This is a genomic window from Mitsuaria sp. PDC51, from assembly GCF_900113225.1.
Taxonomy (GTDB): Bacteria; Pseudomonadota; Gammaproteobacteria; order Burkholderiales; family Burkholderiaceae_C; genus Roseateles.
This window is the reverse complement of record NZ_FOZE01000001.1, coordinates 1,198,063-1,254,860: the sequence shown is the minus strand read 5'-3', so window position 1 is coordinate 1,254,860 and position 56,798 is coordinate 1,198,063. Positions and strand designations below refer to the sequence as shown.

The following is a 56,798-nucleotide window of genomic DNA, read 5'->3' as shown; positions in this document are numbered from 1 at the left end:
GCCGAGGTAGTCGCCGAACTGCCAGTAGTTGGTGTTGTGCGTGCAGCGGTGACCGTCCCGCGCGTAGGCCGAGACCTCGTAGCGCTGCATGCCCTGGGCGCCGGTGCGCGCGGTGATGAGGTCCAGCATGTCGCTGGCCACGTCCGGATCGGGCAGGTGCTCGGGCGGCGCATTCGCGAAACGCGTGTTCGGCTCGATCGTCAGGTGGTAGACGGACAGGTGCGGCGGATCGAAGGCCAACGCGGTGCCCAGGTCCTCGTCGAGCTCGGCCAGCGTCTGCTCCGGCAGCGCGTACATCAGGTCGATGTTGAAGGTCCCGAAGGACCGCGCGGCCTCGGCGATCGCGGCGCGCGCCTGCGTGCCGCTGTGGATGCGGCCCAGCGCCTGCAGCTTGCGGTCGTCGAAGCTCTGCACGCCGATGGACAGCCGCGTCACGCCCGCCTGCGCGAACCCGGCGAAGCGGTCCGTCTCGAAGGTGCCGGGATTGGCCTCCATCGTGATCTCGCAGCCCGGCTCCAGCGGCAGCCGGGCGCGCAGGTCGGAGATCAGCTCGGCGATCTGCTCCGGCGCGAAGAGGCTGGGCGTGCCGCCGCCGATGAAGACCGACACCACCGGCCGGCCCCAGACCAGCGGCAGCGCGGCTTCCAGGTCGGCCCGCAGCGCGGCCAGGTAGGCGCGCGCGGTGTCGACATCAAGCTCGCGCCCGTCGCGGTACTCGTGCGAGTTGAAGTCGCAGTACGGGCACTTGCGGATGCACCACGGCAGGTGCACGTACAGCGACAGCGGCGGCAGCGCCGACAGCGTCAGCGTGCCGGGCCGCATCATGCGGATGATGTCGGCCACGGGATCAGCCCAGGTGCCAGCTCTCGCGCATCTGGCGCAGCAGGTCCTGCGACGCGAGCGCGCGATGGCTCAGCCGGTTCTTGGCCTCGGCGCCCAGCGCCGCGACGCTCTGGCCGAGCTCGGGAATGAACAGCAGCGGGTCGTAGCCGAAGCCGCCCTCGCCTTCCTCGGCGCGCAGGATCTCGCCCTGCCAGCGGCCCAGCGCGATCAGCGGCTCGGGGTCGTCGGCCGAGCGCACCGCCACCAGCGCGCAGACGAAGCGCGCGCGCCGATCCTCGACGCCATCGAGCTTCTCGAGCAGCACGCGGTTGTTCTCGGCATCACTCTTCTCGCGACCGAACAGCGTCGCGTAACGCGCCGACAGCACGCCGGGCATGCCGCCCAGCGCCTCGACCGCCAGGCCCGAGTCGTCGGCCAGCGCCGGCAGGCCGCTGGCCTTGGCGGCGTGGCGCGCCTTGGTCAGCGCGTTCTCGACGAAGGTGTGGAAGGGCTCTTCCGCCTCCGGGATGCCGAGGCTGCCCTGCGTGACGAGCTCGATGCCCAGCGGCTCGAACAGCGCCTGCAGTTCCTTCAGCTTCTTCGCATTGTTGGAGGCCAGGACCAACTTCATCGCTTGCTCCAATCGGGAACGGGGTTTACTTCAGGCCGAGCGCCTCGCGCTGCGCGACGAGCAGCTCGCGGATGCCCTTCTCGGCCAGGTTCAGCAGCACGTCGACCTCGGCGCGGGTGAAGGCCACGCCCTCGGCGGTGCCCTGCAGCTCGACGAAGTGTCCCGCGCCGGTCATGACCACATTCATGTCGGTGTCGCAGGCGGAGTCCTCGACGTACTCGAGGTCCAGCAGCGCCCGGCCCTCGTGGATGCCCACGGAGATGGCGGCCACCGCGTCCTTGAGCGGCGAGGCGGCGATCTTGCCCTGTCCCAGCAGCCAGGTCACCGCGTCATGCGCGGCCACGTAGGCGCCGGTGATGGCCGCGGTGCGGGTGCCGCCGTCGGCCTGGATCACGTCGCAGTCGATCTGGATCGTGCGCTCACCCAGCTTGGACAGGTCGAACACCGCGCGCAGCGCGCGGCCGATCAGGCGCTGGATCTCCTGCGTGCGACCGGACTGCTTGCCACGGGCGGCTTCGCGGTCGCTGCGGGTGTGCGTGGCGCGCGGCAGCATGCCGTACTCGGCGGTGACCCAGCCCTCGCCGCTGCCCCGCTTGTGCGGCGGCACCTTCTCCTCGACCGAGGCGGTGCACAGCACCTTGGTGTCGCCGAACTCGATCAGCACGGCGCCCTCGGCGTGGCGGGTGTAGTGGCGGGTGATGCGGACCGGACGCAGGGCGTCGGCCGCGCGCCCATTCGGGCGGCTGGCAGTGCTGCTCATGGGGAATTCCTTCAGTGGGGCTTCTTGCCGGCCTTGCGGATCGCGTCCTGGATCTCGCGCACGGCGGAATCGATCTCGGCTTCGTCGAGCTGCACGTCCTGGGTCGCGCCCTGGATCGTGGAGGCGAAGCCCTGGTCGTCGAGGTCCTGGGTGGAGATGGAGTCCGGGGCATCGCCCTCGCCTTCCCATTCCACCGCCAGGGCGGTGACGTTGTCGCTGCGCGCGCCGGCCTGGCGCAGCGCCTGCTCGACCAGCTCCGGCACCGCGTCGCCGACCGAGCGGCTGTCCGACAGGTGGCGCAGGATGTCCACGTCGCTCACCGAGCTCCACAGCCCGTCCGAGCACAGCAGCATGCGGTCGCCGTTCTGCAGCAGCACCGGGCCGTTGACGTCGATCATCGGCTTGCCGGGGCTGCCCAGGCAGGTGAACAGCACGTGGCGGTTGAAGCGCTCGGCGCCGGCCGCGTGGCGGCCCAGCGCCTCCTGCAGCTCGCTGTAGGAATGGTCCCGGGTGCGGGCGATCAGCTCGGCATCGCGCAGCAGGTACATGCGCGAGTCGCCGCAGTGGGCCCACCAGATCTGGCCCTGCTGCATCAGCCCGACGACGATGGTCGTGCGCGGCGTGTCGTTCATGCCGCGCTGCTGGGCGTAGGCCAGCAACTGCTGGTGGGCAAGCAGCACGGCGGTCTCGAGGAACTGCGAGGGCTGCTTGATCACCGGCTGCGCGTCGCGCTGGAACAGCGCGGCCACGTTCTGCAACGCGAGGTGGGCGGCGACCTCGCCGTCCGGGTGACCGCCCATGCCGTCGGCCAGTGCGAAGAGGCCGGCCTCGCGGGTATAGCAATACCCCATCCGGTCCTCGTTCTTCTCCCGGCCGCCACGGCGGCTCACCTGGTAGACGGAGAACTTCACGCCTTCGCCCCGGTCTTCAGGTTCTCCAGCTGCAGCTTGAGGCGCTCGCTGAAGCTGAGCTTGGTGTAGCGGCGCTCGGTCTCGCGCGACAGTTCCTTCTGCAGCGCGAAGACGCTCTGCGGACGGGTCAGCGGGTCCAGCGACATGCACCACTCGGTCACTTCGAGCAGGTTGTCGGAATACACGTTGCGCAGGCGCGAGAGCGACAGGCCCAGGCGGTCCTTCTCCAGGCGCTGCGGCGCGTCGTTGGGCGGGTAGCCCTGCATGCACGCATAGATGCAGGCGCCGATCGCGTAGATGTCGGTCCACGGGCCCAGCGAGCCGTCGCGGCGGTACATCTCCGGCGCGGCGAAGCCCGGCGTGTACATCGGGCGGATGAAGTTGCCTTCCTTGGACAGCACCTCGCGCGCCGCGCCGAAATCGAGCAGCACCGCCTTGTTGTCGTTGGTGATGAAAATATTGGCCGGCTTGATGTCCAGGTGCAGCATCTTGTGCTGGTGCACGATGCGCAGGCCTTTGAGGATTTCGTCGAAGAGCGACCGGATGGTCGATTCGCGGAACACCTTGTCGCGCTTCAAATCGCGCGCGGTCACGATGAAATCCTGCAAGGTATCGCCCTGCAGGTAATTCATGACCATATAGACGGTCTCGTTCTCGCGCAGGAAATTCAGCACCGAGACGACGCTCGGATGCGAGATTTGCGCGAGGGAACGGCCTTCCTCGAAAAAGCTCCGCAGCCCCAGGCGGTACAGGGGCTGCTTTTCAGGCTTCACTCGAGGCGTGAGTTCGCCGGGGGATCGTTCTGCAAGGGACGAGGGGAGGTATTCCTTCAGCGCCACCAAATGATGGTCGGGGTCTTCGGCCAAATACACGACGCCGAATCCACCCGCAGCCAGCTTTTTGATGATCTGATAGCCCCCCACCACCGTGCCTGCGGGCAAGGGCGCCGGTTTCGGCTTTGACATAATCGCGGTTTCGATTGTTCTACCGATAGCTGATGCCAGTTTACAGCATGACCGGTTATGCCAGCGCCACGGCACAACCCGCGAACTCCGGCGAAACCCCTAGCCCTGCCGCCACGCCGGCGGTCACGGTGGAGGCGCGCTCGGTGAACGGCCGCTTCCTGGACCTCAGCTTCCGCATGCCCGACGAGCTGCGCTCGCTCGAGCCCGCGCTGCGCGAACTGGTCTCGGGCAGCGTCAAGCGCGGCAAGATCGAGCTGCGCATCAACACGCAGCGCGATGCCGACAGTTCCTGGCCGAACCCGCAGCCGGAGCAGTTGAACCGGCTCGCGCGACTCGAATCGCAGGTGCAGACCTGGCTGCCGAAGGCACAGGGGCTGAGCGTCCAGGAGGCATTGAACTGGTGCAAGACCGGCACGACCGGCGCCTCCGCGAACGACGAGACGGTGCTCGACGCGGCGCGCCAGTGCATCAAGGGATTCCTGGAAGCGCGCGAGCGCGAAGGCGCCAAGCTCGTGACGATGCTGAAGCAGCGCGTCGCCACTTTGCGGGACCTCGCCACACAGGCCGAGCCGCTGATCCCCGCGGCGGTGCAGCGTCAGCGCGAGCGCTTCCTCGAGCGCTGGCAGGAGGCGCTGAGCGCCACCGGCGCGGCGCAGACGATTTCCGAGCAGACGCTGCAGGAGCGCGCGATCAACGAGGCGGCCGCGTATGCGCTGCGCATCGACGTCGCCGAGGAGCTGACGCGGCTGCGCGCTCACCTGGACGAAGTCGAGCGCCTGCTGAAGAAGGGTGGCGAAATCGGCAAGCGGCTGGACTTCCTGATGCAGGAACTGCATCGCGAGGCCAACACGCTGGGATCGAAAGCGGTGGCCATCGAGCTGACCAACATCTCGGTGGAAATGAAGGTGGCGATCGAGCAGCTGCGGGAGCAGGTGCAGAACATCGAGTGACCTCTGGCGGCCAGAAGCAACTGATCGCGCAGCCCATGCAGTTCTTCGCCCCACCCCGAGAACACTTCTTCCGCCCGCTCACGCACGACAACCGCGAGCTCTGTGCGGCCGTGCTGCGCGCGCTGCATGAGCGGGTGCACGGGGCCAACGCCGACTATGCAGAAACGCTGACCCGCGACATCGTGCTCGAGGTCATCCTGCGTGCCCTCGCCGATCCCAAGCTGCGCGCACTGGCCTCCGACACCGGACAACCGGTGCGGCCTGAGGAAGAACGTGCCTACGCAGGCGAACTGCTGCGCAAACTCAAGGAGCATGGCTGGCTGCGCTCGCGTTCGGGTTCTCGCCTGTATCTGCGCATGCCATCGGCCGGAGGGGACCTGTCAGCCGTCGAGTCCTGGCTCTTCGGTGCGGCGCAGGTGCCTGTCAGCTTCTTCGGTGACCTCGACTTCGCGGGCATGCAGATCCTTGCCAGCCTGCGCGAGGTCTTCCCCGGCGCGGGCGCCTGGCACCCTGGTTATCGCGCCCTGACGCGCTTGCTGCCCCAAGGCGGGCATCTGCCGGATCAGGCATCCAAGGGTCTGCAGGTCGACCCCGGCGAGACGGGTTGCGGCTACGCCGACCAGGAATTGCTGCCGGCGATGCGCCTGCATGGCCGCTTCGTCGACCAAGAGGCGTTCGGCTTGACATAGGCCGTTCAGCCGAAGCGCCAGCATCGCTGGTGGACGACTGCCTCGACAAAGCGGCGGATACTGAATCGACGGGCTCGACGTGGCTCGAAAGCGGGATCGATGACAGCCAGACCATCGAAGAGCGACGGTTGAACCTTGGCCCTGATGCCGCACGACTTCAAGCGCTTGCGCAAGGTCTGGACGGCGACTCGCAAGTCTGAGGCGAGTGCCTCGACGTCCCAGTCGAACCTCATTAGCAGCAGCACGTAGGCCGACGCCTCCGAGTAACTGTGCCGGACGATCTTCGAATAGTCGACCTCGTCCTCGGCTTGCTGCAGTCGAACCAATGGGTCGGAATCCAGTGGCGAGGTGAGCAAGCGCGCCAAGGCACCTGCCGCAACGTCGGCGTCTTCCTGGTCCCAGTCCTTGTCGATGCGAACGGCGCAGCGCATCTGCTTCTCGGCAAACTTCACGAGCTTGCAGTAGAGCCACTTCAGCACGGAGTCCTGATCGCCAGGATCGCTGAAGTCAACCGGGTAACCGCGGCGCTGCTCAATGTCGGCCGCAACGAGCCAAGCCTCCTGCTTGACGTCCTCGACATTCATGTCGCCGCGCGTCGCACCGGCGATGCGCCGGAGGGCTGCAGCCTGATCTCTCAGGAACTCGCTGATGGCGTGCACGCGAGCAGCACCTCAGTAAACGAACGCGGGTTCAATCCCAGGACCATGTCCAATCCCCTCGGAACTCTGCGCCCGCGATAGTTCGGCATTTCAGCACTTGTGTCCAGCCGCTGAGCTGCAACGACGCGTCAACGAGTGACAGCGAGGCGGGTAGCAGTGGCCGGCGCACATTCTTGGGGGCTCGCGATGGGCGCGCTCGAAGGTCGTTTGCTGGAATTGCTCTCGCCTCGGAACGCGACCGGCCGCCGCTCATGATGGAACAGCGGCCGACGTGCGCACGGCCCGGGAGCAGCGTGAGCCGACGGTGGTCAGGAGGGCGTGCCCGCGCTGCAGCAATACGCCAGCAGGAAAGTGTTGTTGCTGTCAGCGCCCGTCTTGGAGGCTGCGATCTCCGCGTTCAGCTTATGCATCGCCACCCCATCCGGGCCCACATCCGACAGGTCGGGGTCCGACAGGTCGGCGGTGTTGAAGTCGTGCACGTCCAGCCGCACCGTCTTGCCGTCCGCCGTCTTCGGATTGGCCAGGGCCCGATCCTCGACGGCGAACTTCTCCTCGCGCTTCGCGACGGCGCCGACCTGGCCTTTGCAGCGGCCGTGGGTGCCGGACATGATGTGGATCGTGTGTCCCTCGCCGCGCAGCCCCGCGGCGATGGTTTCCACCGCCTTGGCCACGTGATCGACCGTGCATCGGCCGTGAAAGCCCCAGATCTGCACGCCGGTCGGGGTGGCTGCGGTGATGTTCACCAGTGTGGGCATGGTGTTTCTCCTTGAATGAGGTGGAAGAGAACGCATCCGGCTCCGGATGCGCCCTCATTCGATGCCGCCGCGCCCACGCGCGAAATCGGCGCCCCTCCCACACACGCCCTCCAAGTTGCCGAGGCCTTCTCGGCCAATCCGACCACGCGCTCGCGGCACCCCGCCGCTGCCCCTGTCGCGCGCACCTGCCAACGATGACGGCCATGCCGCCGGGTCTTCCGGCGCTGCCGGCCGCCCCGGTCCGGACCTTCGTCGATCCCAACCCTGAGGTGCCACGACATGGCCGATTTCAGCCAGTACCTGCCGACCCTGCTCCGCTTCGAAGGCGGCTTCGTCAACGACCCCCAGGACCCGGGCGGTCCGACCAACATGGGCATCACGCTCAAGACCTTCCAGGGCCTGGGGCCGTCGGTGGGCTTCACCGACACCAGCCTGGAGGCGCTCAAGCGGCTGAGCCAGGCGGACGCGGGCCGCCTCTACAAGCTCAAGTATTGGGACGCCGTCGAGGCCGACGCCATCGCGCTGCAGCCGCTGGCCGAGATGCTGGTGGACTTCCACGTCAACGCCGGCGGCCACGCGATCCGCGAGCTGCAGGCGCTGCTGGTCGAGCGCGGCGCCGCGATCAGGCCCGATGGCGCCTGGGGCCCGCAGACCGCGCAGGCGCTGCAGCGCATCGACCCCACCGACGCCTACCGCGCCCTGCGCGCGCGCCGCATCGCCTACTACGAGCGCCTGGCCGCCCGGCAGCCCGACCTGCGCAAGTTCCTCAAGGGCTGGCTCAACCGCGTCAACGCCTTCCCCGTGCTCTGACGCCGAGTCCCGCGGCGCCGCGCCCGCGCGCGCCGCCCGCCACCACCGATCTCCAACCATTCCGCAGGGAAGGACCCTCCCATGAGCTCACGTGTCGACTTGAAGGAACTCATCGAGGCGCTCGCCGGTGCCGTCATCGATGCCCAGGACCGCATCGAGCAGCACCAGATCGCCAAGCTCGGCCAGTACTTCGACGAGGACAACCGCCCGCGCACCGTCGTCATGCGGCTGCCGTCGATGCAGCCCGACGCCGAGCCCGGCACCGAGGACCTCTACCGCGCGCCGCTGCTCGGCCTGGTGCCGGCCAACGCGCTCAAGATCAAGGACGTCGAGATGCGCTTCGACGTCGACCTCGGCGCGCTCTCCGACGACGCGCTGCCCGGCGCCCGCCCCACGGCCACCGGCAGCGACTGGCAGGGCCCGGCCGGCGCCGCGCGCAAGAGCGTGCAGGTCCACACCCGCGGCCCGCTCGTGGGCCGGCGCAGCACCGCGCACGTGGTGCTGCGCGTCGAGGGCTGCGAGCCCACCGAAGGCCACGCGCGCCTGGTCGGCCAGCTCAACCAGGTGCAGGGCGTCTTCGACACGCAGCAAACGCTATGAGGCCAGGCCGGCCCGCCGCCGGCCCGCCATGGATCGGCGGACGGCACCGCCGATGCCGGCGCCGCAACGGTTGTGGCGCCGTCGTGACCCTGCCGATTCAAGGAGCACTGAATGCCTTCCGATCTCGTCAACATCGCCGACCAGTACAAGGGTCTGCCCATGGGCGAACTCATCGGTTCGCCGCTGACGGCCGCCTGCGACGCGCAGATCCGGCTCGCCAAGGCGACCGCCGACTTCATCCAGACCGTCGGTTTCGACGCCGACGCCAGCGGCAATCCGGGCGCGACCCGCCAGGTCAACTTCAACTTCAAGCGGCCCACGGCCAACACCAACAGCGCCGACGGCACCTTCTACGAGGAGCAGGTGGAACTCAGCGTGCCGCTGCTGGCCATCGTCAAGGTGCCCAACCTGAGCATCACCAAGGTGGACATCGTCTTCGACATGGAAGTGAAGTCGTCCTTCGCGTCCAAGGAGCAGAGCAGCGCGCAGGCCTCCGCCTCCGGCACGGCCAGCGTGGGCTTCGGCCCCTTCAAGGCGTCGGTGACGGTGAGCGGCTCGGTGTCCTCGCACAAGGAGAACACGCGCAGCTCGGACAACTCGGCCAAGTACCACGTCGAGGTCCACGCCGTTGACGACGGCATGCCCGAGGGCCTGGCGCGGGTGATGGACATCCTGCAGTCCGCCGTGGCGCCGCGCAAGGTCGGCGCGCCGACCCCCGTCTGACCCGGGCCCGAGCGCCCGCCACGCAGGTCCGTCCGCGCCCGGGCGCGGGCGGGCCTGCCCCTCGGAGCCGTCATGTTCGATCAAAGCAACGTCAAGTACATCAAGCGCCTCGTCGTGGGGAGCGACAACCCCGCGCGGCTGTGCACGCGCGAGGAGACCGAGGCCCAGATGGAGGAGCTCAACGACTGCCTGTCCGGCGCCTCGCATCCGCGCGGCACGCTGCTGGCGGTGGAGCGCAGCTTCACGCTGGTGCGCATCGGCGACCACCAGGTTGTGCTCGAGTGGATGGCCTATCACGTCGGCTTCGCGCGCAAGCCGGCGCCCAAGCCGCCGCGCCAGGCACCCGCCGCCGCCCCGGCGCCGCACGACGCGCCCGAGCCCGCGGCCGCCGGCGCGTCCCGGGCCGGTTCCGCCGCGGAGCCCGGTGAGGTCACCGACGTTCCCTCGACCGACGTGGCCGACCCGGCCTGATTTCAACCTTGTCTTCAACACTGCCGCGACACGCGGCCCAGGAGATCCCATGATCGCTTTCCGGAAGAATCGCCGTCCCGCCCCGGGACGTTTCGCGCCAGCCGCCTATGCGGTCTCGGTGTCCGTCTCGCTGGCCGGCGCGCTGGTGCTGCTGTTCGCGCCGCTGCTGCCCGCAGGTGCCTGGGCGCAGCCGGCGTCCGCCGCCGCGGAGGATCCGCCGGCGGCAACCCTCACCGGCCGGATGACGCTCAAGACCCAGCCGGGCGAACTGCCGCGGCTGGTGCCGGTGACCCTCACGCCGCAGGCCAAGGGCGGCTACGACGTCCACTATGAGGAGCAGCTTCGCTGTCACGTCGTGCTGGCGTACAACGGCTACGTCCCGGAGGCGGGACATCTGTACACGGCCTCGGTCGCCGGGACGGCTTCGGGCGGCATGGCCGCCTACTGCTCCAGCGTCGGCGGCAAGGGCAAGCGCGTGCTGCTGCGGCCGCTCGGCGGTGGCCAGCCGGGCTACTCGTACGAGGACCAGGCCCCGTCCGGCAGCCCGGTCCTCGTCGCGCCGGCGGCCCCGGCCACGCGGTCGCCGTGAGCGCCCGGCGCTGACGGCCATGGCCGGCCCGCCCGCCATCGCAACGCCCTCCCCGGCATCCGGCGCGGCCGTTCCCGCCGGGGCGGCGCCGCAGGACCGCCTGGAGGTGCTGGCGCAGCTGCGCGCCGAGATCACCGCGATGCTGCGCCACGCGCTGGCGACGGGGCGGGAAGTCCCGCCCGCGCTGATGCGCACGGCGCTCGAGGCGCTGAGCCCCGGCGACGACACGCCAGCGCCGGGCGCCGCCGCGCGGCCCCCCTCGGCGGGCGATCCGGAGACGCTGTCGCGGGTGCACGCGCGGCTGGCCGCGCTGGTCGCGCCCGCGCGGCCGGGCACCTTGCGGCTGATGCACGCCGCGCGCGACACGGGCGCGCTGCCGCTGCTCGGTCCGATGCGCAACGTGCGCTGGCTGACGCTGGCGGCCTTCGGCTGCCTGGTCGCGTTCATGGTGGTCGCGCAGTCGCCGCTGATCGACGGGCCTGCGCTGTCGTCCGACCTGCTGGCGCTCAACGGGTTCCAGCAGGTGGCCGTGACCACCCTGCTGCTGACCGCCGCGGGCCTGGGCGCGACCTTCCAGGCGCTGTTCACCGCCCAGACCTACGTCTCGCGGGCCACCTACGACCCGCTGTACGACGCTTCGTACTGGATCCGCATCGGGCTGGGGCTGGTGTCGGGCCTGATGCTGGCGGTGCTCATCCCGATCGACAGCGTGAACAACGCGGGCTCGCTGCAGCGCCCGCTGCTGGCGCTGCTGGGCGGCTTCTCCGCGCGCCTCACCCACCGGGTGCTGCAACGCCTGGTGGACACCGTGGACTCGATGTTCGACAGCGACCGCCACCAACTGGTCGAGCAGACGCGGGCCCACTCGCAGGCCGAGGCGCGGCAGTCGGCGATGCAGACGCGGCTGGCGCTGGCGCGGCAACTGATGGGCGTGCAGGGCGAGCTGCTGGCAGCCGCGCCGGACGACGCGGCGCGGCAACGGCTGTCGGCGATGCTGGACGAGCTGCTGGCGGGAGCGCCAGCGTCGGGCACGGCAGCCCCGCCGGACGAACCCGGCGCGCCCGGAACTCCCGGAACGCCGGGCGGACCGGGCGGACCGGGCACGCCGGGCGTGCCGGACCGACCCGGTGCCTGAGGGTTCACGGACGGGCGAGTCCCTCCCGGATGGCGTAGCGGGTGATGTCGGCCACGCCGCGCAGTCCGAGCTTGTGGACCGCATGCTCGCGGTGCGAGGCCACCGTCTTCTGGCTGACGCCGAGCTGCGCGGCGATGTGCTTGGTGGACAGCCCTTCGGCGAGCAGTTGCACGATCTCGCGCTCCTTGGGCGTGAGCCGGACGAAGGCGCTGGGCGCGGCCGCCGGATGCGCGCAGGCGATGACGGCGGCCTCGGTCAATGACGGGCTCAGATAGAACTGCCGCCGTCCGAGCGCGCCGATCGCGCGCACCAGTTCATCCACGCCGCTGTCCTTGGCGAGGATGCCGCTGGCGCCGGCGTCGAGCGCCGCGCGCATGCGATGCGGCGGTTCCTCGTCGGCCAGGCACAGCACGCGGGTGGAGGGCGATGCCGCCACGATGCGCTGCGTCGTGTCGACGCAATTGAGCCCGGGCAGCTCCATGTCCATCAGCACCACTTCCGGGCGCAGCCGCACGGCCAGCCGGACCGCCTCCTGGCCGTCGCCCGCCTGGGCCACCAGTTCCTGCCCGCCCTGTTCCTGGATCAGGGAGGCCAGGGCCTCCCGCAGCAGTTGATGACGCGCGATCACCATCAATCGAGTTCGCATGCTTGTTTTCTCCCTGTGAATCGAGCCCTGCGACATGGGCTACGTGGGCGATTGCAAACAGGATTGGGAGGCTCCGCAATCGAGGCGATACCGCGAATGAGGTCAGCGATTCACCGAGACGCGCCTCGGTGCGCGACCGCGGCCCGATGGCTGCGCGAGGCAAGGCGCAGAGCGGGTGGGAGATCGGGCGCGCGCAACTGTAATGTCTTGCAGGATGGGCGTTGCGACCTCGCGACTTGGCCCGCGCGCCGCGTGCCGCCAGGGTGAGCGCTTCGTCGGTTGTCCAGGCCGGACGCGCACGAGCGTCAATGCAGCTGCAGACGCGCGCGGATCTGGGCTCGGGAGCTCTCAAGCACCTTCATGGCGAAGCTCGGGTTCGGGACGGCCCTCGCCAAGGTGAGGGCCCCGACCATCTCCATCTGGACGGAGCGGGCGAGCTCCCGGGGCTGTTCGTAGCCGACTTCCTGGAGCAACGCGGCCAGGGCCTCCAACGCCTTCTTCACGCCTTGCTCGAAGGCTTCTCGAACGGGGGACGACATGCGCGGCAGGTCGCTGCCGAGCGCCGCCATGGGACACCCCGCGTCTCGCTGCTCCAGGTGTTCCCGGCTCAGGTAGCGGTCGATGAGGGCCGCCAACCCTGCGTCGGCGGACAGTCCCTCCAGGCATTCCTCCAGGGTGCTGGCGCTCTCCTCGAACATCAAGGTGATCGCCTCCTGGATCAACTCGTCCTTGGATCCGAAGTGCGCATAGAAGCCGCCATGGGTGAGCCCGGCCTGGGACATCAGCGCCGCGATCCCGATGTTGTCGGGGCCGTGCAGCCGCACCGCCTTCGCGGCCGCGGCCACGACCTTCTCGCGGGTGCGTTGTTTGTGTTCCGAGTCGTAGCGCATAGCCCCCTCAACCATTCGAGTGCGGTCCGCTGGTCCCGCAGACCAGCCCGCAGTTCTCGGAAATCATACGGTTCGGATTGGACTGAGCTCCCCAACCCGTGGTCCGCCGTTTTATATTACGCTCAACATTCAATGCGCTGATCGGGCGCATCTACCCATCAATCGACGGGCTGGGAAGCCCTGCAAGAGGAGACCGAGAAGATGATGTTCCGCAAGAATCACCGGCAGTCGATGCTCGTGTTCGTCACCGGGATGGCCTGTGCCACCTTGGGCCATGCCGCGGCCTTCAAGCTGAAGGAACAAAGCGCGGCGGGTCAAGGTCGGGCTTTCGCCGGCTCGATCAGCGAAGGCGGCGATGCCTCCGTGATCGCGAACAACCCCGCCGCCATGGCCCTGCTCGACGGGCGCCTCTTCCAGGCGGATGCGGCCGTCGTGAACTACTCGGCCAAGTTCAGTGGCGCAGGCCGCGACGCGCTCGGACGCCCGCTTTCCGGCGGCAATGGCGGCGATGCGGGGCAGACCGCGGCGATTCCGTCGCTGTACTTCCACTCGCCGTTGACGGACCGGATCCATCTGGGTTTCTCGGTGACCGCTCCCTTTGGTTTCAAGACCGAGTACGACGATGGCTGGGTCGGCCGCTACCAGGGCGTCAAGACCTCGCTGAAGGTCATCGACGCTGGCGTGTCCGGCTCCTACAAGGTCAACGAGGCGCTGTCCCTCGGGGTCTCGGTATTCGCCGAACGCCTGGATGTCGAGCTCCGCAACGCGGTGGACTTCGGCGCCCAGTTGGCAGCCTCCCGTGTCCCCGGGTTCCTGCCCACCAGCGCGGACGGCTATCTGGACGTCAAGGGAGACAACACCGAAGTGGGCTATACCCTGGGCGCGCTGCTGCGTCCCGCTGAAGGCACCACGATCGGCCTGGCCTATCGCTCGGAGGTCAAGCACAAGGCCAAGCGCGCCGACGTCACCTTCACGATCCCGGCGGCCGCGAACGCGGTGCTCTCCGTGGCGGCACCGAACACCTTCGTCAACACCACCGTCAATACCGAGCTGACGATGCCCGCCTCGTGGACGCTCAGCCTCAGCCAGCGGCTGAACGATCAATGGACGGTGATGGCCGACTACTCCCGTACCGAGTGGAGCAAGTTCGACAAGGTCGTGCTGGACTTCGCGTCGAACCTGCCGAATCAGACGCTGGACTTCGGCTACCGCGACTCGTCGTTCTACTCGGTGGGGGCCGAGTACAAGCTGAACGACGGCTGGACCCTCCGAGGCGGCTTCGCCTACGACCAGACGCCGGTCACCGATGCCGTGCGGGATGTGCGCGTTCCCGATGTGAGCCGCAGGTGGTTGTCGCTCGGCGCGACCTGGCGCGCAAGCAAGCAGCTCGCCTACAGCATCGGCTTCACCCACCTCTTCATCAAGGACACCAGCGTCAATCTCACCTCGCCTTCTGCCAGCACGCTGCAAGGGACCTACAAGGTCGGCAGCGACATCCTGGCGGTGTCCGCGCAGTACAGCTTCTGAAGGGAGCGGCCCTCGCTCTCGAGGTCCTTCCGCTCGCGTTTCAAGCAGTCGTCAGGCGAAAGCGTCGGCGCGCCCGGATGGATGCGATGCGGACAGGCGGTTCCAGGGGTTGTCGTGCGAGTCCCCTCGCACGCAACTCATTCACCCCAGATGGCAACGTCTGGGGTGTTTTTTCGGGCCGATGAAGCCCTCCAGCGCGGGTCCCGAGCCATTCGCAGGGGCCCTGTCAACTGCCGTCGTTGCGGCTCTGGCGATCGATGGTCGAGCGTCGATCACGCAAGGAGGTGGCGGAGCTGAGGAAGCGCACCGCTGGCGTCTTCCCGGCCGCAAGGGCGGCCGCCTTGGGCACCGCGCCCGCCTTGCCGGGCTTGCCCGCCTTAACCGCCTTCGCAGCCGCCGCGACGGCCGGGACGCCGGGCAGGACCAGGCGCGCGAAGGTGGATTGGACGCAGGGCTGATCGTCGTCAAAGGCGCCGTGGCTGCGCGCGGTGCAGGTCCTCAGACTGGCCGGTGGCTCGCTGTTGGGTGAAAGCACCAGCTCGGCTTGTCCGCCGCCGAAGAGCTTGCTCAGCGCCTGGTCCTTGTTGATGAACTTCTGCATCCCCAGGATGGGCCACCCGTCCCGGAAACCAGGAATCCGCGCCTCGTCCTCGAAGGCATTGGAGACGAGATACAGCAGGGAGCGGTTGTAGATCTTCGCGCAGTCGTCATCGTTCTCCGCCCGGTCCGTGAGGATGAAGGCGGCGAACTTGTCGATCGCCTTCGACTGGATGAGGGGCAGGTAGTCGCTCTTGAAGAATGGCACGGTGCAGGCGGGCGCCCAGAGCGTGCAGGTATTGACCTTGAGCTTGTGGGTCTGGGTGAGGAGTTGAAGCAGCGGGCCGTGGAACACCGAGCCGGCGCTGTGCCCGATGACATTGATCTCGAGATCGGGAAAGGTCTTCACCAGATTCGCCAGGTGCTGGGCGACCAGCCAGGCGGCTCCCCCCTTGTCGCTGGCCATGACCGCGTTCTCCTTCATTTCCTTCCACTGCGCCCGGCCGGTCAGGACACGCGCCAGCGGTTCCAGCATGTCGTCGACACGGTCGAGCAGAAAGTCCTTGGCCCCGTCCAGAAAGCCCTCGGGCCGCCGCCGGCGTACCGAATCGCTGAGGATGTTCCTCAGGGTGGTCCAGAAGTCGGAATGCCAGATGAAGGCCAGCGGGTAGACACCGCTGGCCAGTAGTCCCGGCCGGTATTCGGAGATGCGCTGGACCGCCGCCTGCTCGCTGACCAGGCCCCCGTGGGCGTAGAGGACCAGTCGCTTGACCGGCCAGTTCTTCATGACGCGCGGCATGTCCTCGACAAAGATCCGCTCGAGCTCGAGCTCCGTCGTGCCGTAATCACCGCCTGGCTTGAGCCGGCCGTCATTGCCGACGCTGACCAGGTGCGGTCGCAGGTCGGAGAACGCGTAGGCGGCCGACATGCCGGACACGGTCGAATGGACCTGGCTGATGGCGCCCGCCGTGCGCAGCACCACGGGCGCCCCCAGACGCGCGACCCAGACGTCGGTCCCGTTCTCCAGCCAGTCGTCATAGCTGATCCGCCCGAAGCCCCCCGCGCCCCAGCCCGCGGACCAGCTGTTCTGGATCCAGAAGCCCTTGTCGTCATAGGCGACGATGGCGAAGGCGTGGCCTCCGGTGATCGCCGCGCTCTGCTGGATGACGCCATCCTTGCCGACGCTGTCCCAGCCGGCATGCACCGTGGCCGTCGCATAGAGGATGCCAACCTCGGTGATCGCGGCATGCATCGCGATGAGGTCCTTGTGGTTCACCCGGCAGTAGGCCCCCAGCGGACGTTTCAGCGCCTCGGAGGTCCGGAAGTCGGTGAGCCCCTTCGGATCCTTGGGGCCCAGCAGGTAGGGCCAATCACGCTCCGAGCAGACCCCGTGCTTGTGCCAGCCCTTCATGGCGCCGCGCGCACTGGAACCGTCGTAGTTCACGCCCGGCCATTCGTCGTAGCGTCGGGCGTTCTCATACAGCATGCGGGCGCTGACCTGCACCGGATCCGGCACGACCCGGCGCACGCGCAGCAGGTAGTTCGCCACGGTCGCCAGGCCGAAGCCCGTGCAGGCGCCTTCCCTGCCCTGGTCGAGGATCGGCACCTTGACCTTCTTGTAGTCGGCCAGGGGCCGGGTGGTCGGCACCTCGATCAGGGTGGGGACGAACATGACGTCACGGAAGTCCATGGCGTCGGGCCTCGCATTCTTGATCCTGTCCGCCGGCTTCACCGCCCCGGCCGCCTTCGCCGCGCGCCCGGCCTTGGAACCCTCTTTCGTCGCCATGGCTTCCCCCTGGAATGACCTGGCGATGTTCCATGCCGCCAGGGATCGGGTCATCCGTCGGCTTGATGAAGGCGCGTGGTGAAGGCGCGGGGCTTGGTCGCGGGCCTATCCCTTCATCGGCTTGCTGAGGAAGCGCGACCCCGCCGCGACGAAGCGCCAGGGACGATCGACCGCCTTGCTGATGCCGATGCGGGTCCCGCAAAGCACCTCGGCCTGGCGCGACGGCGGCAGCAGTTGAAACGGCGGCGCGTCGAGCGAGGCCCCTCCCAGCGAGCGATCGATGCCCAGGGCCTGCCCTACCCGCCCCGGCCCCGAGGCGAGCAGGCGCGGCACCGCGGTGCCGCGCCGTTCGGCCATGCGGTCGATGCCATGCGTCGGTTCGAGCGCGCGGATCAGCACACCGGCGCCGTGGCCCTCGGGACGGCACACGAAGTTCAGGCACCAGTGCAGGCCGTAGCTCCGGTACACGTACGCATGCCCCGGCGGGCCGAACATCGCCGCGTTGCGCGGGGTCAGGCCGACGAAGCAATGCGAGGCCTCGTCGTCCTGGTCATAGGCCTCGGTCTCGACGATGACGCCGCCGACACCGTCCACCAGCACCGTCCACCCGATGAGCTGCCGCGCCACCAGGACCGGGCTCTCCATGAAATCGATCTGCTGCATCGCGCCAGTATTGCGGATCGACGCCCCGTGCCTGCGTCGGCGTGAACGAGTGCGCGGTCCCCGCGGCCCGCGGCCGGGCGGCCTGTCGAAGCCTTCACGCCGTCCTCTATAAAATCGCGCGATGGAATACCCGGGCAATCTCTTCGTTGTCGCCGCCCCCAGCGGTGCCGGCAAATCCAGCCTCGTCAAGGCGCTGCTGGAACTGGACGCCAAGCTGAGCGTCTCCGTCTCGCACACCTCGCGCGCGCCGCGCGGCCAGGAACAGCACGGCCGCGAATACCTGTTCGTCACCCCGGAGGAATTCCGGGCCATGGTCGACCGCGGCGAGTTCTTCGAATGGGCGCAGGTCCACGACAACCTCTACGGCACCTCCCGCGCGGCGATCGAGGCGCGCATCTCGCATGGCGACGACGTCGTGCTGGAGATCGATTACCAGGGCGCGCTGCAGATCAAGCAGCTGTTCCCGCATGCGGTGCTGATCTTCATCCTGCCGCCGAGCTGGGAGGAACTGAAGCAGCGCCTGGTCCGGCGCGGCGACACCGAGGAAGCGGTGATCGCCAAGCGGATGCAGACCGCCCGGGAGGAAGTCGCGCAGGCGAAACACTTCGATTTCGTGGTCATCAATGCCGTCTTCGAGACGGCGCTTTTCGACCTGAAGGCCATCGTCCAGGCGCAGCGGCTAAAATACGCGACCCAGCGCCGCAACCGGTCGACCGTGTTCCGCGCGCTCGACCTCATCGAGTAACCCCGTCCCCTCAGGAACCCGCATGGCCCGCATCACCGTCGAAGACTGCCTGACCAAGATCCCGAACCGCTTCCAGCTGGTGCTCGCCGCGACCTATCGCGCCCGCATGCTGAGCCAAGGCCACGCGCCGAAGCTGGAGTCGAAGAACAAGCCCGGCGTGACCGCGCTGCGCGAAGTCGCCAACGGCGACGTCGGCGTGGAAATGCTGCGCCGCGTGCCGGTCTGATTCCCGGCCGACCGCTGGATCGAAACGCCCCGCTCGCGGGGCGTTTTTCATGGGGCGCTCACCCCCGCCCCGCCCGCTCCCGCCAGAACGCCGCGTCGATCTCCACCGCGTTGCCGCTCTTCTCGTGGATGACCCAGAAGCGCGCGCCGTCCGCGGCGATGCGGTCGACCTCGCCGACCAGCCGTCCCGCGGCGATCCGCAATCCGCGCGTGTTGAAGGGAAAGTCCGCCGCCCGGGCGAGCGTCGACAGCGGCACGGCCTCGCGCGCATCGCCGGCCAGCCGCAGGCGCTGGACGATGGGCGCGAGCACCTCGTTCGTCAGGTCCGCCGGCGACAGGTAGATCACCACCTTCGCCTGCGCGCGGCTCAGCGCGACGTTGAGCAAGCGCCGCGCCTCGTCCGTGCGCAGGAAGGGCTGGGTCCCGTCGGCCGGATCGAAAAACACCACCGGCGCCTCGCTGCCCTGCGCGCGGTGCACGGTGCTGACCCGCACCCCGTCGTCGACGCCCGCCGCCGCCAGGCGCTGCCGGATCAGCGCGCGCTGCGCGCGGAAGGGCGTGAGCACGATGAGCTCGTGCGCTGCCCAGACGCCGCTGGCCAGCGCCTCGGCGATGGTGGCCGCGATCGCGTCGGCCGACTCCCTTCGGATCGGCCCGCGGTCCTTCGCGGACCAGCCGCCTTCCCGCGTCACGCGCCGCACCGCCACATGGACCTCCGCCGGGATGTCCCCCAGCGCGCGCGAGCGCGCGGCCTGCCAGTCCACCGACGCCAACGCCTCCTCGGCCACGCGCAGCGCGCCGTCGTAGAACAGGTCGCTGACCAGGGCGCCGATCGGGGGCGCCATGCGCGACTGCTCGTCGAGCATCGCCACCGCGGCCCCGCCCTGCCCGCCGCCGGGCAGGGCCGCGAACGGCGACCGCCCCAGCCAGAGCCGCGCCAGCCGGTCGTCGCCGCGCAGCACCGGCGACAGCTGCCGCGGATCGCCGGCGAAGAGGCGCGCCCGCCCCAGCGGCATCAGCGCGAGCGCGTGGGCCAGGCTGACCTGACTGGCCTCGTCGAAGACCACCAGGTCGAAGGGCGGCATCGCCGTCAACGTTTCCGGCGGCGCATCGGCTGATGCGAGCTCGCGCAGCGTCTTCAGCGTGAAGACCGCGCGCGTCGTCGTCATCGTGGCGAGCCGGCATTGCCGCAGCACCTGCTGCGACGGCGTGCCGGGCGCCGGGATCAAGTGCTCGCGACCGGCATAGGCCTGGGCATCGAAGCGCGCGCCGAGCCGGCGGATCGTCCCGCGCAAGGCCTCGCGGCGGCCCTTCTGGAGCGCCTTGTCCACCGCCAGCGTCGCCAGGTCGACCGCCTGGTTGGTGGTCGACAGCAGCAGCACCCGCGCCGCGGGGCTGCGCTCCAGGTACTCGGCGACCAGCACGCCCAGCGTCGTCGTCTTGCCGGTACCGGGCGGTCCCCACAGGAAGGCATCCTCGAAGGCAACCAAGCCGAGCGCCTGTCGCTGCGCCGGCCGCAGCCAGCGGAACGGCGAGCCGTCCAGGCGTGGTGCGGCCGGATGGGCCGCGAGCGCGGAGAGGCCCGGCCAGCAGTCCGCGGCGCGGCGCGCCCAGGCGTCATCGCGCCAGGCGTCGGCCACGGCCTGCAGGAAGCGCGGCGGATAGATCCGGATCAGGTGCCCCTCCCCCGGCGGCGGCGCGCTCGCGTCCTGCAGCACGAGCTGGTCGTCCTCGACCACCACCGCCCGCACGCTCGCGCCGCCCTTGGCCGGCGCGCCCCACCAGGCGGCCGCGCCCTCCAACCGCTCGTCGAGCAGCGTCTGCGCCGACGCCTGCCCGGGCCGCTGGCCCTCGGCGTAGACGTAGCCCGCCTCGAGCGTCACGCGCCAGCAGGCGCCGTCCGGCTCGCTGCGGAGCACGCGGAAGTCGTAGAACTCGGGCGTCGCGGCCAGTTCGGCCTCGATCGCCGCGCGGATGTCGGCGATGGGCATGGACGGCGACGGGCACCGGCGGACGCCGGCAGGAATGCGGAGGAGGCGGGACTATAGCGGCCGCCATCGTGACGAGCGGGACGGACGGCTCCTCCGGCACGGTGACGGCCGGCGCACGGGTCGACCCGCCGCGCAGCGCGGCCCCCCCGCTCGGCGACCCGAAGACCCGATCGCCACCGCGGGCCGTGCTCGCCGGCGCGCGTTGGCACGACGGGGCGGCACGGGACGCGCCACGCAGGACCGTCGCCGCGGCCGACCGGCCCGCGGACGCAGCGACGGATCGGCCGGCGCGCGCATGGCGACGCGCCTCAGCCGAGCAGCGCGCCGATGAAGGCGATGTCGGCCACGCCGGTCGCCGGCAGGCCACGCGTGCGTTGCACCTCCTGGACGCAGCGCATCGAGGCGCCACCGAAGACGCCATCCGCCTTGATGTCCGCGCCCAGCCCGGACAGCGCGAGCTGCACCCGCCGCACGTCGAGCCCGCGCTGCAGTGGCGCCTGGACCGACAGCGCGCGGCTGCCGGGCGCCGGCCCGTCGTAGCAGCCGGGCGGCGTGCCGTTGAGCGTCGTCATCGAGATCTCGGCGCCGCGCACCACCAGCGGCAGAGGCAGGCCCCATTGGCCGAGGTCGATCAGCCGCCGGAACGCATCCATCCGGTAGACCGTGCCGCGCAGGATCGCGATGCTGTGCGTGGCCAGCCATTGGCGACGCACCCGCACGTAGGCGTCGATCCAGGCCTGCTCGCCCGCCTGCGCGGTCGCGCCGACCTGCGCATCGGTGGCCGCGCGGATCCGCGCCCAGGAGCCGTGCACGAAGCTGTCGTAGACCACCGCCGAGCCCAGCGCCGACACGATGCCCAGCTTCCCGGCCGCGCGCGCGGCGGGCTGCCAGAAGTGCTCGTCGAAGAAGAGGTCCTGCGTCTCGCGCATCACCGGGTCGTCGGCGCAGGCGCGCAGGAGGTTGTGCAGGCGCTGGTCGGTGTCGAGCGCCGCACCGGCCGCCGCCAGGGCCGGCAGCCAGTCGCCGATCTCGGCCCCGAACTGCGCGCCCGGGTTGCCGGCGTACTGTCGCAGCAGCTCGACCAGCTTGCCCGACCCCAGGGTCGTCTGCGAGCGGCCATAGGTCAGCCGCCCCGGATCGCCCTCCAGCACGGTCACCTGGCCGTAGTCGCCCAGCACATGACCGGTCTCGAAGAGATTGACGATCGCCTGGGCGGTGCGGATCTGCGAGGGCGTGAGGAAGGACATGGCGCACTCCCGCCGGGGGGACCCGGACGGCGGCAGTCTGGCACCCGCCCCTCCCCCGCGCATCCGTCATCCAGGGGATGACCGCCCGCTCAGGCCAGCGCGTAGGGACCGCCGCGCTCGAGCGCCCGCTGGTAGGCGGGCCGGGCATGGATGCGCTGGAGGAATTCGGTGATGCGCGGCTGCCGTGCCACAGCGCCGCCACGCTGCGCCGCGGCCTCCAGCGGGAAGCTCATCTGCACGTCGGCAGCGCTGAAGTCCGCGCCGGCGAACCAGGGGCTGCGACCGAGTTCCGCTTCCAGGTAGTTCATGTGGTTGTCAATCTGCGGCTGGACGAAGCTCGCCTTGGCCTTCGCCGCGATGCCCCGGGCGATCGGCTTCACGAAGAACGGCACGGGCGCGCGTTCGATGCGGTCGAAGACCAGCTTGAGGAGCAGCGGCGGCATCGCCGAGCCCTCGGCGTAATGCATCCAGTAGCGGTAGCGCAGCGCCTCGGGCGTACCGGCGGCCGGCTTGAAGCGGCCTTCGCCGTAGCGGTCGACGAGGTATTCCAGGATCGCGCCGGACTCGGCGATCACCAGGCCCCCGTCGCTGATCACCGGCGACTTGCCCAGCGGATGCACGGCGCGCAGCTCGGGCGGCGCGAGCATCGTCCTGGGATCGCGCTGGTAGGGCTTGATCTCGTAGGGAAGCCCGAGTTCCTCGAGCAGCCACAGGACCCGCTGCGAGCGGGAGTTGTTGAGGTGGTGGACGGTCAGCATCGGCGCAGTCTATGGCACGCGCCGTTACTTGTTGTCGGGCCGGTAATGTCCCGCCCGGCGCGTCAGCGCGGCGCCGCGGCGGCACGTTCTCAGACGCATGCAGACCCGCTGGAGGTTCCTCATGCGCACATTTCGTCCCTTGCTGCTCGCCCTGGCCGCCGCGCCGCTGGCCGCGAGCCTGACCGGCTGCGTCGTGGTCCCGGCGCATCGTTATTACGGCTACGACCGGGGCCCCGGCTATACGGAAGTCGTGCCCGTCACCGGCACGATCTGGATCGATGGCTACTGGGACACGCGAGGCGGAGGCCGGCGCTGGATCCCGGGTCATTACGGCCCCCGCCGCTGAGCCCTCGTCCCTCTTTCCAGTCTCCCTTGAACGACGAAGCCGGCTCAAGGCCGGCTTCGTCAGTGGCGGCGTCCCTCACGGGCGCCGCCTCCTCGGGCTCACTTTGGGGTCACTTCGAGCTCACTTCGAGCAGTTGAAGATCGCGACGCCGCGGTACTTGCTCGCGCCGACCTTCACCACATACCCGACGATCACCGCCTGCTTGCTGGCATCCAGGCCCTGCGCCATGGTGAGCTGCAGGCCGGACGAGCCGCCCAGCATGCCGCCGGTGTAGGTGATCGTCGTCGGCGAGTTCAGCTTGCGACCGGTGGCGGATTCCGTGCCGGCGCTGCCGTCGGCCAGCGTCACGGTGATCGACGCATCCAGCTGCGCGCCAGAGGCGTCGAAGCTCAGCGAGGCCGAGCCCTTGGCCTGCCCGACCTCGGTGCCGGGGGCGACGTCCAGGGTGGGCACGGTGAACTGGCCCGCGTCGCAGGAGAAGCTGCCGCTCGTGGGGAACGCGTCCGGCGCGTTGTACACCGCGTAATGGACGGCGGTGCCGGTCGCGCCGAGGGTCTTCGTGCTGCTGCCGATCACGGCCGATCCGTGGGTCCAGCGTCCGATGGCGAAGGAGACGTCGCCGGCGATGTCCGCGATCGCGCGGTCGATGCCGCTGAGCGCGTTGCCATTCATCGTGATGACCTCGCCCGTCGTCTGCTGCTCGATGGTCTCGAGCCGGCCCGCGTTCTGCGAGGACGAACTGATCATCAGGTAGCGCGCCGTCTGACCTTTCACGAAAGCCGCCTTCACCTTGGGCCGGCTGGTATCGCCGGTGCCCTGCAGTCCGGCGGGCGTGGCCGGCCCCGAATCTCCACCACCACCGCCACCGCAGGCCGCCAGTGCCGCGATCAGCGGCAGCACCGCCAGGGCTTTCGTCATTCCAGCTTTCATGAGATCTCCAATCGTTGATGTTCGTGGTCGCCGTGCGGCTGCACGGCGGGGCGGTTAGTCGCGGAATGGAGAGGGACGCTCGCTCGCATGGAGCGAGGAATGAAGGGAAATGTCAAAGGCGATGCTCGCGCGGCTTCGATCGAGCAGGCGGGCCGATGGCGCCCGCCCGGAGGGTCATCGCGTACAGAGGAAGGTGGCGATGCCGCGATAGGCCGCGTCGCCGCCCGCCGTCACTTCATAGGCCGCGATGATGCGGAACTTGCCGTTGCCGCTGTCGCCCAGCGTCAGCATCATCCCGTCGCCCTGGCTGAAGAAGTTCCCGGTGACGGCCGAAGCGCCTGGTGCGATCGTTCGTCCGGTTGTCGACACCGTGCCGGTGCGGTGACCGGCGGCCGCGGTGACCGACACGTCGACCACGGCGCCCGCGTCGTTGAAGCTCAGCGCGGCCGAGCCCGTCGCGACACCGAGCGCCGGCGCCGAGGGGTTGCTGATGACCGTGGGCCGCGTGAACGTGCCGGCATCGCACCGGAGCGTGCCGCCGGCAGGGAAATGGGTCGCGGCGAGGTGGACGACGTAGTGATAGGCGGCGTTGCGCGCGCCCCCCAGGGTCGAGGTGCTGCCGGCGGCCAGCGCCGTGCCCTTGGCCCACCGGCCCTGCGCGAAGGTCTCGTCGCCGGCGATGTCCGCCACCGACAGGTCCGGGCCCGTCAGCGTGTGGGCGTTCATCGCCACGACGCCGCCCGTCGGTTGCTGCTCGAGGGTCTCCAGCGCCCCGGTGGATTGCAGGCTGGTGCCGAGCAGCAGGTAGCGCGCGGTCGTGCCACGAGGCGAGAGGTGGAACAGCTCATCCACCGCGGGCTTGGCCGGCGTGGCCGGCGTGTCCTTGGTGTCGCCGTCGGTGGCCGGCTGGCCGGTGCCCGCGCCCGCGCCGTCCGCGCTCCGGTTCGTGTCGACGGGGCTGCCGTCGCCCCCGCCGCCACCACAGGCCGCCAGCGCGGCCACCAGCGGCAGCAGGACCAGCGTCTTCTTCAATTCGTGCTTCATTGGATTTCCCTTCATGGATGACTGTCGTCGCCATGGCTGATGCATGGCGGCGCGTCAGTGACAAGCCATGAGGGCCCGGCAGCGCGGTTCGGCCGGAAATATCAAGGTTTCGCGGGCCGCGGCCCTGCCCGGAAGGACGATCCGTGAAGCCGCTCACGAACGGCGGCGGGCCCCCCGCGAAGCGGGCTGGGCTCAGTTCGCCTGCTTGAAGGCCATCACGGCCTGGTTGCGCAGCGTGCGCAGCAGCGAGAGCTGCTTCTCGTCGAGCACCACGCTGCCCGGCTCGGGCTTGTCCGCGTAGATCATCGCGAAGGGCGCGCCGCGCAGCGCCATCGGCAGGATCAGGAAGCTGTGCGCCTTCGCGCCGCTCAGGAACCACGCCGGCAGCCGCTCGGCGATCTTGGGTTGCGAGGCATCCGCGATCAGGGTGTCCACGCCCTTGGTGCAGATGGCCGTGAACAGGTCGGCCGGCATGCCGGGCATGACCCTCAGCGGCACGCGGAAGCTCGGCACCACCGCCTCGACGCCCTCGCCCAGGCCGAAACGGCCGGTCAGCGTCTCGGTCTTGGGATCGCGCAGGCAGAAGATCACCCGCCGGAACCCCAGCCCGCGGTACATCGTCTCCAGGATCATCCGCAGGATCTCGTTGAGCTTGAAGCTCTCGACCATGGCGTTGGTGATGTCCTGGATGCCGGCGGCCAGCGTCGCCGCCGCCTGCTCCGCCGAGATGACGCCGCCCGCCGGCGCCCCCTCGACCATCGTCGCCTGCAGCTGGTGCGGCGACAGCGAATCCTCCGCCGACGGCGTCAGCGGCGCCAGCAGCCGCTGCGCCGGCGAGTTCTTCGCCAGCTTGATGTCCATCGCCTGCGCCAGCTGCGTCAGCCGCTGCCGCGCCTGGTCGGCCGCGGCCTCGAAGGCCTTGGCCTCGACGCCCAGCGCGCGCGCGTAGCGCTGCGCCATCGCGCGCACCTTGGCATGGGCCTCGGCCGGATCGCTGTTCAGGATCACGTCGGCCACGTCGTTGCTGGCGCGGCCCAGCCAGCGCATGCGGTCCGTCGAATGCTCGACCAGCCGCGCCGGCGCGTCGCCGTCGGGCCGCTGCATGCTGCGCTGCAGGCTGTCGGGGAAGCCCCACTGCCGCGCCACGCCCAACCCGAGGCTCTCGTAGCTCAGCCCCAGCACCTGCGCCGAGGCCGCGGCCTCGCTCATCGGCGGCGCAGCTTGCTCGCCCATGCCGCGTTCGGGCCGCACGACGCGGCGCACCTGCTGCGCTTCCTCGGGCAGGTAGAACTCGGCCAGCAGACGACCCAGCCCCTGGAACATCGTGGCGAGGAAGGACTCCTCGTTCTCGCGCGGCACCAGGCACAGCTCGCGCGCCAGCGAGCCCGCCATCAGCGCGCGCAGGAACTCCTCCTTGAGGCGCTGCGCGTGATGCTTGTTCTCCATGCGCTCCAGCAGCACCAGCGACAGCGCCAGGTTGCGGATGCCGCCGAAGCCCACCAGCGCCACCGCGCGCGACACCGTGCTGATGTGCCCGCCGCCGGCGTGGCTGAACTGCACCGTGTTGACCAGCCGCAGCAGCTTGTTGGTCAGCGCGACGTCCTTGAGGATCTCGTTGGAGAGCGTGGTGAGGCTCTCGTTCTCCGACTGGGTCATGCGCTGGATGCGCGCCACCGAATCGGCCATCGCCGGAAAGTCGCTGCGATGGCGCATGCGGCGCAGCAGGAACTCCAGCGTCGCGTTGCCGCCCTCGCCCGCGTCGGGGGCCTCGCCGGCGGGATGCAGCCAGGCGGCCAGCGCGTCGTGGAAGGCCTTGGCATCGGACCAGCGCTGCGCCGACTCGCGCGCCAGGCCGCGCAGCAGCACGGCGCGCAGCGCGTCGTCGCTGTCCGGGCCCAGGTCCGCGGGCGGGTCCAGGGTCTGCTCCATCGCGCGGCGCACCGCGCGCCACGGATCGGGGTCGTAGTTCAGGCGCTGGCCGGACAGCATCTCGCTGAGCATCACGGCCGCCGCGAACACGTCCATCACCGGCGAGGGCGCATCGCCGCGCGCCGCCTCCGGCGAGATGTAGCCCGGCGTGCCGACGATGCGGTTGGGCCTGGCCGCGGTGCCGCCGGCGGCCACCCGCCCGGCGATGCCGAAGTCCATCACCTTGGGCCGGCCGGTCGAGTCGATCAGGATGTTGGACGGCTTCAGGTCGCGGTGCACGACGCCGGCCTGATGGGCCGCGTGCAGCCCGTCCAGGATGCCCAGCATCAGCGTCACCGCCTCGCGCGCGGGCAGGCGGCCGCGCTGGCGCAGGCGCTCGGTCAGCGTGCCGCCGGGCACGTACTCGAAGACCATGTAGGTCTGGCCCGCCTCGATGTCGGCCTCGAAGACCGGCACGATGTTGGGATGCGTCAAGCGGCTGACCGCGCGCGCCTCATGCAGCCAGGCATCGACGCTGGCGCGGTCCACCGCCTGCGTCAGCACCTTCAGCGCCACCTCGCGGTCCAGCCGCGGATCATGGGCCAGCCACACCGTCGCCTGGGCGCCCTGCCCCAGGCTGCGCAGCGGCTTGAAGCGCCCGACGGCGGGCGGCATGGCGGTCATGGGCGGTCCTTGCCGGGCTCGGGCATGCGCGTCCCTGGCGGGGGCGTCGTCAGGGACGACGAGGCCGGCGCGGTGGCCGAGGGCGCCGCCCCGGCGGACGGAGCCGCCGCCGGCACGCTCGCCGGGGCGCCCGATTCAGCGCGCTCCCGCAGCCGGGAACGCGGCGCCGCGGTCGCGGCCGCGCCGATCGACGGATCGGTCATCGCGCCCAGGCCGCTGTCGCCGGCGTCGGCGATCGCGCCGCTGGCGCCGAGCGCGTCGTAGATCTCCCGCAAGCCCAGGCCGAGCGCGCGCGCATAACGCCGCGTCGCCAGCTCGATCGCCGCCTGCCGCTTGCGCTCCGGCACGGCCAGCGCGTCCACCAGCTCGTTGGCCAGGCTGCAGGTCAGGCGCAGCAGCTCGATGTCGCCATCGGCATGGCGCACCGGCGCCTCCTGCGGCTGGCGGCGCATCATGTGCTGCAGCTCGTCGCCCAGGCCCCAGTAGCGGGCCACCGCCAGCCCCAGGCTTTCCAGGTCGCAGCCCAGCACCGCGTAGGCGGCCGACTGCTCGTTCATGCCGCGCGGATTGGGGTTGTCCTCGGTCGCCTCGGGCGCGACCTGCAGCTGGCGGATCTGCTGCGCGTCGTCCGGGAAGTGGTACTGCACCAGCAGCCGGCCCAGGTTCTGCATCAGCGAGATCAGATACACGACCTCGCCGTCATAGCCCGCCGGCCGCAGCGCCTGCGACACCTGGCCGGCGCGCTGCACGCGGCGCATCACGCTCTGCATGAACTGCGCCTGGCCGTCGTTCATCGGGCCGGGCCAGGGCTTGAGCGCGCGGGCCGCGTCCTCCAGCCCGTTCAGGCCCAGCATCGCGATCGCGCGCTGCAGATTCAGCACCGTGCCGCCGCTGGTCGGGCCCTGCTGCCGCAGCGCGTTGTTGACGCGCCGGATCAGCTCCAGCGACAGCGCCATGTCCTTGAGCGCCATCGCCGCGAGCTGGCTGCCGTGCTGCGATTCCATCGAGGACGAGGCCACCGTCGTCACCAGCCGCGTCGAGGTGCTGGGCAGATGGCCGAAGCGCTGCATCTTGTCCTTGAGCAGCGCGATCGGGCCGCCGTCGTCCTGCTCGGCCGACTGGCGCCAGCCGTCCAGCGCCCGCCAGAAGCTGCGCGCCAGGTGATAACGCTGGCGCGTCTGGCGGTCGCTGGCGCGGTTGACGATCGCGCGCAGCGGCTCGGGGATCGGATACGGGGTTTCCCAGCCCAGGCGCACCAGTTCGTGGCCCTGCGGCTGCATGCGCTGCAACACGGCCTGCAGGTCGGGCTCGTCCAGCACCGGCTTGCCGGTCAGCAGGCGGTGCAGCAGCAGGCCGATGCTGACGACATCCTCTTCAGCCGCCTCGCGCACCGCGCGCCGGGTGGCGGCGTTGAAGTCGGCGCTCGCGGGGACGATCTCCTGCGCCACTTCCAGGCCCAGCACGCGCACATGGTTGGCGCCGTCGACGACGAGGTGGGCGAGCTGGATGTCGCGGTGCGCATGGCCGGCCTCGTGGGCGAAGGCCAGGCCCTCGAGCGCCTGGGCGGCCCAGCCGGCCGCATCCAGCGGCAGCGGTGGGCCGCCGCGGGCCAGGCGCTCCTCAAGCGTCTCGCCCAGCGCGCGGTCGTAGGCGACATAGGGCCAGGGATCGACGCGGCCGGTCTCGATGACATGGGCCAGGTTGGGATGATGGATCCGCGAGGCCCCGTCCACCGTCTTCAGCCAGTGCAGCATCGCCGCCTCGCTGTTGGGCTTCTCGCGCGGCATCATCAGGTACATGTCCTGGCCCGACGCCGGGTCGAACACCACCCACAGCATCGAGCGCTGGCTCTTGTGCAGGAGCGCGCGCAGCTCGAAGCGGCCGAAGCGCCGCATCGGGGCGGCGGTGGATGTTGTGTTGTTGTCAGACACGAGCGATGAGCGACACCCGGTGGTGCGGGGGCCACGGACCTTTTGTAGCTTGGATTGGACCGAAAACCCGATGTCCTCGCCTGGAGAAGTAGGGGCGATTCTCCGCTCAGTTTTGTAACTGGGACCACACCTTTTCCAGGCGCTTGACGCTCACCGGCTGCGGCGTTCTCAGTTCCTGTGCGAAAAGGCTCACCCGCAGCTCCTCCAGCTGCCACCTGAAATCGTCGATCCGGGCATCCGGCGTGCCCTTGAGTTCCGCCACGCGGCGCGACCAGCGCTGCTCCAGCGGCCGCAGCTCCGACAGCAGCTTGGCGTCGCGCGCCGCGTCCGCGCGCAGCTTGTCCAGCCGCAGCGTGATCGCCTTGAGGTAGCGCGGGAAGTGCTGCAGCTGGCTCCAGGGCGTCTGCAGCACGAAGCGCTTGGGCATCAGGCGCTGCAGCTGCGCCTGGATGTCGTCGACGACTTCCTTGGAGGCCGAGCGCGTGTCCTTGAGCTTGCGCAGCGCGCCCTGGTACTCGATCAGGACGTTGAACGCCAGCCGCGCCACTTCCTGAGCGATCAGGTTGAGCCGCGCGCGGCCTTCCTCGACGCGGGCCTTGAAGCTGAATTCATCGGTGGGGAGCGGGTCGGCGAGGAAGGCGCGGTCCAGGGCGACAGCGACGATCTGGTCGCGCAGTTCCTCGGCGGTGCCCAGGCTCATGTAGGCGACCGCCATCTGGGTCAGGTCGGGGATGTTCTTCTCGAGGTACTTCAGCGGCTCCTTGAGCTGCAGCGCGATCAGGCGGCGCAGGCCGGCGCGGTGCTTCGCGGCGGCGAGCTCGGGTTCGTCGAAGACTTCGATCTCGACGTGCGCGCCCTTGTCGATCAGCGCCGGGAAGCCGATCAGGGTCTGGGCGCCCTTGCGGATCTCCATCAGCTCGGGGAGCTCGCCGAAGGTCCAGGCGGTGAAGGTCTTCGTCGCTTCGGCGGCGGGCTTGGGCGGTGGAGCCACCGTGGCCTTGATGCCGCGGGAGGGTTGGGCGGCTGAGGAAGAGGCTGATCCTTCGGCGGGCGCTGCCCTCACCCCTGCCCTCTCCCGCGAGCGGGAGAGGGAGTTGAGACCCGCGCCCGCACCAGCGGCAGCGCCTGCGGCCTTGCCTGTGCCTGCGTCGGCATCGGCGCGGGCATCGGCGCTGGTGGCGGTGTCGGTCGACGGGGTCGAGGATTGCAGCTTCAGCGCGGCGAGGGCCTGGAAGGCGGAGCGGGCCTGGCCGCCGAGTTCCGCCTTGAGCGTGGCCAGGTTGCGGCCCTGGCCAAGCTGGCGGCCGTGCTCGTCGACGACGCGCAGGTTCATGAACAGGTGAGCGGGCACCTGCTCGAGCTTGAAGTCGTTGCGCTGGACCGCCAGCTGCGTGCGCTCCTTCACCGCCTTGAGCAGCACCTCGACCAGGTTGCCCTGGGCGAAGGGATGCAGCTCGACGAACTCGGCGACGAACTCGGGCAGCGGCGTCAGCCGGGCGCGCGGCTTCTGGTGCAGGCTCTTGAGCAGCGCGGTGACCTTGGCCTCGAGCATGCCGGGCACCAGCCAATCGGCGCGCTCGTCGCTGACCTGGTTCAAGGCGTAGATCGGCACGGTGACGGTCAGGCCGTCGCGCGCGTCGCCGGGCTGATGCAGGTAGGTCGCCGTGCAATCGACGCCGCCCAGCCGGATCGTCTTCGGGAACGCATTGCTGGTGACGCCGGCGGCCTCGTGCCGCATCAGCTCGTCGCGGCTCAGGTGCAGCAGCTTGGGATCGGCCTTGCTGGCCTCGCGGTACCACTTCTCCAGCGTCGCGCCCGAGTACACGTCGGCCGGCAGCTGCTGGTCGTAGAAGGCAAAGATCAGCTCGTCGTCGACCAGCACGTCCTGCCGGCGCGACTTGTGCTCCAACTCCTCGACCTTGGCGATCTGCTTCTGGTTGTGCGCCAGGAAGGGCAGCCGCGTCTCCCAGTCGCCATTGACCAGCGCCTCGCGGATGAAGATCTCGCGCGCGGCGGCGGCGTCGATGCGGCCGAAGTTCACGCGCTTGTTGTTGTAGAGCACGATGCCGTAGAGCGTCGCGCGCTCCAGCGCCACGACCTCGGCCGCTTTCTTCTCCCAGTGCGGCTCCAGCAGCTGGGTCTTGATCAGGTGGCCGGCGATGCCCGGCAGCCATTGCGGCTCGATCGCCGCGATGCCGCGCCCGAACAGCCGCGTCGTGTCGACCAGCTCCGCCGCGACGATCCAGCGGCCCGGCTTCTTGCTCAGGTGCGCGCCCGGATGACGCCAGAACTTGATGCCGCGCGCGCCCAGGTACCAGTCGTCGTCATCGGCCTTGACGCCGATGTTGCCCAGCAGGCCCGCCAGCATCGACAGGTGGACCTGCTCGTAGGTCGCGGGCGCGCCGTTCAGACGCCAGCCGTGCTCGGCCACGACGGTGTGCAGCTGCGAGTAGATGTCACGCCACTCGCGCACGCGGCGCGGGCTGACGAAGTTGTCGCGCAGCAATTGCTCCTGCTTGCGGACGGAGAGCTTGTGTTCCCCTTCCCCTCCCCGCGCGTCGCCGAGCCACTTCCACAGCTTCAGATAGCCCATGAACTCCGACTTCTCGTCGTCGAACTTCTTGTGCTTCTCGTCGGCCTGCTGCTGTTGCTCGGCCGGGCGGTCGCGCACGTCCTGGCCGGACAGGGCGCTGGCGATGATCAGGATCTCGCTGAGCGCGTCGCGCTTGCGGGCCTCCAGGATCATGCGGCCCACGCGCGGGTCCAGCGGCAGCTTGGACAGCTCGTTGCCCATGGGCGTGAGCTCGTTGCGCTCGTCGACGGCGCCCAGCTCGTTGAGCAGCTGGTAGCCGTCGGCGATGGCCTTGCGCGGCGGCGGCTCGATGAAGGGGAAGTCCTCGACCTGGCCCAGGTGCAGCGCCTTCATCCGCAGGATCACACCGGCCAGCGAGCTGCGCAGGATTTCCGGATCGGTGAAGCGCGGCCGGCCGAGGAAGTCCTTCTCCTCGTAGAGCCGCACGCAGATGCCGTTGCTGACGCGGCCGCAGCGGCCGGCGCGCTGGTTGGCGGCAGCCTGGCTGATGTTCTCGATCTGCAGCTGCTCGACCTTGTTGCGGTAGCTGTAGCGCTTGACGCGCGCCAGGCCGGGATCGATCACGTAGCGGATGCCGGGCACCGTCAGCGAGGTCTCGGCGACGTTGGTCGCCAGCACGATGCGCGGCTGGCCGTGCGGCTGGAAGACGCGGTTCTGCTCCTGCTCGGACAGACGCGCGAACAGCGGCAGCACCTCCACGCCGGGCGGGTGATGCTTGCGCAGCGCTTCGGCGGCCTCGCGGATCTCACGCTCGCCGGGCAGGAAGACCAGCACGTCACCGCGCCCTTCGCGCCAGAGTTCGTCGACCGCGTCGCAGATGGCGTCGTTGACGTCGTACTCGCGGGACTCCTCGAAGGGGCGGTAGCGCTGCTCGACCGGGAACAGCCGCCCAGAGACCATCAGCACCGGCGCGGGCCCCTTCGCGGACGCGAAGTGCTGCGCGAAGCGGTCCGCGTCGATGGTCGCGGAGGTCACGATGACCTTCAGGTCGGGCCGGCGCGGCAGGATCTCGCGCAGGTAGCCGAGCAGGAAATCGATGTTGAGGCTGCGTTCGTGGGCCTCGTCGATGATCAGCGTGTCGTAGGCCTGGAGCAGCGGATCGGTCTGGGTCTCGGCCAGCAGGATGCCGTCGGTCATCAGCTTGACCGAGGCGCCGGGCTGCAGCCGGTCCTGGAAGCGGACCTTGTAGCCGACCACGTCGCCCAGCGGCGACTTGAGCTCCTCGGCGATGCGCTTGGCGACGCTGGAGGCGGCGATGCGGCGCGGCTGCGTATGGCCGATCAGGCCGCCGCCGTTGCCGCGTCCGCGGCCCATGGCCAGCGCGATCTTGGGCAACTGCGTGGTCTTGCCCGAGCCGGTCTCGCCGCAGACGATCACGACCTGGTGCTCGGCGAGCGCCCGCATGATCTCCTCGCGGCGGCCGGAGACGGGCAGCGATTCGGGGAACTCGATCGGCGGGATCGGGTTGGCGGGAGCGGGAGGCCGAGGAGCGGCCTGCTGGCGCGGGCGGCGCGGCGGACGCGGGGCGCGATCCGTCTTCGGAGCCGCCGGGGCGGGGGCGTTGGTGTTCTGACTCACGGGGCGCGGATTATCTCGCGCCCCGCAAGCGGGAGCCGGTCGTCAGGCTGGTGGCATCTCGGCGTAGGTGATCACGTTGATCACTGCCCCTTGCGGATCCTGGAGCGTCGCCATCCGTCCCACGGTGGGCACCTCCATGATCTCCATCAGCACCTTGCCCCCCATCGCCTTGGCCTGCGCGACCGTCTCGTCGACGTTGTCGACGGTCACGTACACGCCCCAGGCCGGCGGCATGCCCTGCTGCGGACAGGCCATCAACCCGCCGATCGCGTCGTCCCCGCCCTTGGCGGTCTTGATCAGGTAATACGGCGGCGCCTCCGCTGGCCCGCCGGGCATCGGCATCACGTCGATCTTCCAACCGAACAGCTTGCCGTAGAACTCCGAGGCCTTCTTCGGATCGGTGGTCAGCAGCTCCGACCAGCTGAAGGCGCCATGGGTCTTGAAGACTTCCATCGTCTCGCTCCGGGGGGTGTTGTGGAGGCGCCATGCTCCGCCGCCGGACGGTGTCCCGCAAGTGACCTTCCCGCCGCGTTGGGGGGACAGCCTGTTGCACAATCCGCGCCCATGAGCCTGGTCTTCCCCCATACCTTCGTGCCGTGGTTTCGCGCGGTGGCCCCTTATATCCATGCGTATCGCGGAGAAACCTTCGTCGTCGGGATGACCGGGGAAATGATCGCGGCCGGCAAGCTCAACAGCTTCGTCCAGGACTTGGCCATCATGCATGCGATGGGCATCAAGATCGTGCTGGTCCATGGATTCCGCCCGCAGGTGAACGAGCAGCTCGCGCTCAAGGGCCACCAGCCGCAATACAGCCACGGCATGCGCATCACCGACGGCATCGCGCTGGACAGCGCCCAGGAGGCCGCCGGCCAATTGCGCTTCGAAATCGAAGCCGCCTTTTCGCAAGGCCTGCCCAACACCCCGATGGCCAATTCCACGGTGCGCGTCGTATCGGGCAATTTCCTGACCGCGCGCCCCGTAGGCATCGTCGACGGCGTTGATTTCAAGCACTCCGGCATCGTGCGCCGCGTCGATGCCGCCGCGATCCAGCGCGCCATCGATATCGGCGCCATCGTGCTGATGTCGCCTTTCGGTTTCTCGCCCACCGGCGACGCCTTCAATCTGATGATGGAAGACGTCGCGACCGAAACCGCGATCGCGCTGCAGGCCGACAAGCTGCTGTTCATGACCGAGGTCGAGGGCGTGCGCGAAAACCCCGACGATCCGGAAAGCGCGATCGACACGGAACTCGCGCTGGCCGACGCCAAACGCCTGATCGCGAAACTGCCGCCGCCGACGCAGCCGACCGACGTCGGTTTCTACCTGAAGTACTGCGTGAAGGCTTGCGAATCGGGCGTCGAGCGCTCGCACATCCTGCCTTTCGCCGTCGACGGCGCGATCCTGCAGGAGGTCTATACCCACGACGGCATCGGCACGATGGTGGTCGACGAGAAACTCGAAAGCCTGCGCGAGGCGACCCACGACGATATCGGCAGCCTGATCGCGCTGATCGAACCGTTCGAGCGCGATGGCACGCTGGTCAAGCGCGAGCGCAGCGAAATCGAGCGCGACATCGAGTCCTATACCGTCATCGAGCACGACGGCGTGATATTCGGCTGTGCGGCGCTGCATCCCTACCAGGAAGCGCGCACCGCCGAAATGGCCGCCCTCACCGTGTCCAGCGCCGTGCAGGGCCAAGGCGATGGCGAGCGCATCCTCAAGCGCATCGAGCAGCGCGCCAAGGCGATGGGCCTGACCAGCATCTTCGTGCTGACCACGCGCACCATGCACTGGTTCATCAAGCGCGGATTCCAGCCGGTCGACCCGAACTGGCTGCCCGAGGAACGCAAGCGCAAATACAACTGGGACCGCCGCTCGCAGGTCCTGGTCAAGAAACTCAGCTGACCCGGCGCCGCCGGCGCAACCCGCCCGGCGACGTCCCTTCCCCCCACTTTCTGAACATCGAGGTTTGATATGGCCCGCACCGTGCAATGCGTTTATCTGAAGAAGGAAGCCGAAGGCATGGACTTTCCCGTCTATCCCGGCGAACTCGGCAAGCGCATCTATGAGAACGTCTCCAAGGAAGCCTGGGCGGCCTGGATGAAGCACCAGACCATGCTGGTCAACGAAAACCGCCTGAATCTGGCGGACCAGCGCGCGCGCCAATACCTCGCGCGGCAGATGGAGCAGTTCTTCTTCGGCGGCGGCGCGGAACAACCCGCCGGATATGTGCCGCCGACGGCCTGATTTCCCCGCGGCGGTGCATCCCGGGATGCACCGCCACTCCCCGGTTTAGGGCATTTCCCGCCCACGCCCGGGGGACTTCCCTCCCCAATTCGTGCCACGGCCGACACGATTTTTGACAGACCGGCGCTGAAATCCCCAGGAAATGCGGGACAGCCCGAGAACCGGGCATTTACCCCCTTGCGGTGATACTCGATTCCCTGCCTATAATGCGGCAATCCCTTTCCGGGGAGCTGTTGAACTACGCGAGGAATTGCATAAATGGCATCGCTCAAAGACCTCCTGGCCCAGCGGGCCGCCCTCGAACAGCAAATCGCCGAAACCCAGGAACGTGAGCGTTCCGACGCGATCGCCAAGGTCAAGTCGCTGATGCAGGAATACGGCCTGTCGGTCGCCGACCTGACCGCGCGCGCGGCCAAGACCGGTACGGCGAAGTCGTCCAAGGTGGCGGCCAAGTACCGCAACCAGGCGACTGGCGAAACCTGGAGCGGCCGCGGTCTGCAACCCAAGTGGCTCAAGGCCGCGATCTCCGGCGGCGCCAAGCTGGAAGATTTCGTGATCTGACGCCCGCCGTTTCAGGCCCCGCTTGAAAGCCACCTTCGGGTGGCTTTCTGCTTTTCGGAGCCGCTTTTCGGAGTCGCTTTTCCTGCCGCCCTTCCCAGGGCATTCCCCCGGCTGCATTCTTTTTTCATTCCCCGCTGCATTTCCGACGGCGCTTCTGCCCGCGCCGTGCCGGCTCCGCGTCTTTGGGGGCCAGCCACCCCCATTCCGGGGGGCGCGCCCACCGCGGCAGGGAATGCGCTGACCGTCCGCGACAAGGCCACGGCTAGCATCCCGCCCGATTCCGCGCGCGACCCGCGCGCGGCGCGCCCCTCCTGAGCCGCTGCCGCCTTGAAGTCCGACATGTCCGCCCACGCTGGCTGGGCGCTGCCCGCAGCGCCGCGCCGCCTGCCCGCGTCCGTCCCGACGGCGCTGCTGGTCGCCGCCACCCTGGCGCTGCTGCTGGCGGGCGCCTGGTGGCCCGCCTGGCGCGCGGTCGCCTGGTGGCTGTTGCCGCTGCTGGGACTGGGCGTCGTCCTGCAGGGCCGGATGGAACGTCGCCGCGCGCTCGACGAGCGCCGCGAATGGCGCACCAAGATCGACAGCGCCGGCCTGTCGCTGGCGCAATGGATCCCGGGCGGATCGATCGCCGCCTCGGCCGGCTGGGAGGCGCGCCTCGGACCGCCGGATCCGGCCGCGCCGCTGGCCTGGCTGGATCGGGTCCATGCGGTCGACCGGATGAAGCTCGAGGAGCTGCTGCCGGCGCTGCTGAAGGGCCCGGCGCTCGAGCGCGCCTCAGCCGGGCGCCCCGACGCCGCGGGCGCGGCCGATGCGCTGCACCATCCGCTGCGCCTGCCCGGCGACGACGGCGACTGGGTGTGGCACGAGCTGCGGCTGCGCGTCGTGCGCCGCGATCCGCGCGGCCACGCCCGGCGGGTGCTGGCCAGCCTGCAGGACATCCAGTGGCGCCGCACCGCCGAGGAACGCCAGCGCCTGAGCAGCGGCCTGTTCCAGCACCTGCACGAAGGCCTGGCGATCACCGACCTCGACCACCGGCTGCTCGACGCCAACCCGGCCTACTGGTCGCTGATGGGCGAGCTGCTCGAGGCCCCGACGGGGCTGGTCATCGAGGACGACGGCCCCTTGCCCGACACGGCCGAGGCGCTGCGCCGCCAGCTGCTGGGCCGGCCGGCGCTGCCGATGGAGGCGGCGCAGCTGCATCGCAGCGGCCACGACCTCGACGCGATCGCCGAGGCGCTGGCCGATCCCGCCGGCCACTGGCAGGGACTGGTGAAGGTCCGCGCCGCCGGCGGCCCGCCGCGCACGCTGCGGCTCACCGTGTCCTCGATCCCGGAGCCCGAGGGCCCGCCGCGCTACCGCGTGCTGGCGCTCAGCGACCTCACCCAGGACCTGCAGCGGCAGCAGGCGCTGGAGCGGATCGGCCGCTTCGACCTGCTGACCGGCCTGCCCAACGAGCAGGAGTTCCAGCGCCGCCTGCAGGCCGCGCTGCAGGCCAGTCGCGATGTCGGGCCCGGCTCGATGCTGTGCATCGCGCGGCTGGACCTGGATGGCTTCGCCGCGTTCAACCGCCGCCATGGCGCCGCGCGCGCGGACCAGGCGCTGCGCGAGCTCGCTCGTCGGCTGACGACGGCGCTGCGCCAGCAGCCGCAATGGTCCGACGAGGTGGCCCGGCTCGGCGGCGACGAGTTCGGCCTGCTGCTGCGCGTGCAGAGCCCCGCGGAGGCGCAGTTGGCGCTGGAGCGCCTCGTCCAGGTGGTGCGCCGGCCGATCGACGCATCGCCGGGCCACGCCCCGGCCGACGCCGCTTCGGTGGCCGAGGAGACGCCGACTTCGCCCATGGGCTTGGACAGGGACAGTGACGAGGACGGGGACGCCCGCGACGACGACATCTTCGGCAGCGCGGCGGGCACGCCCGGCGACGTGCTGCGGCTGAGCGCGAGCGTCGGCGCGACGCTGTACCCGCAGGATGGCGGCGAAGCCGAGACCCTGATGCGCCATGCCGCCCATGCGCTGTACCGCGTCAAGCGCAGCGGTCGCGACGGCGTGCAGTTCTTCGACGTCGAGAAGCGCCGCAGCCGCGAGGCGCAGGCCCAGGCCGCGCAGCGCGTGCAGCAGGCGCTGGAGGCCGGCGAGCTGTGCCTCCACTACCAGCCCAAGCTGGACCTCGTCACCGGCGAGCTGCTGGGCGCCGAGGCGCTGCTGCGCTGGCATCACCCGCAGCGCGGGCTGCTGGCGCCGGCGGCCTTCCTGCCGTCGGTGGAGCGCAGCGGCATGGCCGCCGCGCTCGGGCACTGGGTGCTGGAACAGGCGCTCGCGCAATGCGGGCGCTGGCGGGCCGAAGGCCTCGAGCTCACGCTCAGCGTCAACATCAGCCCGCGTCACCTGGCGGCGCCGGATTTCCCGGCACGGCTGGCCGCCCTGCTGGCCCGCCATCCGGAAGTCCCGCCGCAGCGGCTGGTGCTGGAGCTGCTCGAGTCCAGCGCGCTTGACGACGTCGTGCTGGCGCGCCGCCTGCTCACCGACTGCAAGCGCCTGGGCCTGTGGCTGGCGATGGACGACTTCGGCACCGGCTACGCGACGCTGTCGGTGCTCAAGCAGTTGCCGCTGGACCAGCTGAAGATCGACCGCTCCTTCGTCCAGACCATGCTGGTCGACCCGCAAGACCGGGCGCTGGTGCAGGGCGTGATCGCGCTGGCCGGGCAGTTCGGCTGCGAACTCGTGGCCGAGGGCGTCGAATCGGCGGCGCATGCGCGGGCGCTGGTCGAGATGGGCTGCCGCGTCGGCCAGGGCAGCGGCCTGTGCGAGCCGCTGCCGCCGCAGGCGCTGCTGGACTGGGCGCGGCAGCGCGGCGCCGTCGCCCGCGGCCGCGAAAAGCCGCCGCAGGCCATCACTTAAACTCCTGCGGTGATCCCGCCCGGCTTTATTCAGGACCTCCTGGCCCGCGTCGACATCGTCGACATCGTGGGCCGCCATGTCGACCTCAAGAAGGCCGGCATCAACCACAAGGGCCTGTGCCCGTTCCACGGCGAGAAGACCCCGAGCTTCACCGTCAGCCCCTCGCGCCAGACCTTCCACTGCTTCGGCTGCGGCCAGCACGGCAACGCCGTCGGTTTCCTGATGGAGCACCTGGGCATCGGCTTCATCGACGCGGTCCGGGACCTGGCCCAGCAGGCCGGCATGCAGGTGCCCGAGGACGACCGCAGCCCCCAGCAGCGCGAGCAGGAAAAGGCGCAGAAGCAGCGCCAGGCCACGCTCACCGAGATCCTGGCCAAGGCCGGCCAGCACTACCGCCAGCAGCTCAAGGGCAACCCGCGCGCGATCGAGTACCTCAAGGGCCGCGGCCTCACCGGCCAGATCGCGCTGCAGTTCGGCCTGGGCTATGCGCCCGATGGATGGCGCTCGCTGGCCAGCGCCTTCCCGTCCTACGACGACCCGCTGCTGGTCGAGACCGGCCTGGTCATCCTCCAGGACGACCCCGGCAAGAGCGAGGCCGAGCAGCGCCGCTACGACCGCTTCCGCGACCGGGTGATGTTCCCCATCCGCAACGTGCTGGGCGAGGTCATCGGCTTCGGCGGGCGCGTGCTCGACAAGGGCGAGCCCAAGTACCTGAATTCCCCGGAGACGCCGGTCTTCCACAAGGGCAAGGAGCTGTACGGCCTCTACGAGGCCCGGCCCGCGATGCGCCGGCGCGGCTATGCGCTGGTGGTCGAGGGCTACATGGACGTCGTGGCGCTGGCGCAGCACGGCTTCGGCAACGCGGTGGCCACGCTTGGCACGGCCTGCACGCAGGACCATGTGCAGAAGCTGTTCCGCTTCACCGAGTCGGTGGTGTTCAGCTTCGACGGCGACGCCGCCGGCCGACGCGCCGCGGGCCGGGCGCTCGAGGCCGCCCTGCCCCACGCCAACGAGACGCGGACGATCAAGTTCCTCTTCCTGCCGACCGAACACGACCCCGATTCCTATGTCCGGGAACTGGGGGCCGACGCCTTCGAGCGCTGCGTCGAGGGCGCCGTGCCGCTGTCGCGCCAGCTGATGGAGACCGCCGCCGACGGCTGCGACCTCGGCACGCCCGAGGGCCGCGCCAGGATGCTCAGCGTCGCCAAGCCGCTGTGGGCGGCGCTGCCCGAGGGGCTGCTCAAGCGCCAGCTGCTGGGCGAGCTGGCGCGGCGCGCTCAGCTGCCGGACGCGGAACTGCAGGCGCTGTGGGCCAACGCGCTCCCGCCGGCCGCGCCGGGCACTCGTCCGCGCGCGGATCGGCCCGCCGCGGCGCCCGCGCCGAGACCGGCCGCGCGCGCGGTCGCTCCGTCGACCGACGGCAGCCACGAAGACCCGTATTTCGACATCCCCGCCTCGGCCTATGGCGACGAGGGCTCGCATGGACCGGACGAGGTCCACATCCCGCACGATCTCGACGCGGGCGTCGCGTCCGGCGGACCGCCGCCGGGCCAGTCCCAGCGCAAGTGGGAACCCAAGGGCGACTTCAAGGGCAAGGGCGGCAAAGGCAAGTGGAGTGGCAAGGGCGAGTGGCGCAAGCGCGACCAGGACCCGACCATCGGCATGCCGCTGGAGCTGCCGCCGGCGCCGATGAACCTCGCGGTCCGGATGCTGCTGCTGCACGGCGAGCTCTGGCACCAGATCGGCGAACAGGACCTGCAGCTGCTGCATGAACTGCCCGGCGAACATGGGCAGCTGATCGCCTGGCTTGAGCGCTTCCTGGTCGACAACGGCCCGACGCCCTGGGCGGTGCTGCAGGTCGCGCTGCAGGAAGCGGACCTGATGGACCTCGCCCAGCGCGTCAGCGGCGGCCCGCTGACCGCCCCGCCCGGCGACGAGCACCTCGAGGCGGAATTCCGCGAAACCCTGCGCAAGCTGTGGATCGGCAAGCTGCAGGCGGACGCCGACCGCATCGCCCGCAGCCCGCAGCCGGACATGGCGCGCTTCCAGTCGCTGCAGCGGCAGATCCGCGACCTGAAAGCGGTTTAAGGGCGGTTTGAGGGCGCCCGATGGGCGTTCCATGGGCGCTCTTCGGGGCGGTTGAATCCGCCTTTTTGACCAAACAACCGATTTCGCAGATAATCAAGGGTTTTCGCGCGTCAAGAGTGACCGCAGCGCCAACCGGTCCCCGGCCCCCCAGCTGACCCTGGGTTCATATCCAAAGTGGCCAACCTTTACCGCCTGGGCTGCAACTTCAACGGTTCACGCTAGCCTTCACGCGCCAAGCCTTGAATGGCGGTCGGTTCGTCCCGACCTGTCGTCCAGGGCACGAGTTCGAGCCGCCTGGGCTCGTCGCGCCGCATAGCCCGCAAGTGCCGGGAGTTTGTGGGCGCCGGCGACGCAGGTGGCCGTTTGCATTGCCTGCATCACCGCGAATTTCCCCGCATTCACCTACTGGCCCCGAGCCACCGAGGAACTGCATGACCGCCAAAAAGACCGCGTCCAAGGCCGCCGCCGCAGAAACCGAAGAAGTCAAGAAGCCGGCCGCGAAGGCCGCCGCCAAGACCACCAAGACCGCCACCGCTTCGGCCGATGACAAGCCCAAGCGCGGCCGCAAGCCCAAGGCCGAGACCGAGTCGAAGAAACCCGCCGGCAAGGCCAAGGTCGAGGAAGAGGACGAGGACTTCGGCGACGCGGACGCCGACGGCGAGGTCGAGGGCGACGGCGAGGCCGACGCGGAAGTCGAGACCGCCGAGGTCGAGGAGCTGGGCGAGGACAAGCCCAAGGCCAAGCCGCTGCGCATGAAGGTCAGCCGCGCCAAGGAGCGCGCGCTCATGCGCGAGTTCGGCCTGGACGAGACCGCGCTCACCGAAGAGGAAGTCGCCAAGCGCCGCCAGGAGCTCAAGACCCTCATCAAGATGGGCAAGACGCGGGGTTTCCTGACGCATCAGGAAATCAACGACCACCTGCCCGAGAAGCTGATCAACGAGGAAATCCTCGAGGCGATCGTGTCGATGCTCAACGACATGGGCATCGCCGTGTACGAGCAGGCGCCCGACGCCGCCACGCTGCTGATCCAGGGCTCGACCTCCCCGACGGCCACCGAGGAGGAAGCGGAAGAAGCCGCGGAAGCCGCGCTGTCGACCGTCGACTCCGAATTCGGCCGCACGACCGACCCGGTGCGCATGTACATGCGCGAGATGGGCACCGTCGAGCTGCTGACCCGCGAGGGCGAGATCGAGATCGCCAAGCGCATCGAAGGCGGCCTGCAGGCCATGATGCTGGCGATCAGCGCCTCCCCGACGACCATCGCCGAGATCCTGGCCATGGCCGCCAAGATCCGCGCCGGCGAGATGCAGATCTCGGAAGCCGTGGACGGCTTCGTCTCCGATGACGAGGCGGACGACTACGTCGCCGAAGAGGACTTCGACGAGTTCGACGAAGAGGACGACGACGACGGCGCCGGCGGCTCCAAGGCCCTGACCAAGAAGCTGGAAGAGCTGAAGAACGCGGCGCTGGTGAAGCTGGACTCGCTCGCGTCCAACTTCGACAAGATGCGCAAGGCCTTCGAGAAGGACGGCTACAAGTCGGCCAACTACAACAAGGCCCAGGCGGCCATCAGCGCCGAGCTGATGACGATCCGCTTCACCGTCAAGACCATCGAGAAGCTGTGCGACATCCTGCGCTCGCAGGTCGACGACGTGCGCCGCTTCGAGCGCGAGATCCGCAAGATCGTCGTGGACAAGTGCGGCATGCCGCAGGACCACTTCATCAAGACCTTCCCGCCCAACGTGCTGAACCTGCAGTGGGCCGAGAAGGAAGTGGCCTCGGGCAAGCCGTACGCGAACATCATGTCGCGTAACCTGCCGGCCATCCAGGAGCTGCAGCAGAAGCTGATCGACATCCAGGGCAAGGCGGTGGTGCCGCTGGACGACCTCAAGGGCATCAACAAGCGGATGAACGAGGGCGAGAAGGCCTCGCGCGACGCGAAGAAGGAAATGATCGAGGCCAACCTGCGCCTGGTCATCTCGATCGCCAAGAAGTACACCAACCGCGGGCTGCAATTCCTGGACCTGATCCAGGAAGGCAACATCGGCCTGATGAAGGCGGTGGACAAGTTCGAATATCGCCGCGGCTACAAGTTCTCGACCTACGCGACGTGGTGGATCCGTCAGGCCATCACGCGCTCGATCGCGGACCAGGCCCGCACCATCCGCATCCCGGTTCACATGATCGAGACGATCAACAAGATGAACCGCATCTCGCGCCAGCATCTGCAGGAGTTCGGCTTCGAGCCGGACGCGCCGACGCTGGCCGAGAAGATGGAGATGCCGGAGGACAAGATCCGCAAGATCATGAAGATCGCCAAGGAGCCGATCTCCATGGAAACGCCGATCGGGGACGACGACGACAGCCACCTGGGCGACTTCATCGAGGACACCAACAACACCGCGCCGATCGAAGCCGCCATGCAGGCCGGCCTGCGCGAGGTGGTGAAGGACATCCTCGACAGCCTGACCCCGCGCGAAGCGAAGGTGCTGCGCATGCGCTTCGGCATCGAGATGAGCACGGACCACACGCTGGAGGAAGTCGGCAAGCAGTTCGACGTCACCCGCGAGCGCATCCGCCAGATCGAAGCCAAGGCGATCCGCAAGCTCAAGCATCCGAGCCGCTCGGACAAGCTGCGCACGTACTTGGACAATCTCTGATTGCCCAAGGACGTGCCCGCCGCAGGCGGATGACGACGCAGTCGGCATGCAGCGAGCGGCGAAGCCACAAGCTGCGCACCTACCTGGACAACCTGTAAATCCCCCGCCCCTTCGGCGGCCAGACGGCCGTCGAACTTCGGGCACCGGGTTTGCCTCCTCGACCGGCCACCGTCTTCGGACGCTGGCCGGTTTTTTCATGGCCGGGGCTGTCGCCCCGGGCGTGCTCCGGCATTCGCCCGCCCGTCGGGGGAGAGGTGTCGCACCCGGGCCGACAGGCCCCCGAGGCGAGGGCTAATCACCACGCGGCGCCGAGGGTGGCGCGGCTACACTGAGACTTCCTTCACACCTCAGCTCCAACAAGGCCGATGACCCAGATCCGCGAGCGCTCCGTCCTGTTTGCCGACCTGCGCGGCAGCACGGCGCTGTTCGAGACCCTGGGCAACGCGGAGGCCTCGGGGCTGGTGACGCAGACGGTCGCGCTGATCGGCCAGGCGGTCGACGAGAACCGCGGCGACATCATCAAGACCCTGGGCGACGGCCTGATGGCCGCCTTCGACAACCCGCGCGACGGTATCAAGGCCGCGATGCGGATGCAGGAGCTGCTGGTCAAGACCTCGGCCCGCAGCGAGCGGCTGCGCCACACCCACCTGCAGATCGCGCTGGCGCGCGGCGAGGTGGTCGAGATCCACGGCGACTGCTTCGGCGATGCGGTCAACGTCGCGGCCCGCTTGCTGGACCATGCCGGCGATGGCGAGACCGTCGTCACCGCCGAGGTGGTGCACGGCCTGACCAGCGCGCAGAAGTCGCGCTTCCGCAGCCTGGACCACATCAGCGTGCGCGGCCGTGCCGAGCCGGTCCACATCTACGTGCTGGACCAGGGCCGCGGCGACGCGGCGGCGACGCAGTTCGGCGAGATCGTCCGCAGCGCCGCGCCCGAGGGCATCCGCCTGGTCTGGCAGGACCTGGACCGCGTCTTCGACATCGAGCAGATGCCCATCGTGCTGGGCCGCAGCACGCAGGCGACCTACTGCATCACCGACGTCCGCGTCAGCCGCTCGCATGCCCGCATCGACTGGCAAGGCAGCAGCTTCAGCCTCACCGACCTGAGCTACAACGGCACCTTCGTGCGCTTCGGCGCCGGCGGCCAGACGCTGAGCCTGCGCCGCGGCTCCTGCACGCTGCACGGCGCGGGCGCGATCGGCCTGGGCGGGCCGCCGTCCGAGACGCAGGCGCCGACCGTGCGCTTCGAGGTACTGCACCTGGCCGAGGCCGCCTCGCCGATGCTGATGCGCCGCGGCGGCCTCTGAGCGCGCCGCGCGACCGCCCCGCCATTCCCTGTCCTTCCTTCTCCTCGCCGGATGAGCTTCCGTCCCGAACCCGACCACGTCCATGGGCGCGCGCCGACGATCGGCGTGCTGCTGGTCAACCTGGGCACGCCCGACGCGCCCACGCCCGAGGCCACGCGCCGCTACCTGGCGCAGTTCCTGTCCGACCCGCGCGTCATCGAGATCCCGAGAGCCGCCTGGTGGCCGATCCTGCACGGCGTGATCCTGCGCACCCGGCCGGCCAAGTCGGCGAAGAAGTACGCCAGCATCTGGACCAAGGACGGCTCGCCGCTGCTGGTCTGGACGAAGAAGCAGGCCGCGCTGCTGCAGGGCCAGCTCGGCGAGCAGGGCCACCGCGTCAAGGTGCTGCCGGCGATGCGCTACGGCAACCCGTCGATCGCGTCGCAGCTCGACGCGCTGCGCGCCGAGGGCGCCACGCGGGTGCTGGTGCTGCCGGCCTATCCGCAGTACTCGGGCGCGACCACCGCCAGCGTCGTCGACGACGTGGCGCGCTGGTCGCTGGCGCATCGCCACCTGCCGGAGTTCCGCTTCGTCAACCGCTACCACGACGACCCGCGCTACATCGCCGCGCTGGCCGACAGCGTGCGCGCCCACTGGAAGGCCGAGGGCCGCGGCGAGCTGCTGCTGATGAGCTTCCACGGCATGCCCGCGCGCACGCTGGCGCTGGGCGACCCCTACCACTGCGAGTGCCTGAAGACCGGCCGCCTGCTGGCCGAGGCGCTGGGACTGTCCGACGCCCAGTACAAGGTGAGTTTCCAGAGTCGCTTCGGCAAGGCGCGCTGGCTGGAGCCCTACACCGAGCCCACGCTGCGCGAGCTGGCCGGGCGCGGGCTGAAGTCGGTCGACGTGGTCTGCCCCGGCTTCTCGGCGGACTGCATCGAGACGCTGGAAGAGATCGACATGGAAGCGCGCGAAGCCTTTCTGCACAGCGGCGGCCAGCGCTTCAGCTACATCCCCTGCCTGAACGATCGCCCGGCCCACATCCGCGCGCTCGCGGCGATCGCGACCCAGCACCTGCAGGGCTGGCCGACGACCGTCGTCCCCGACGAGGCGCAGGCCGCCGCCCTCGCCCGCCAGCGCCAGGCCGCCACGGCCGCCGGCGCCGCTCGCTGACGACGACGGCGCGCGGTCGCGCCTCTGCCACGAGGGCGGCATGCCGACGCCGTCCCATCGTGCGGCCGGCCAACAAGGTCCCGATGAAGCGCCAATGAAGAAGGGCCCCCGCAGGGGCCCTTCGCGCGTCCGGCGCGGCGCTCAGCCGAGCGCGGTCGCCGCCTGTTGGCGCGCCTTGCGCGCGCCCAGCCACTTCAGCGCGCGCGGCAGCAGCAGCACGATCACCACGACGGCCAGCAGCCCCGCCGAGAGCGGGCGCTCGAAGAAGACGCCCCAGTGGCCGCCGCCGATGGCCACGCCGTTGCGCAGGTGCGCCTCGGCCAGCGGGCCCAGGATCATGCCGACGACGACCGGCGCGGTCGGGAAGTCGAAGCGCCGCATCACCACGCCCATCGCGCCGATGGCCAGCATCAGGTACAGGTCGAAGGCGCTCTGGCGCATGCCGTACACGCCCACGGTCGCGAAGATCAGGATGCCGGCGTACAGCGGCGCGCGCGGGATGCGCAGCAGCTTCACCCACAGGCCCACCAGCGGCAGGTTCAGCACCAGCAGCATCACGTTGCCGATGTACAGCGACGCGATCAGCGCCCACACCAGCGCCGACGAGGTGGTGAACAGCTGCGGCCCGGCCTGGATGCCGTAGTTCTGCAGCGCCGACAGCAGGATGGCCGCCGTCACCGAGGTCGGGATGCCCAGCGTCAGCAGCGGCACCAGCGTGCCGGTCACCGCCGCGTTGTTGGCCGCCTCGGGCCCGGCCACGCCTTCGATCGCGCCGGTGGTGCCGAACTCTTCCTTGTGCTTGGACAGCTTGCGCTCGGTCGCGTAGCTCAGGAAGGTCGGGATCTCGGTGCCGCCCGCCGGGATGACGCCGAACGGGAAGCCCAGCCCGGTGCCGCGGATCCAGGCCGGGATCGAGCGCTTCCACTCCAGGCGCGTCATGTGCACGCGACCCATGGTGTTCATCATCAGGTTGCTGCGGCCTTCGTAGAGCGCGACGTAGAGCGTCTCGCCCACCGCGAACAGGCCGACCGCGACCAGCACCGTCTCGATGCCGTCCAGGAACTCGGGCACGCCGGCGGTGTAGCGGATCTGGCCGGTGATCTGGTCCTGGCCGACCAAGCCCATCGCCAGCCCGATGAACAGCGCCGTCATGCCGCGCAGCGTGCTCTGCCCCAGCACCGCGCTGACGGTGGTGAAGGCCAGCAGCATCAGGCAGAAGTACTCGGGCGGGCCCAGCGTCACGGCGAAGTCCGCCAGCACCGGCGCGAACAGCGTGACCAGCACGGTGGCGATGGTGCCGGCGAAGAACGAGCCGATCGCCGCGGTGGCCAGCGCCGCGCCGGCGCGGCCGTGGCGGGCCATCTTGAAGCCCTCCAGCGCGGTCACCATGGTGCCGGTTTCGCCGGGGGTGTTGAGCAGGATGGAGGTGGTCGAGCCGCCGTACATCGCGCCGTAGTAGATGCCGGCGAAGAAGATCATCGACGCGGTCGGGTCGACCTGCGCGGTGATGGGCAGCAGCATCGCCACGGTCACGGCCGGGCCGAGGCCGGGCAGCACGCCGATGGCGGTGCCCAGCGCGCAGCCGATGAAGGCCCACATCAGGTTCGCGCCCGAGGCGGCCGTGGCGAAGCCGCCCATCAGGTGGGTCCAGAGGTCTTGCATGTCAGGACTCCAGGAGGCTCAGAGCCAGCCGCCGGCGGTGAGGGCCGGCAGGTTGAGGGCGAGCAGCTTGTTGAAGAGCCAGAACACCGGCGCGGCGATCAGCAGCCCGGTGACGACGTCGATGAGGAGCTGGCGCGCGCCGCCGTGGCCCTTGCCCTCGGCGCGGCGCAGGCCGCGCACGGCCAGTACGAAGCACAGCGTGCAGGCGAGCACGAAGCCGATCGTGGTGATCAGCGCCGCGTTGGCGATGACCGCGCCGGCGACCCAGGCGGCCGACACCCAGTCGGCGCGCGGTGCGCCCGAGGGCGGCTCCATCTGGCGGAAGCCGCCGGTGCGGGACTCCCACACCAGCCAGGCGCCGCAGACGATCAGCACCACCGCGACGAACCACGGCAGCGCGTTGGGACCGACGCCGCCGTAACCGGCGTCACCGGGGATGGCGGCGGCGCCGATGGCCATCACCGCGCCGACGACGACCGCGCCCACGCCGACCAGGGTCTGGTACAGCGGATGCGGGGTGGTGTCGACGACATCCGGCGCCGAGGGCGCCGCGCCGGGCACGGTGGCGGTCGGGTGGCCGGCCACGGCCTTGGAGGAAGAATCGGACATGGCGGGCCTCCCGGGATCAGACCATGCCGGACTTGTGCATGATCGCGCGCAGCGACGCGAACTCGGCGTCGACGAAGTCCTCGAAGGCCTTGCCGGTCAGCACGGCCGGCGTCCAGCCGTTCTTCTCCAGCGCCTCGGTCCAGGCCTTGGACTTGGTCGCCTTGACGACCATGTCGATCAGCACCTGACGCTGCTGCGGCGTGATGCCGGGCGCGCCGTAGACGCCGCGCCAGTTGCCGATCTCGACGTTGTAGCCGAGCTCCTTCATGGTCGGGATGTCCAGGCCCTTGATGCGCTGCGGCGCGGTGATCGCGATCGGGCGCATCTTGCCGCTCTCGATGTAGGGCTGGAACTCGCTGTAGCCGCTGCCGCCGATGGAGACGTTGCCGCCCAGGATCGCGGCCACCGCCTCACCGCCGCCGCGGAAGGCGACGTAGTTGACCTTGGTCGCGTCGACACCGACCTCGCGGGCCAGCATGGCCGCGGCGATGTGCTCGGTGGCGCCGCGCGAACCGCCGCCCCACTTCACCGAGCCGGGGTCCTTCTTCAGCGCCTCGACCACGTCCTTCATCGTCTTGAAGGGCGAGTTGGCCGGCAGCACGAAGACGTTGTATTCGCTGGTCAGGCGCGCGATCGGCGTGGCCTGCGTCAGCGTGACCGGCTGCTTGCTGGTGATCAGGCCGCCCAGCATCACGGCACCCATGACCATCATCGCGTTCGGATCGCCCTTGGCGGCGTTGACGAACTGCGCCAGGCCGATGGCGCCGGCGGCGCCGCCCTTGTTCTCGAAGGTCACCGCGCCGGCGGCGCCGGCGTCCTGCAGGGCCTTGCCCAGCGCGCGACCGGTGATGTCCCAGCCGCCGCCCGGGTTGGCGGGCACGAGGATCTTCAGCGCCGCGGCGGCCTGCGCGCTCAGCGGCAGCGCGCCCGTGGCGCCCAGCGCGGCGAAGGCGGCCGCGGACTTGAGGAACTGGTCTCGACGCATGCTCGTGTCTCCTTGGTTGTCGGCGCCGGGGCAGAGCGCGCACCCGACGTCGTTGTGCCGCGCATCGTGCACATGGCGGCTTTCATTCGGCTGTCGGGAAGCTCAGGGTTGACCCTGAGCGGCGGCCGCGCGGCCGCTGGCGGACACTGCCGATCATGAGGTTGCTTTTCGTCGAAGACAACGCCGCGCTGCAGACCACGGTGGCCCGCTCGTTCGAGCGCCGCGGCATCCAGGTGCTGGGCTTCTCCGAGGGTCGGCCGGCCCTGGAGCGCTGGCGCGCGCAGCCGCCGGACGTGGTGCTGCTGGACCTGTCGCTGCCCGACATCGACGGCCTGGAGTTGCTCTCGGCCGCGCGCGCCGCGCAGCTGGCCACGCCGGTGATCATCCTGACCGCGCGCGGCACCGTGGGCGACCGCATCCTCGGCCTGAACCTGGGCGCCGACGACTACATGCCCAAGCCCTTCGACCTGGATGAACTCGAGGCCCGGGTGCGCGCCCTCGCCCGCCGCAGCCGCGGCGCGGGCGGTGCGCCGGCGACCGCCGGCGCGCACGAGGACGAGGCCTTCTGCGGCCTGCGCGTGGACGCCGACAGCGGCGCGATCTACCACCTGGGCCTGCCGCTGGACCTGCCGCCGCGCGAGGCCGCGCTGCTGCGCGCGCTGCTGGCGCGACCGGGCCAGGCGGTGGCCAAGGAACGGCTCACCGAGATCGTCTTCGCCGACGACCTGGACGTGCAGCCCGACGCGGTCGAGGTCGTCGCCTACCGGCTGCGCAAGCGGCTGCCCGCGGACGGCGCCCGGCTGGTCACGCTGCGGGGACTGGGCTACCTGCTGAAGGCGCCCGACTGAACGGCGCGAGGTGCGGGGCGTGAGCGACGTGAGCGGCGTGGAGGTCAAGCGCGACGCGGCAGGCGCGCGCGGCATCGAGGGCTCGAGCAGCGCGGCGGGCGACCGCGCGAGCGGCGAGCCCCGGACCTGGGCAGCGCGACCGTGGCCGCGGCGACGCGGACGCGGGCTGAGCTCGATGCGCAGCCGGCTGCTGCTGGGCATCCTGGTGCCGGTGGGGCTGCTGATCGGCGCCAATGCGCACCGGCTCTACCAGGACGCGCGGCGCGCCATCGACACCGCCTACGACCGCACGCTGCTGGCCTCGGCCAAGACCATCGGCGAGCAGCTCGACGTGCAGGGCTCGCCCGACGCGCCGCGGCTCGTCTCCGAGGTGCCCTACGCGGCGCTCGAGGCCTTCGAGGCGGACAACCGCAGCCGCATGTTCTATCGCGTCACCGGCTTCCAGGGCGAATGGGTGTCGGGCTTCGACGACCTGCCCGCCTGGCACGGCAGGCTGCCCGACCGCGGCGCCTACGCGGCGCTGGTCGATTTCTACGACGACGTCTACCAGGGCGAGCCGGTGCGCATCGCGGTGCTGAAGCAGCCGGTGGCGGGCGCGGCCGGCCTGGGCGTGGCCACGATCCAGGTCGCCGAGACCCTGGAGATCCGCCGCACGCTGGCGCGCCAGGTGCTGGTCTCGACGCTGTGGCGTCAGGCGGCGCTGCTGGCGGTGATCGCGATCGTGGTGTGGGGCGTGGTGCTCTTCGCGACGCGGCCGGTGCGGGCGCTCAGCCGCACGATCGCCGCGCGCGCCGACGACGACATCGATCCCATCCCGATGCCGGGCGTGCCGGCGGAACTCGCGCCGCTGGTGGCCGCGATCAACGAGGCCTGGCACCGCCAGGCCGGGCTGCTCGCCCACCAGAAGCGCTTCGTGCGCGACACCTCGCACCAGCTGCGCACGCCGCTGGCGGTGCTCAAGGCGCAGGTGCAGTCGGCCCGGCGTGGCGACGTGCCGGCGGCGCAGGCGATCGACGAGATCGGCGCGACCGTCGACGGCGCGACCGCGCTGGCCAACCAGATGCTGGCGCTGGCCAAGGTCGAGCAGCTGCGCCAGCAGGGCGACCCGCCGCGGCTGGACCTGGCGGCGACGGTGCGCGAGGTGGCGCTGGACCTGGCCCCGCTGATCGCCGACGCCGAACTGGACTTCGAGCTGTCCACCGAGCCCGCGCCGGTGCGCGGCCATGCCTGGGCGCTGCGCGAGCTCGCCCGCAACCTGCTGCACAACGCGCTGCGGCACTGCCCTCGCGGCGGCCGATTGGCGGTCGCGGTGACGCTGCGCGGTCGCGAGGCCGACGGCAGCGGCGCGACGGCCGGCGTCGTCGAGCTGCGCATCGGCGACAGCGGGCCCGGCATCCCGGCGTCGCTGCGGGCCAAGCTCGGCCAGCCCTTCGCGGCCGGGCCCAATGGCGGCTCGGGACTGGGGCTGGCGATCTGCCGGGAGATCGTCGGCTCGCTGGGCGGCACGCTGGCGCTGGACAACCGCGAGCGCGACGGGGTCATCGAGGGCCTGGACGCCGTGGTGCGGCTGCCGGCGGCAGCATCGACCGACGCCGGTCCGGCGTAGGACAATCCGCCCCCTGATGCCTGCCTCCCACCGTTCCTCCTCCGAGCTGACCAGCCTGCGCCTGGACAAGTGGCTCTGGGCCGCCCGCTTCTACAAGACCCGCTCGATCGCCGTCGAGGAGATCGGCAAGGGCCGCGTGACCGTCAACGGCCAGGCGGTGAAGGCCTCGCGCGAACTGCGTCCCGGCGACATGGTGCAACTGCGCCAGGGCGTGGTGGCCCGCGAGGTCAAGGTGCTCGGTCTCAGCAGCGTCCGCGGTCCGGCGCCGGTCGCCCAGACGCTGTACGAGGAGACGCCGGACAGCGTCGCCGCCCGCGAACGCGCGGCCGAGGCGCGCCGCCTGGCCCCCGAGCCGGCCGACACCATCGTTCAGGGCCGCCCGACCAAGCACGACCGCCGCAAGCTGGCCGAGTGGGACGACCGCTGGAGCGCCAGCATCGACGAATGACGCCGATCCCCCTCCCCCGAAGTCCCCGGTCGCAAAACCGTGAAAGGACGACAGTGGTTGGGGACGGCATGGCTTGGGGTTTCGGCGCTGGCCGCCGGGGCCCCAAGCCATGGCGGCCAACGCCCCGACCTCCGCAGTAAGAAGCGCCACTAGCAGGCCCCCGGCTTGCCCGCGCACCGATGCCAAAATCCCCCTCTTGAACTTCCGGCCATGAGCCCCAGATGCGGCGGGTCGCCCGACGCAGACCGGCTCCCACCGACGCCGGTCCCCTTCCGAAGAGAAGTCGGGCTCCGCTTTGGGGCCATCCAACCATGACGACTGACAACCAACAACCCGACCCGACGCTGGACGAACTGACCCAGCAAGCTGCCGCCGCGGCCGCCGCCTCGGTGCCCGAGACGCTGGAGGCCAAGCTCGCCGACACCGAACGCCGCCTGGCCGAGATGTCCGACGCCTATCTGCGCGCCAAGGCCGAAGTCGAGAACACCCGCCGCCGCGGCGAGGAAGACACCGCCAAGGCCCGCAAGTTCGCGGTCGAGGGCTTCGCCGACGCGATGCTGCCGGTGGTGGACAGCCTGACCGCCGCCATCGCCCGCCCGGACGCCAGCGTCGAGCAGGTGCTCGAGGGCGTGCATGCCACGCTGCGCCAGCTGCAGTCCGCGCTGGAGCGCAACAAGGTGCTGGAGATCAATCCGGCCGCCGGCACCAAGTTCGACCCCCACCAGCACCAGGCGATCTCGATGATCCCGGCGGAGCAGGATCCCAACACGGTCGTGACCGTGCTGCAGAAGGGCTTCCTGATCGCCGACCGCGTGCTGCGCCCGGCGCTGGTCACCGTGTCCGCCCCCAAGTAAGCACAGCGAAAAATCGATCGGGGCCCTTGAACCCGGCGAAGTTATCCACAGATCAGCAGCATCCCGGAACGTTGTTTCAGCCGCTCGCTCCATCGAGCCCTCCCCCGCTGACCGTTCCGCCAGTTTTTCCCTATTCAGGAGCACCACATGGCTAAGAAGAAGATCATCGGCATCGACCTGGGCACGACCAACTCGTGCGTGGCGGTGATGGAAGGCAACACCACCCGCGTCATCGAGAACGCGGAAGGCGCCCGCACCACCCCGTCGATCATTGCGTACCAGGAAGACGGCGAGGTGCTGGTCGGCGCCTCGGCCAAGCGCCAGGCGGTGACCAACCCGAAGAACACCCTGTACGCGGTCAAGCGCCTGATCGGCCGCAAGTTCCAGGAGAAGGAAGTCCAGAAGGACATTGACCTGATGCCCTACACCATCGCCGCGGCCGACAACGGCGACGCGTGGGTGGAAGTGCGCGGCAAGAAGCTGGCGCCGCCGCAGGTCTCCGCGGAAGTGCTGCGCAAGATGAAGAAGACCGCCGAGGACTACCTCGGCGAGGAAGTGACCGAGGCGGTCATCACCGTCCCGGCCTACTTCAACGACGCGCAGCGCCAGGCGACCAAGGACGCCGGCCGCATCGCCGGCCTGGACGTCAAGCGCATCATCAACGAGCCCACCGCCGCGGCCCTGGCCTTCGGCCTGGACAAGCACGGCGCGGGCGACCGCAAGATCGCGGTGTTCGACCTGGGCGGCGGCACCTTCGACATCTCGATCATCGAGATCGCCGACGTCGACGGCGAGAAGCAGTTCGAGGTGCTGTCCACCAACGGCGACACCTTCCTGGGCGGCGAGGACTTCGACCAGCGCATCATCGACTACATCATTGCCGAGTTCAAAAAGGAGCAAGGCGTCGACCTGACCAAGGACGTGCTGGCGCTGCAGCGCCTGAAGGAAGCGGCCGAGAAGGCCAAGATCGAGCTGTCCAACTCCTCGCAGACCGACGTCAACCTGCCCTACATCACGGCCGACGCCACCGGTCCGAAGCACCTGAACATCAAGCTGACCCGCGCCAAGCTGGAGTCGCTGGTGGACGAGCTGATCGAGCGCACCATCGCCCCCTGCCGCACCGCGATCAAGGACGCCGGCGTGTCGGTGAGCGAGATCGACGACGTCATCCTGGTCGGCGGCATGTCCCGCATGCCCAAGGTGCAGGAGAAGGTCAAGGAGTTCTTCGGCAAGGACCCGCGCAAGGACGTGAACCCCGATGAGGCGGTGGCCGTGGGCGCCGCGATCCAGGGCCAGGTCCTGGGCGGCGAGCGCACCGACGTGCTGCTGCTGGACGTCACCCCGCTGAGCCTGGGCATCGAGACCCTGGGCGGCGTGATGACCAAGATGATCAAGAAGAACACGACCATCCCGACCAAGTTCAGCCAGACCTTCTCGACCGCCGAGGACAGCCAGCCCGCGGTGACCATCAAGGTCTACCAGGGCGAGCGCGAGATGGCGCAGGCCAACAAGAGCCTGGGCGAGTTCAACCTGGAAGGCATCCCGCCGGCGCCGCGCGGCGTGCCGCAGATCGAGGTGAGCTTCGACATCGACGCCAACGGCATCCTGCACGTCGGCGCCAAGGACAAGGGCACCGGCAAGGAAAACAAGATCACCATCAAGGCGAACTCCGGCCTGTCCGAGGCCGAGATCGAGAAGATGGTGAAGGACGCCGAGGCCAACGCCGCCGAGGACAAGAAGAAGGTCGAGCTGGTGCAGGCCAAGAACCAGGCCGACGGCCTGGTGCATTCGGTGCAGAAGTCGCTGGCCGAGCATGGCGACAAGCTGGACGCCGGCGAGAAGGAAAAGATCGAGGCCGCGATCAAGGACCTGGAAGAAGCCATCAAGGGCGAGGACAAGGCCGACATCGACGCCAAGACCGAAGCGCTGATGACCTCCAGCCAGAAGCTGGGCGAGAAGATGTACGCCGACGCGCAGGCGGCCCAGGCGGCGGCCGGTGCCGCGGGCGCCACTGGTGCGGCGGGTGCGGCGGGTGCGGACCACGCCGAGGCGGCTGCGCAGTCCTCGTCCAAGCCGGCCGACGACAACGTCGTGGACGCCGAGTTCAAGGAAGTCAAGGACTCGAAGTAAGCCGTGCGCGCCGACCCCGGTCGGCGCCGCGATCGGCAACCGCTGTCGCCTGACAGCCGCCGCGCGGGGCCGCCAGCCTCGCGCGGCGTTTTGGTTTGAGGCCCCCAGGAAGATCCATGGCAAAGCGTGACTATTACGAAGTCCTAGGCGTCGCGAAGAACGCCAGCGAAGACGACATCAAGAAGGCGTATCGCAAGCTGGCGATGAAGTACCACCCTGACCGCAATCAGGGCGAAGGTGCCAAGGACGCCGAGGACAAGTTCAAGGAGGCCAAGGAGGCCTACGAGATGCTGTCCGACGGCCAGAAGCGCGCGGCCTACGACCAGTACGGCCACGCGGGCGTGGACCCCAACCAGGGCTTCCGCGGCGGCCCGGGCGCGGAAGGCTTCGGCGGCTTCGCCGAGGCCTTCGGCGACATCTTCGGCGACCTGTTCGGCCAGCAGGGTGGCGGCCGGCGCCAGGGCGGCGGCCAGCAGGTCTATCGCGGCAGCGACCTGAGCTACGCGATGGAGATCACGCTGGAGGAAGCCGCGCGCGGCAAGGAGACGCAGATCCGCATCCCGTCCTGGGAAGGCTGCGACACCTGCCACGGCAGCGGCGCCAAGCCCGGCACCAGCGCCAAGACCTGCGGCTCCTGCGGCGGCAGCGGCACGGTGCACATGCGCCAGGGCTTCTTCAGCATCCAGCAGACCTGCCCGCACTGCCACGGCACCGGCAAGATCATTCCGGAGCCCTGCACGACCTGCAACGGCGCCGGCAAGATCAAGAAGACCAAGACGCTGGAAGTCAAGATCCCGGCCGGCATCAACGAAGGCATGCGCATCCGCTCCGCCGGCAACGGCGAGCCGGGCGTCAACGGCGGGCCGTCGGGCGATCTCTACATCGAGATCCGCATCAAGCAGCACGACATCTTCGAGCGCGACGGCGACGACCTGCACTGCACGATGCCGGTGTCGATGACGACCGCGGCGCTGGGCGGCTCGATCGAGGTGCCGACGCTGGGCGGCAAGGCCGAGATCGAACTGCCCGAGGGCACGCAGCACGGCAAGACCTTCCGCCTGCGCGGCAAGGGCATCAAGGGCGTGCGCTCCAGCTATCCGGGCGACCTGTACTGCCACATCAGCATCGAGACGCCGGTCAAGCTGACCGAGCACCAGCGCAAGCTGCTGAAGGAGCTGGACAAGAGCCTGCGCGACGGCGGCGAGCGCCACTCGCCGAACGCGAAGAGCTGGACGGACCGCGTCAAGGAC

At 69.8% G+C, this 56,798-nt stretch carries 49 protein-coding genes (2 of these 49 only partly in view); 26 read left to right on the top strand and 23 right to left on the bottom strand.

Annotated elements, in window-relative coordinates:
• The 5 genes in view from hemW to BM393_RS05480 are tightly spaced (at most 25 nt apart) and all read right to left on the bottom strand, a layout consistent with a single transcriptional unit that may run on beyond the window.
• Positions 1-825 carry the 5' portion of a radical SAM family heme chaperone HemW gene (gene hemW / locus BM393_RS05500; protein ID WP_091725070.1) on the bottom strand. It extends 360 nt beyond the left edge of the window, so the window shows 825 of its 1,185 coding nt (coding positions 1-825); the start codon lies at positions 823-825; its stop codon lies beyond the left edge, outside the window.
• 22 nt (positions 826-847) lie between these two features.
• Positions 848-1,453: an RdgB/HAM1 family non-canonical purine NTP pyrophosphatase gene (gene rdgB / locus BM393_RS05495; RefSeq protein ID WP_091723254.1), complete on the bottom strand. Its 606-nt coding sequence runs from the start codon at positions 1,451-1,453 to the stop codon at positions 848-850.
• A 25-nt stretch (positions 1,454-1,478) separates the two neighbouring features.
• Positions 1,479-2,213, bottom strand: a complete 735-nt coding sequence (rph, locus tag BM393_RS05490; protein ID WP_091723252.1) for a ribonuclease PH — start codon at positions 2,211-2,213, stop codon at positions 1,479-1,481.
• Between the two features lie 11 nt (positions 2,214-2,224).
• Positions 2,225-3,124, bottom strand: coding sequence for a PP2C family serine/threonine-protein phosphatase (locus BM393_RS05485; RefSeq protein ID WP_091723249.1), 900 nt, complete (start codon positions 3,122-3,124; stop codon positions 2,225-2,227).
• Complete coding sequence (locus BM393_RS05480; RefSeq protein ID WP_058936168.1) at positions 3,121-4,089, bottom strand: serine/threonine-protein kinase; 969 nt, start codon at positions 4,087-4,089, stop codon at positions 3,121-3,123. The genes BM393_RS05485 and BM393_RS05480 overlap by 4 nt, the downstream gene beginning before the upstream one ends.
• A gap of 32 nt (positions 4,090-4,121) precedes the next feature.
• Here BM393_RS05480 and BM393_RS05475 point away from each other — a divergent pair, with 32 nt between their 5' ends.
• Both BM393_RS05475 and BM393_RS26065 read left to right on the top strand, forming a co-directional pair.
• Positions 4,122-5,039 carry a YicC/YloC family endoribonuclease gene (locus BM393_RS05475; protein ID WP_091723247.1) on the top strand — a complete coding sequence of 306 codons (918 nt, stop codon included), beginning with the start codon at positions 4,122-4,124 and terminating at the stop codon, positions 5,037-5,039.
• Positions 5,040-5,074: 35 nt separating this feature from the next.
• On the top strand, positions 5,075-5,728 hold the full coding sequence (locus BM393_RS26065) for a hypothetical protein (RefSeq protein ID WP_254783216.1): 654 nt from the start codon (positions 5,075-5,077) through the stop codon (positions 5,726-5,728).
• Positions 5,729-5,733: 5 nt separating this feature from the next.
• Here the strand turns inward: BM393_RS26065 and BM393_RS05465 are convergent, their stop codons facing one another.
• Together BM393_RS05465 and BM393_RS05460 are read right to left on the bottom strand one after the other, a co-directional pair.
• Positions 5,734-6,387: a hypothetical protein gene (locus BM393_RS05465; protein ID WP_091723245.1), complete on the bottom strand. Its 654-nt coding sequence runs from the start codon at positions 6,385-6,387 to the stop codon at positions 5,734-5,736.
• Between the two features lie 308 nt (positions 6,388-6,695).
• Entirely contained in the window at positions 6,696-7,142 is a 447-nt protein-coding gene (locus BM393_RS05460) for a hypothetical protein (protein WP_091723242.1), read from the bottom strand.
• A gap of 279 nt (positions 7,143-7,421) precedes the next feature.
• Between BM393_RS05460 and BM393_RS05455 the strand changes: the two genes are divergently transcribed.
• From BM393_RS05455 to BM393_RS25600, 6 genes are all read left to right on the top strand, one after another.
• Positions 7,422-7,952 carry a glycoside hydrolase family 108 protein gene (locus BM393_RS05455; RefSeq protein ID WP_091723239.1) on the top strand — a complete coding sequence of 177 codons (531 nt, stop codon included), beginning with the start codon at positions 7,422-7,424 and terminating at the stop codon, positions 7,950-7,952.
• 81 nt (positions 7,953-8,033) lie between these two features.
• Positions 8,034-8,552, top strand: a complete 519-nt coding sequence (locus BM393_RS05450) for a DUF2589 domain-containing protein (RefSeq protein WP_091723236.1) — start codon at positions 8,034-8,036, stop codon at positions 8,550-8,552.
• A 111-nt stretch (positions 8,553-8,663) separates the two neighbouring features.
• Positions 8,664-9,275 carry a DUF2589 domain-containing protein gene (locus BM393_RS05445; protein ID WP_091723232.1) on the top strand — a complete coding sequence of 204 codons (612 nt, stop codon included), beginning with the start codon at positions 8,664-8,666 and terminating at the stop codon, positions 9,273-9,275.
• Between the two features lie 72 nt (positions 9,276-9,347).
• Positions 9,348-9,746 (top strand): hypothetical protein, encoded by a 399-nt coding sequence (locus BM393_RS26060; protein ID WP_254783215.1) that lies wholly within the window; start codon positions 9,348-9,350, stop codon positions 9,744-9,746.
• A 49-nt stretch (positions 9,747-9,795) separates the two neighbouring features.
• A complete protein-coding gene (locus BM393_RS05435) occupies positions 9,796-10,335 on the top strand; it encodes a hypothetical protein (RefSeq protein ID WP_091723229.1) in 540 nt (179 codons plus the stop codon).
• Between the two features lie 19 nt (positions 10,336-10,354).
• Positions 10,355-11,470, top strand: a complete 1,116-nt coding sequence (locus BM393_RS25600; protein ID WP_091723227.1) for a hypothetical protein — start codon at positions 10,355-10,357, stop codon at positions 11,468-11,470.
• Between the two features lie 4 nt (positions 11,471-11,474).
• Here the strand turns inward: BM393_RS25600 and BM393_RS05425 are convergent, their stop codons facing one another.
• Entirely contained in the window at positions 11,475-12,116 is a 642-nt protein-coding gene (locus BM393_RS05425) for a response regulator transcription factor (protein ID WP_175538194.1), read from the bottom strand.
• A 305-nt stretch (positions 12,117-12,421) separates the two neighbouring features.
• Positions 12,422-13,006, bottom strand: coding sequence for a TetR/AcrR family transcriptional regulator (locus BM393_RS05420; protein ID WP_091723221.1), 585 nt, complete (start codon positions 13,004-13,006; stop codon positions 12,422-12,424).
• Between the two features lie 201 nt (positions 13,007-13,207).
• Here BM393_RS05420 and BM393_RS05415 point away from each other — a divergent pair, with 201 nt between their 5' ends.
• Positions 13,208-14,533, top strand: a complete 1,326-nt coding sequence (locus BM393_RS05415) for an outer membrane protein transport protein (protein WP_217648389.1) — start codon at positions 13,208-13,210, stop codon at positions 14,531-14,533.
• A 226-nt stretch (positions 14,534-14,759) separates the two neighbouring features.
• Here BM393_RS05415 and BM393_RS05410 read toward each other — a convergent pair whose 3' ends face one another.
• Positions 14,760-16,910, bottom strand: coding sequence for a C1 family peptidase (locus BM393_RS05410; RefSeq protein WP_217648388.1), 2,151 nt, complete (start codon positions 16,908-16,910; stop codon positions 14,760-14,762).
• A 51-nt stretch (positions 16,911-16,961) separates the two neighbouring features.
• Positions 16,962-17,519: a DNA-3-methyladenine glycosylase gene (locus tag BM393_RS05405; protein ID WP_091723215.1), complete on the bottom strand. Its 558-nt coding sequence runs from the start codon at positions 17,517-17,519 to the stop codon at positions 16,962-16,964.
• Between the two features lie 121 nt (positions 17,520-17,640).
• Between BM393_RS05405 and gmk the strand changes: the two genes are divergently transcribed.
• Positions 17,641-18,264, top strand: a complete 624-nt coding sequence (gene gmk / locus BM393_RS05400) for a guanylate kinase (RefSeq protein WP_091723212.1) — start codon at positions 17,641-17,643, stop codon at positions 18,262-18,264.
• Positions 18,265-18,286: 22 nt separating this feature from the next.
• Positions 18,287-18,490 (top strand): DNA-directed RNA polymerase subunit omega, encoded by a 204-nt coding sequence (gene rpoZ / locus BM393_RS05395; protein ID WP_058936171.1) that lies wholly within the window; start codon positions 18,287-18,289, stop codon positions 18,488-18,490.
• Between the two features lie 58 nt (positions 18,491-18,548).
• Here the strand turns inward: rpoZ and BM393_RS05390 are convergent, their stop codons facing one another.
• From BM393_RS05390 to BM393_RS05380, 3 genes are all read right to left on the bottom strand, one after another.
• A complete protein-coding gene (locus BM393_RS05390) occupies positions 18,549-20,480 on the bottom strand; it encodes a DEAD/DEAH box helicase (RefSeq protein ID WP_091723210.1) in 1,932 nt (643 codons plus the stop codon).
• Positions 20,481-20,788: 308 nt separating this feature from the next.
• Entirely contained in the window at positions 20,789-21,727 is a 939-nt protein-coding gene (locus BM393_RS05385; RefSeq protein WP_217648387.1) for a peptidoglycan-binding protein, read from the bottom strand.
• A gap of 89 nt (positions 21,728-21,816) precedes the next feature.
• Entirely contained in the window at positions 21,817-22,485 is a 669-nt protein-coding gene (locus BM393_RS05380) for a glutathione S-transferase family protein (protein WP_091723202.1), read from the bottom strand.
• Between the two features lie 121 nt (positions 22,486-22,606).
• Between BM393_RS05380 and BM393_RS05375 the strand changes: the two genes are divergently transcribed.
• Positions 22,607-22,831 carry a YXWGXW repeat-containing protein gene (locus BM393_RS05375; protein ID WP_141225235.1) on the top strand — a complete coding sequence of 75 codons (225 nt, stop codon included), beginning with the start codon at positions 22,607-22,609 and terminating at the stop codon, positions 22,829-22,831.
• A 120-nt stretch (positions 22,832-22,951) separates the two neighbouring features.
• Here BM393_RS05375 and BM393_RS05370 read toward each other — a convergent pair whose 3' ends face one another.
• The 6 genes from BM393_RS05370 to BM393_RS05345 form a co-directional block, all read right to left on the bottom strand.
• Positions 22,952-23,749 carry a hypothetical protein gene (locus tag BM393_RS05370; protein ID WP_091723198.1) on the bottom strand — a complete coding sequence of 266 codons (798 nt, stop codon included), beginning with the start codon at positions 23,747-23,749 and terminating at the stop codon, positions 22,952-22,954.
• A 186-nt stretch (positions 23,750-23,935) separates the two neighbouring features.
• Entirely contained in the window at positions 23,936-24,805 is an 870-nt protein-coding gene (locus BM393_RS05365) for a hypothetical protein (RefSeq protein ID WP_091723196.1), read from the bottom strand.
• Between the two features lie 192 nt (positions 24,806-24,997).
• Positions 24,998-27,397, bottom strand: a complete 2,400-nt coding sequence (locus BM393_RS05360; protein ID WP_254783214.1) for a serine/threonine protein kinase — start codon at positions 27,395-27,397, stop codon at positions 24,998-25,000.
• On the bottom strand, positions 27,394-29,328 hold the full coding sequence (locus BM393_RS05355; protein ID WP_141225234.1) for an HDOD domain-containing protein: 1,935 nt from the start codon (positions 29,326-29,328) through the stop codon (positions 27,394-27,396). Before BM393_RS05355 ends, BM393_RS05360 begins: the two co-directional genes overlap by 4 nt.
• Positions 29,329-29,434: 106 nt before the next feature.
• Positions 29,435-33,499 carry an ATP-dependent RNA helicase HrpA gene (hrpA, locus tag BM393_RS05350; protein WP_175538193.1) on the bottom strand — a complete coding sequence of 1,355 codons (4,065 nt, stop codon included), beginning with the start codon at positions 33,497-33,499 and terminating at the stop codon, positions 29,435-29,437.
• A gap of 42 nt (positions 33,500-33,541) precedes the next feature.
• On the bottom strand, positions 33,542-33,952 hold the full coding sequence (locus BM393_RS05345) for a VOC family protein (RefSeq protein ID WP_091723190.1): 411 nt from the start codon (positions 33,950-33,952) through the stop codon (positions 33,542-33,544).
• 111 nt (positions 33,953-34,063) lie between these two features.
• On the opposite strand from BM393_RS05345, the gene argA reads away from it, so the two are divergent.
• From argA to hemH, 8 genes are all read left to right on the top strand, one after another.
• Positions 34,064-35,404 (top strand): amino-acid N-acetyltransferase, encoded by a 1,341-nt coding sequence (gene argA, locus BM393_RS05340; RefSeq protein ID WP_091723187.1) that lies wholly within the window; start codon positions 34,064-34,066, stop codon positions 35,402-35,404.
• 69 nt (positions 35,405-35,473) lie between these two features.
• The gene (locus tag BM393_RS05335; RefSeq protein WP_091723184.1) at positions 35,474-35,746 is read left to right on the top strand and encodes an oxidative damage protection protein; all 273 of its coding nucleotides are present in this window, start codon (positions 35,474-35,476) and stop codon (positions 35,744-35,746) included.
• A gap of 258 nt (positions 35,747-36,004) precedes the next feature.
• Positions 36,005-36,307 (top strand): H-NS family nucleoid-associated regulatory protein, encoded by a 303-nt coding sequence (locus BM393_RS05330; protein ID WP_091723182.1) that lies wholly within the window; start codon positions 36,005-36,007, stop codon positions 36,305-36,307.
• 339 nt (positions 36,308-36,646) lie between these two features.
• A complete protein-coding gene (locus BM393_RS05325; RefSeq protein ID WP_091723180.1) occupies positions 36,647-39,199 on the top strand; it encodes a bifunctional diguanylate cyclase/phosphodiesterase in 2,553 nt (850 codons plus the stop codon).
• A 9-nt stretch (positions 39,200-39,208) separates the two neighbouring features.
• The gene (gene dnaG, locus BM393_RS05320) at positions 39,209-41,287 is read left to right on the top strand and encodes a DNA primase (protein WP_091723178.1); all 2,079 of its coding nucleotides are present in this window, start codon (positions 39,209-39,211) and stop codon (positions 41,285-41,287) included.
• A 431-nt stretch (positions 41,288-41,718) separates the two neighbouring features.
• The gene (rpoD, locus tag BM393_RS05315; RefSeq protein WP_091723176.1) at positions 41,719-43,947 is read left to right on the top strand and encodes an RNA polymerase sigma factor RpoD; all 2,229 of its coding nucleotides are present in this window, start codon (positions 41,719-41,721) and stop codon (positions 43,945-43,947) included.
• Positions 43,948-44,312: 365 nt separating this feature from the next.
• Complete coding sequence (locus tag BM393_RS05310; protein WP_091723173.1) at positions 44,313-45,254, top strand: adenylate/guanylate cyclase domain-containing protein; 942 nt, start codon at positions 44,313-44,315, stop codon at positions 45,252-45,254.
• Positions 45,255-45,305: 51 nt separating this feature from the next.
• The gene (gene hemH / locus BM393_RS05305) at positions 45,306-46,406 is read left to right on the top strand and encodes a ferrochelatase (RefSeq protein WP_091723171.1); all 1,101 of its coding nucleotides are present in this window, start codon (positions 45,306-45,308) and stop codon (positions 46,404-46,406) included.
• 141 nt (positions 46,407-46,547) lie between these two features.
• Here hemH and BM393_RS05300 read toward each other — a convergent pair whose 3' ends face one another.
• Genes BM393_RS05300 through BM393_RS05290 form a run of 3 tightly spaced genes read right to left on the bottom strand, consistent with a single transcriptional unit; the run spans position 46,548 to position 49,662 of the window.
• Positions 46,548-48,068: a tripartite tricarboxylate transporter permease gene (locus BM393_RS05300; protein ID WP_091723168.1), complete on the bottom strand. Its 1,521-nt coding sequence runs from the start codon at positions 48,066-48,068 to the stop codon at positions 46,548-46,550.
• A gap of 18 nt (positions 48,069-48,086) precedes the next feature.
• Entirely contained in the window at positions 48,087-48,677 is a 591-nt protein-coding gene (locus BM393_RS05295) for a tripartite tricarboxylate transporter TctB family protein (protein ID WP_091723165.1), read from the bottom strand.
• Positions 48,678-48,693: 16 nt separating this feature from the next.
• Complete coding sequence (locus BM393_RS05290) at positions 48,694-49,662, bottom strand: tripartite tricarboxylate transporter substrate binding protein (protein ID WP_091723163.1); 969 nt, start codon at positions 49,660-49,662, stop codon at positions 48,694-48,696.
• 155 nt (positions 49,663-49,817) lie between these two features.
• On the opposite strand from BM393_RS05290, the gene BM393_RS05285 reads away from it, so the two are divergent.
• From BM393_RS05285 to dnaJ, 6 genes are all read left to right on the top strand, one after another.
• Positions 49,818-50,510: a response regulator transcription factor gene (locus tag BM393_RS05285; RefSeq protein WP_091723161.1), complete on the top strand. Its 693-nt coding sequence runs from the start codon at positions 49,818-49,820 to the stop codon at positions 50,508-50,510.
• 175 nt (positions 50,511-50,685) lie between these two features.
• A complete protein-coding gene (locus tag BM393_RS05280) occupies positions 50,686-52,116 on the top strand; it encodes a sensor histidine kinase (protein ID WP_091725062.1) in 1,431 nt (476 codons plus the stop codon).
• A 16-nt stretch (positions 52,117-52,132) separates the two neighbouring features.
• Positions 52,133-52,564, top strand: coding sequence for an RNA-binding S4 domain-containing protein (locus BM393_RS05275; RefSeq protein WP_091723159.1), 432 nt, complete (start codon positions 52,133-52,135; stop codon positions 52,562-52,564).
• A gap of 311 nt (positions 52,565-52,875) precedes the next feature.
• Positions 52,876-53,418: a nucleotide exchange factor GrpE gene (gene grpE, locus BM393_RS05270; RefSeq protein ID WP_091723155.1), complete on the top strand. Its 543-nt coding sequence runs from the start codon at positions 52,876-52,878 to the stop codon at positions 53,416-53,418.
• A gap of 147 nt (positions 53,419-53,565) precedes the next feature.
• Positions 53,566-55,548, top strand: coding sequence for a molecular chaperone DnaK (gene dnaK / locus BM393_RS05265; RefSeq protein WP_091723153.1), 1,983 nt, complete (start codon positions 53,566-53,568; stop codon positions 55,546-55,548).
• A gap of 116 nt (positions 55,549-55,664) precedes the next feature.
• A protein-coding gene (gene dnaJ / locus BM393_RS05260; protein ID WP_091723150.1) for a molecular chaperone DnaJ crosses the window boundary here: on the top strand, positions 55,665-56,798 show its 5' portion. The gene runs 12 nt beyond the window's last position; the window shows 1,134 of its 1,146 coding nt (coding positions 1-1,134); it begins with the start codon at positions 55,665-55,667; the stop codon falls past the right edge of the window.

What these genes read in the sequence shown, in the direction of transcription:
- rdgB (WP_091723254.1), bottom strand. Translation starts at nt 1,453, where the DNA reads ATGAAGTTGGTCCTGGCCTCCAACAATGCGAAGAAGCTGAAGGAACTG.
- rph (WP_091723252.1), bottom strand. Translation starts at nt 2,213, where the DNA reads ATGAGCAGCACTGCCAGCCGCCCGAATGGGCGCGCGGCCGACGCCCTG.
- BM393_RS05480 (WP_058936168.1), bottom strand. Translation starts at nt 4,089, where the DNA reads ATGTCAAAGCCGAAACCGGCGCCCTTGCCCGCAGGCACGGTGGTGGGG.
- BM393_RS05475 (WP_091723247.1), top strand. Translation starts at nt 4,122, where the DNA reads ATGCCAGTTTACAGCATGACCGGTTATGCCAGCGCCACGGCACAACCC.
- BM393_RS26065 (WP_254783216.1), top strand. Translation starts at nt 5,075, where the DNA reads ATGCAGTTCTTCGCCCCACCCCGAGAACACTTCTTCCGCCCGCTCACG.
- BM393_RS05460 (WP_091723242.1), bottom strand. Translation starts at nt 7,142, where the DNA reads ATGCCCACACTGGTGAACATCACCGCAGCCACCCCGACCGGCGTGCAG.
- BM393_RS05455 (WP_091723239.1), top strand. Translation starts at nt 7,422, where the DNA reads ATGGCCGATTTCAGCCAGTACCTGCCGACCCTGCTCCGCTTCGAAGGC.
- BM393_RS05450 (WP_091723236.1), top strand. Translation starts at nt 8,034, where the DNA reads ATGAGCTCACGTGTCGACTTGAAGGAACTCATCGAGGCGCTCGCCGGT.
- BM393_RS05445 (WP_091723232.1), top strand. Translation starts at nt 8,664, where the DNA reads ATGCCTTCCGATCTCGTCAACATCGCCGACCAGTACAAGGGTCTGCCC.
- BM393_RS26060 (WP_254783215.1), top strand. Translation starts at nt 9,348, where the DNA reads ATGTTCGATCAAAGCAACGTCAAGTACATCAAGCGCCTCGTCGTGGGG.
- BM393_RS05435 (WP_091723229.1), top strand. Translation starts at nt 9,796, where the DNA reads ATGATCGCTTTCCGGAAGAATCGCCGTCCCGCCCCGGGACGTTTCGCG.
- BM393_RS25600 (WP_091723227.1), top strand. Translation starts at nt 10,355, where the DNA reads ATGGCCGGCCCGCCCGCCATCGCAACGCCCTCCCCGGCATCCGGCGCG.
- BM393_RS05425 (WP_175538194.1), bottom strand. Translation starts at nt 12,116, where the DNA reads ATGCGAACTCGATTGATGGTGATCGCGCGTCATCAACTGCTGCGGGAG.
- BM393_RS05420 (WP_091723221.1), bottom strand. Translation starts at nt 13,006, where the DNA reads ATGCGCTACGACTCGGAACACAAACAACGCACCCGCGAGAAGGTCGTG.
- BM393_RS05415 (WP_217648389.1), top strand. Translation starts at nt 13,208, where the DNA reads ATGATGTTCCGCAAGAATCACCGGCAGTCGATGCTCGTGTTCGTCACC.
- BM393_RS05410 (WP_217648388.1), bottom strand. Translation starts at nt 16,910, where the DNA reads ATGACCCGATCCCTGGCGGCATGGAACATCGCCAGGTCATTCCAGGGG.
- BM393_RS05405 (WP_091723215.1), bottom strand. Translation starts at nt 17,519, where the DNA reads ATGCAGCAGATCGATTTCATGGAGAGCCCGGTCCTGGTGGCGCGGCAG.
- gmk (WP_091723212.1), top strand. Translation starts at nt 17,641, where the DNA reads ATGGAATACCCGGGCAATCTCTTCGTTGTCGCCGCCCCCAGCGGTGCC.
- rpoZ (WP_058936171.1), top strand. Translation starts at nt 18,287, where the DNA reads ATGGCCCGCATCACCGTCGAAGACTGCCTGACCAAGATCCCGAACCGC.
- BM393_RS05390 (WP_091723210.1), bottom strand. Translation starts at nt 20,480, where the DNA reads ATGCCCATCGCCGACATCCGCGCGGCGATCGAGGCCGAACTGGCCGCG.
- BM393_RS05385 (WP_217648387.1), bottom strand. Translation starts at nt 21,727, where the DNA reads ATGTCCTTCCTCACGCCCTCGCAGATCCGCACCGCCCAGGCGATCGTC.
- BM393_RS05380 (WP_091723202.1), bottom strand. Translation starts at nt 22,485, where the DNA reads ATGCTGACCGTCCACCACCTCAACAACTCCCGCTCGCAGCGGGTCCTG.
- BM393_RS05375 (WP_141225235.1), top strand. Translation starts at nt 22,607, where the DNA reads ATGCGCACATTTCGTCCCTTGCTGCTCGCCCTGGCCGCCGCGCCGCTG.
- BM393_RS05370 (WP_091723198.1), bottom strand. Translation starts at nt 23,749, where the DNA reads ATGACGAAAGCCCTGGCGGTGCTGCCGCTGATCGCGGCACTGGCGGCC.
- BM393_RS05365 (WP_091723196.1), bottom strand. Translation starts at nt 24,805, where the DNA reads ATGAAGCACGAATTGAAGAAGACGCTGGTCCTGCTGCCGCTGGTGGCC.
- BM393_RS05360 (WP_254783214.1), bottom strand. Translation starts at nt 27,397, where the DNA reads ATGACCGCCATGCCGCCCGCCGTCGGGCGCTTCAAGCCGCTGCGCAGC.
- BM393_RS05345 (WP_091723190.1), bottom strand. Translation starts at nt 33,952, where the DNA reads ATGGAAGTCTTCAAGACCCATGGCGCCTTCAGCTGGTCGGAGCTGCTG.
- argA (WP_091723187.1), top strand. Translation starts at nt 34,064, where the DNA reads ATGAGCCTGGTCTTCCCCCATACCTTCGTGCCGTGGTTTCGCGCGGTG.
- BM393_RS05335 (WP_091723184.1), top strand. Translation starts at nt 35,474, where the DNA reads ATGGCCCGCACCGTGCAATGCGTTTATCTGAAGAAGGAAGCCGAAGGC.
- BM393_RS05330 (WP_091723182.1), top strand. Translation starts at nt 36,005, where the DNA reads ATGGCATCGCTCAAAGACCTCCTGGCCCAGCGGGCCGCCCTCGAACAG.
- BM393_RS05325 (WP_091723180.1), top strand. Translation starts at nt 36,647, where the DNA reads ATGTCCGCCCACGCTGGCTGGGCGCTGCCCGCAGCGCCGCGCCGCCTG.
- rpoD (WP_091723176.1), top strand. Translation starts at nt 41,719, where the DNA reads ATGACCGCCAAAAAGACCGCGTCCAAGGCCGCCGCCGCAGAAACCGAA.
- BM393_RS05310 (WP_091723173.1), top strand. Translation starts at nt 44,313, where the DNA reads ATGACCCAGATCCGCGAGCGCTCCGTCCTGTTTGCCGACCTGCGCGGC.
- hemH (WP_091723171.1), top strand. Translation starts at nt 45,306, where the DNA reads ATGAGCTTCCGTCCCGAACCCGACCACGTCCATGGGCGCGCGCCGACG.
- BM393_RS05300 (WP_091723168.1), bottom strand. Translation starts at nt 48,068, where the DNA reads ATGCAAGACCTCTGGACCCACCTGATGGGCGGCTTCGCCACGGCCGCC.
- BM393_RS05295 (WP_091723165.1), bottom strand. Translation starts at nt 48,677, where the DNA reads ATGTCCGATTCTTCCTCCAAGGCCGTGGCCGGCCACCCGACCGCCACC.
- BM393_RS05290 (WP_091723163.1), bottom strand. Translation starts at nt 49,662, where the DNA reads ATGCGTCGAGACCAGTTCCTCAAGTCCGCGGCCGCCTTCGCCGCGCTG.
- BM393_RS05285 (WP_091723161.1), top strand. Translation starts at nt 49,818, where the DNA reads ATGAGGTTGCTTTTCGTCGAAGACAACGCCGCGCTGCAGACCACGGTG.
- BM393_RS05280 (WP_091725062.1), top strand. Translation starts at nt 50,686, where the DNA reads ATGCGCAGCCGGCTGCTGCTGGGCATCCTGGTGCCGGTGGGGCTGCTG.
- BM393_RS05275 (WP_091723159.1), top strand. Translation starts at nt 52,133, where the DNA reads ATGCCTGCCTCCCACCGTTCCTCCTCCGAGCTGACCAGCCTGCGCCTG.
- grpE (WP_091723155.1), top strand. Translation starts at nt 52,876, where the DNA reads ATGACGACTGACAACCAACAACCCGACCCGACGCTGGACGAACTGACC.
- dnaK (WP_091723153.1), top strand. Translation starts at nt 53,566, where the DNA reads ATGGCTAAGAAGAAGATCATCGGCATCGACCTGGGCACGACCAACTCG.